The sequence below is a fragment of the Halopseudomonas pelagia genome (genome assembly GCF_009497895.1).
Lineage (GTDB): Bacteria > Pseudomonadota > Gammaproteobacteria > Pseudomonadales > Pseudomonadaceae > Halopseudomonas > Halopseudomonas pelagia_A.
The window spans coordinates 3,042,528-3,100,198 of sequence record NZ_CP033116.1 but is presented as its reverse complement, the minus strand read 5'-3'; the positions used below and the strand labels follow the sequence as shown (position 1 = coordinate 3,100,198).

Sequence of the window (57,671 nt, the reverse complement as noted above, 5' to 3'; positions counted from 1 at the left end):
TGCCTGAATCCAGTAGGCGAGGGTGTTGCCCAGATCCATCAGCGGGTCGCCGATGGTGGTCATTTCCCAATCCAGTACGCCGATGATTTCCATCGGGTTTTCGGGGTCAAGAATGACGTTGTCGAAGCGATAGTCGTTATGTACCAGGCCGGGCTTGTGATGATCGGCAGGCATTTTGTCACGCAGCCAGGCCATCACCGGTTCCCAGTCAGGAGCGTCAGGCGTGGCGGCTTTCTGATAACGATCAATCCAGCCTTCGATCTGACGCTTTACATAGCCTTCAGGCTTGCCCATATCTGCCAGGCCGCAGGCGGTGTAGTCCAGGTTGTGCAACTCTACGAACTTGTCGATAAAGCTTTTGCACAGCTCGCGGGTCTTGGCTTCGTCCAGTCCGAGCTCTTCGGGAATCTCGGAACGCAAAATGATGCCTTTGACGCGCTCCATTACGTAGAACTCGCAACCGAGCACAGACTCGTCAGTGCAGTGTGCGTAGACCTTGGGGCAATAGGGGAAGCCCTGACCCAGCTGCTTCTGAATGCGGTATTCACGACCCATGTCGTGGGCCGATTTGGCTTTTTTGCCAAAGGGCGGCCGCCGCAGTACGAATTCCTGGTTGGAATACGCAACTAGATAGGTGAGGTTGGATGCGCCACCGGGGAACTGGGTGATGGTGGGCTGGCCTTCGAGCCCGGGAATCTGGCTCTTGAGGTACTGGTCAACGGCTTGTACATCCAGTTCTTCGCCTTCGCGGATCTGGGTAGCCTGGTCTGTAGCGCTCATGGCTTTCCTTATAATGGGGGGCGTGGACAATCAGCTAATCTAATCCAGTGAGGCGGTGCGAACAAGCTCAAACGCTTGTTTGAAAGGGCTTATCAGGGTTCGTGTTGGTGTGGGATTGGCTCGGGCTATTTTGGAGTAAGAGTAATGTCGAGCGGAAAGCGAATCCGCTTTTGATCTTCTCTAGTTCACGCAAATGACCGTGATCATCGCAGGGCGGTGGAGCTAAGCCGACCGTCGATGGCATGGATGCCATCGCCGAGCTAGAGGGGTGAGGCAAGCGTTGGCGAAGCATGCTTCGCGCGCAGCTGAACGCCAAGTGATCTATGATCGCTGGCTGGGCCCGCTTGCGGGGACTTGCGCGTGTCGGCGTGAACCATCGGCCTGTGATGATCAAAAGCGGATACAAAACAATCGGTTTTATGATCGGGGCGTAAACCGCATCCCAGCTTGACAGGATTCCGAAAGACGCCGTGAATACGTCCCTGTAGGCTTGGATAAAACATCCCTGTTTTATACACTTTCTCCACCCTGCCAAGCTGGAATGCTCCTCAAGCTTTTTGCGTGACTTGGATATTGCTGTCCCAAAACCAATAAACCAGACATAAAAAACCGGAGCACTTGGCTCCGGTTTTTTTATACAGCAATGACTCAGGCGGGAAAGAGTTCGCCGAGTTTCAGAGCCAGCATCATGTCGCCTTCGGCGCGCAGTTTGCCTGCCATGAACGCTTGCATGCCATCAGTTTCGCCGGTCATGACGCCTTCCAGAGTGGCTTTGTCCATGATCAGGGTAACGTTAGGAGTAGCAGCGTCGCCCTGAGCGATGGCGCAAGTGCCATCCTTGATGGTGACGTTGAAGTTGTTGTCGTCTTCGATGTTAAACTGGAAAACCAGATCCAGGCCGGCGGCTGCGGCTGGGTTGAACTTGGATTCCATTGTGCTGGTGATTTCTGCAACGCTGGTCATAGGTGTGTCCTTGATTTCTGGTTTTGCTGGAGCAACGTCACATGCCGTTGCCGTTTTATCTGTAAGTAATGCAATCCGGCTGTTGGTGCAGATCAAGATGAGCCTGGTTGTTGAATGACGCCAGGCTGAGCTTGTTTTTACCATACTGAAGACGGCTTACAGAGGTGTTCACGATCTGCCAGTTCAGCTCGAAAGCGCTGGTCGCAGGCATTTGCGTGATGAGTTGCAGGGCAGCGGTAATAGCGCCGCCCGAAGTAAAGATCGCGATATTCTGGCCGCGTGGGGCATCTTCCAACACACGGGCCAAACCGCCTTTCACCCGATCAACAAAGGCAGACCAGGGCTCACAGCCGCTGACTTCCTTGGTCTCGGTGATCCACAGAGTGATGACCTGGCTGAAAATCTTCTGGAATTCCTTGCGGTACTGCCCGGCGTTCTGCACGTAGTGCATTGCATCCGGTTCGGCTTCCGCTACTTTCGGCAGGTAGGTTTGCATCACGGTGTCAGCGGCGTACTCATTAAAAGCCGGCTCGCATAAAATCTGCTGGTCAGAGCCCGGCATTTGCGCCAGTGCATATTTGCCGGTATCGATCTGCCGATCCATTTCGCCCGCGTAGCTGCGGTCAAAGGTCAGACCGGTGCGATGGTAGTGTTCGCCGAGAATCTTAGACTGCTCGATACCCATCGGCGAGAGCACATCGTAGTTCTCTGCGCCTAGTGAAGCCTGGCCGTGCCGAATCAGATAGATACTGCCCACAAGGTGATCCCATTTTTTTAAAGGTAAACGTCTAAGACAAGGTGCCTGACACTGAATGCTGAGGGTATTGGCGTCTCATGCCCCTGTCAATAAAAAACCATACGCTTGTTTGAATTTGGCCGCGGGCGAGTTTGTCCCAGTCTGGGGCTGTTCCTGTATGCTTGAGGGCAATTATCAATCTCTGTTTTTTGTCTGGAGTGCGCTTGTGGAATGGCTTGCTGAGTACGCTATGTTTTTGGCCAAGGCCGCTACCTTTGTGGTGGCGCTGCTTCTGGTAGTCGCAATGGTGTCTGCGCTCAAGGAGCGCAAGGGCCGTGCGGTGGGCACGCTGAGCGTCACGCGCCTGAATGATCAACTGGATCGCATGACCGACAAGTTAAGCGAGACCATTCTCGGTAAAGCCGCGCTCAAGGTTCGGCATAAAGAGCGCAATGCGCAATTGAAAGCGCGTGGCAAGTCCACGGATACGCCCAAGCGTGTTTACGTGCTGAATTTTCATGGCGATATCAAAGCCAGCGCGCTGGAAAATTTGCGTCATGAAGTTACCGCGATTCTGGAAGTGGCCACCGCCAAGGACGAAATAGTCGTCAAGCTGGAAAGTGGCGGCGGCATGGTGCATGCCTACGGTCTGGCAGCGTCACAATTAACCCGTATCCGCGAGGCCGGCGTGCCGTTGACCATCTGTGTGGACAAGGTCGCGGCCAGTGGCGGTTACATGATGGCCTGTATTGCCGATAAGGTCCTGGCCGCGCCGTTCGCGATGCTTGGTTCCATTGGCGTAGTCGCGCAGATCCCCAACTTCAACAAAGTGTTGAAGAAGCATGACGTGGATTACGAGATGCTTACCGCCGGCGAGTACAAGCGCACGCTGACGCTGTTTGGCGAGAACACCGAGAAGGGCCGTGAGAAGTTTCAGGAGGACCTGGAAAACATTCATCGCCTGTTCAAGGCCTTTGTTGCCCAGTACCGCCCCAAGTTGGATGTGGCGGCCGTGGCTACTGGTGAGGTCTGGTTTGGCGCTGAGGCACTGGACAATGCGCTGGCTGACGAGATCAGCACCAGCGACCAGTACATTAGTCGCATGATCCACGAAGCAGACGTATTTGAAGTGCATTATGTTACCCGCAAAAAGTTGCAAGAGAAGCTCTCGGGCAGTGTCTCGACCGCGCTCGACAATCTGCTGCTGACCTGGCTTTCGCGCTTTCACAATCAGCGATTCTGGTAGGAGATCCAAATGACGGAATTCAAGGCTCTGGTCGTCAGCGAACAAGACGGCCGCTATGTCTCCAATGTTACGACCCGGCAGATCGACGACCTGCCGGAAGGTGAAGTGCTGATTCGCGTCAAGTACTCATCGCTGAACTTCAAGGACGCCTTGTCCGCCTCCGGCAACAAGGGCGTAACGCGTAACTTCCCGCATACCCCGGGCATCGATGCTGCGGGTGTGGTGGAGTCTTCCTCGGTGCCGGAATTGTCGGCAGGGGATGAGGTGATCGTCACCGGTTACGATCTGGGCATGAGTACGTCCGGCGGCTATGGCCAATACATTCGTGTACCCGCAGCCTGGGTTCTCAAGCGTCCGGAAGGTTTGGGCCTGCGTGACAGTATGGTGCTTGGCACCGCGGGCCTGACAGCCGCGCTGTGTATCGACAAGCTTGAACAAGCCGGCATGATCCCGGGGCAGGGTCCCATTCTGGTCACTGGCGCTACCGGCGGTGTTGGCAGTATTGCCGTCGCCATGCTCGCCAGCCTGGGTTACGAAGTGGCCGCGGCTACCGGCAAAGCCACCCAGGCGGACTTTCTCAAAGGTCTGGGCGCGACTCGGATCGTCGAGCGCAGTGAACTGGAAGCGGGCAAGGAAAAACCCATGCTCAAAGAGCAATGGGCCGGAGCCGTGGATACGGTCGGCGGCGATATTCTGTTCAATGTGGTCAAGTCGCTAAAGTACGGTGCCAGCGTCGTGACTTGCGGCCTGACAGCCGGTACCCAGTTTCAGGGCAGCGTTTTGCCGTTCATCTTGCGCAACGTCAACCTGCTGGGTGTCGACTCGGTCGAGCAGCCGTTGGTGGTCAAGGCCTCGATGTGGGATCGGCTGTCGCTGCAATGGAAAACCGATCTGCATAACCTGGAAAAAGAAATCGCACTCGATGATCTGCCTGCCGAAATCGAAAAGATACTGGCTGGCAAGATGGTTGGCCGGATCGTGGTCAGGCTGGATTGAGCACAGGCATCAACGATACAGCCACGAGCCTGCGTGAGCGGGTCGTGGTTGGTCGGCCTATTGAATGCTTGAGGCCAGTTCGAAGATCGGTATGTACATGAGGATGACGATTCCGCCGATGAGCAACCCGATAAAGGTCATCAGCAAAGGCTCGAATAGCTTGATGAACCAATCTATCCAGCGGTTGGTTTCGGCGTCGTAAAAATTGGCGGTTTTTTCCATCATTTCGCCTACATTCCCTGATTGCTCTCCCGCACGCAGCATACGAATCGATATAGGTGTGGATAGCTGATATTCCTCAAGAACGCGTGAAAGCGATTGCCCCTCGCGGATCCGATCGCGAGCTTGTTGTAATCGTAGTTGCGCGGTAAGACTCAGTAGTCCTTTGACCATCTCCATCGCAGTCAGCAGCGGAATGCCGCCCTGCAGAAGAATGCCCAGCGAACGATAGAACCGGGCCATTTCATAAATAAATAGCCGTTGATTGATGATCGGCAAGCTGGCCAGCAGGCGGTGGAGCATTCGTTTGCTGACCGGCTGTTTGAACCCGGCCACTATTATGCAGACGGCTATCAGCACTCCGAGCAAGAGCGCGGTGTAGTGCTCGTTCAACCATTGGCCTGATGCCAGCAACACCTGCGACAACCACGGCAGCTGACCTTCCATGCCGTCGAACACCAGGCTGAACCTGGGCACCACGTAGCCCAGCAGAAACAGCATGACCAGCCCGCCCACCGCCAGCAACAGAACCGGGTAAACCGAGGCGCTGATGATCTTCTGGCGTACCTCTTCAAGCCGGTACCGATAGCTGACGTAACGTTCCAGCGCGGCGGCGCTATCGCCGGTTTTTTCGCTGGATTGCAATAACGCCAGGTACAGCGGTGGAAAGATCCACGGAAACTGACCCAGCGCCTGGGACAGGGATTTGCCTTCGTACAGCAGCCGGATAATGCTCGACAGAACCTTGGCTGACTGCGGATCGGACTCTTTCTCCGCCAGGCTTTCCAGCGCATCGATCAGTGCCAGCCCGGCGCGCAGCAGCGTCGCCAGTTCCTGGCTGAACAACATCAAGGGGAAGCGTTCCTTGCGCCAGCTGCCAGCCATCCAGCGGGACACCGGCTGTACACCCAGCACCCGATAACCTTGTTCGCGCGCGAGATCTTCCGCTTCTTTCGCCGTAGGCGTGAAGAAGTTCAGGGTGACGATACCCTTGGGCTGCTGGATGGCCTTGATCCGGTAGTGCATTGCTGCGTCCTTGGTTTATGTAGGGGTGTTGTCAGCCGCGGCTAACGACAGGGGGGCTCAGCAGTTCACCAACTGACGATCTCCACGTTTTCACCTTCGCCCCCGGGGCGCCCATCCTTGCCCCATGAAAGCAGGTCGTATTCATCATGCTCACCGGGCGAGCGGTAAACGTATTCGCGGCCCCATGGATCCAGTGGCACACCCTTGCGCAGGTAGGGGCCGCCCCAGCTGACCGAATCGCCGGGCGGTTCTACCAGCGCCTGTAAACCTTGCTCCCCGGTCGGGTAATTGCCCATCTCCAGGCGATAGATGTCCAGGGCCTTCACCAAGGTTTCGATCTGGGCATGGGCAATCTTGGTTTCCGAACGCCCGAGTTGCTTGAAATACTTGGGCCCTACGATGCCCGCCAGCATCCCCAGTACCACCAGCACCACCAACAGCTCGAGCAAAGTGAAGCCGCGATTTTTGTTCTCGGCGTCTAGAGAGTGGGAAGTCATCACTGTTCCTCCTGAAAGTTGCGCATGAGCTGTCCATGCAAAAGTTATGCAAGTTTTGCGCGGCTGACTGCTCAGGCGAGGGCAGAGCAACACGGGCATGTGCTTTGCAGGGAAGACCCGCGTCCCGGAGAACAAATAAGGAAATAAAACATGCGTCCGATGCTGATACTGGTGCTGTCGTTAATTGTGCTCCCGGCGTACGCCCAGCAGGCGGCCGGCTTCTACACATCGGTATCAGCGACGGGCACCATTATCCTGACCAACGTGCGCTCCGGCCCGGGGTTTTCACCGGTAAAACTGACAGAACCGACGCCGGTCACCAGGCCCTCTGGATCGCCACAGCCACAGGCCTACACCGCACTGGTCAGCGAGGCGGCCAACCTGCACGACGTGCCGGAGGCCTTGCTGCATGCGGTTATCCAGGTTGAGTCCGGCTATAACGCGCTGGCCCTGTCACCCCGTGGAGCGGTTGGTTTGATGCAATTGATGCCGGCGACCGCGGTCGAGATGGGCGTCGAAGATATATGGGATCCGGCTGCCAATATCAGTGGCGGTGCCCGCTATCTGAAGAGCCTGATGACATTGTTTGAAGGCGACATTGAGCTGGCGCTGGCGGCTTACAATGCCGGTCCTGGCGCAGTACAGCAACACGGGCGGACGGTTCCACCCTTCGCAGAAACGCAGAAATATGTTCCCCGGGTGTTGCGTCACTATCGGCATCTTCAGGCGGCTCATCAAGCCAAATGAAGCAGGATTACCCCACCATTGTCGGGTAAGTTTCCCCAGGCCTGGGGGAGTGTTTGACCATTTCTCAAGCTGCAAAATCCGCTGACCAGCTCCTTACCAATAGACACACCGCCACACCTGGAATTGCTGGGTGAATGGGTGGGCAATTTCCGGGGGATTACCCAGTTTGATTTGCCCGCCTTACGCAGGTCACTGATATATATCTGGATTTTTTTTGGCATAGCAATTGCTCTCGGTTCTGGTGACGCATTTTGGGCATCCCGACTGGAGGTCGCCGCCATGAGCCAGAACCTGCACCATTTATTCAGTTCCATTCCAAGGTCGGGGCTACGCAGTCTGCTATGCGTGTCGCTTGTGGCCATGAGCCTGGCAGTGCCGGACCGCGAGGTGCAGGCGGCTATTCAATGCCAGCGCCACCTGGTCGCCAAAGTCGTCGCATTCGACCAGCCGCTGATGTTCAACCGACTTGGCGCGCAGAATATCAATGGGATGATGTTTGCCCTGCGCTCAGATGTGGTCGACGAAAACCAGGTGTTGCTGTCAGAGGGCGGCCAAGCCCTCCCGGGGCGCGTACTGCTGCGCCCGGACAAGCGTCCGCGGCCGTTGATATTGCGTGTGGCAGAAGGCGACTGCATTACCGTGCAGCTGCAGAACCTGTTGGCGGAACAGGCTAACCCGCGCAAGGGCGAAGGGCACCCAGCCCTGCAGATTGATGACCAGGTGACAGATCGTCATGTCGGGTTCAAGGTGAATGGACTGCAGGCGGTCAACTCGATTGATGACATCGCCACCAATTCGGGCGAGAACGACAATACCCTGCTGGCCCCCGGCGCCAGCCGAAACTATGTGCTCTACGCCGAGCGTGAGGGCGCGTTTCTGGCGACCAGCTATGGCGCAACCTTTGGTGGCGAAGGCACGGCTGGGAATATGACCAACGGCCTGTTCGGTCAGGTGATAGTACTGCCCAAAGGTGCCAGAAGTTATCGCAACACGGTTACCGAAGAAGAGATGCGCCTGGCCTCCACTGGTCGGACCCCGGCTGGCCAGCCGATCATTGACTATGAAGCACGTTTCCCCCAAAGCGAACCCTGGATCGCCGAAGGTAAGGCCGGCAAACCCATTCTCAATATGGTCGATGGCAGCGAGATTATCGTCAGCTCTACTGATGCCATAGTGTTGGGCCCTAATGCCGATGGCAGTTTTCCGCCTGCGACTTATCCGCTGGAAAGGATTGGCAAACGCAACCCGTCGCTGCCTAACCGGCTTGAGCCGTTCCGCGACTTTGCCTCTGCCTGGCATGATGAGACCGCCGCTGCCCAGGCCTTTCCAGGCTATTGGAACGATCCGGTGTTCGGTCACGTGCTGCAACCCACCCGCGATTCCTTCATGATCAACTACGGCTCGGCCGGTATTGGTTCTGAGATTATCGCTAACCGGCTTGGCGTAGGGCCCATGCATGATTGCTTGTCCTGCGCATATGAGGAATTCTTTCTGTCCTCGCACGTTGTAGGTGACGCCGCCATGCTGGTCGATGTGCCAGCCAACGTCGGGCTGGAGGATATCGTCCCGGGGCAAACACCCGACCCGGAAGATATTGGCGTCAAGGCGACCATGGCGCTTTTCCCCAGCGACCCCTCCAACGTCAACCACAGTTACATTGGCGATTTCGTCAAGTTCCGTAACACCCATGCGGGGCACGAACAGCACATTTTCCACCTGCACGGTCATCAGTGGTTATTCAACCCCAATGACGACAACTCCGATTACATTGACGCTCAGGGTATCGGCCCGGGCGCGGGATTCACCTATGAAATCGCTTTAGGCGGATCCGGCAATCGCAATCGGGTAGCCGGCGACGCCATCTACCACTGCCATTTCTACCCCCATTTTGCTCAGGGAATGTGGGCCCTGTGGCGGGTGCATGATGTTTTCGAGCAAGGCAGTCGTCTAGCGGTTTCGGAGGAGGGTGAAGATGGTTTCCATGAGGAACCGTTCGCCTTGCGTAGCGGCATGCCAGCAGAGGGCGCGCGCGCCTTGCCGGACGGCGAGATCGTCGCCGGCACGCCGATTCCTGCGGTGGTGCCGCTGCCCGGCAAGCCACTCCCACCCATGCCGGGCAAGGTCAGTGTGGTGCCCCGGTTTGCCCAGGGTGAGTTGCTGGCGGAAGGGGATCACGAGGAGGGTGAATCCACTGAAACCGGCGAACCGCTTGGCTCTTTGGCTCTGGTGGACCGCAGCGAAGCCAACTACAACCCGGACGGCACCCTGATAAACCCCGGCTATCCCTTCTGGATCGGCGGGATTGAACACACTGTAGGGCAACGCCCGCCAACCCCGCCGCTGGATATGCTTGATCCGTTGGCAGCTCAGGCACTGAAGGACAGCGGCAATGCATTGTGGCAAGCGCTTGAGCCCACCCAGGTGGACGGATGGGACGGTGGCCTGCCGCGGCATGCACTGGACGGCTGGTCTGCGGGTGGCGAGGCGGATGTAACCACCAGTGCGGTGGACTTTTCCAAGCGTATCAGTCGCGCCCGGCCAATCTGGTTTCCGGAACAGGGTAATGACGTAGAACAAGCCGCGATGAGTTATCACGCGCGCAAGGAACACCCCAGCTTCAAGGTAATGCCCAATGGCACGGTGCAGTCGGCCAGTTTCCGCACCAACGGTGCGTTGCCGATGGCCGGGGCACCCTTTTTCGAGCCCTGCATGGATGACCAGCAAAAACTTTTGACCAGCGCGGCGGGTGTAGGGCGTTTCTTCAGTGGTGAAAAAACCAACGGTATGTCTTTCACCGGCTCGTCCCCCTATACCGCTGACCGTCCGCGCATTTACAAGGGTGCCAACATCCAGTTTGACGCGGTCTTTAACAAGGTTGGTTACCACTATCCTCAGGCACGCATCCTCACGCTCTGGGAAGATGCCTGGCCGGTGATCAACAAGCAGCAGCCACCCGAGCCGCTGGTGATGCGCCTGAATAGTTTTGACTGTGCCATGTACCACCAGACCAATCTCATACCGGCTTACTATGAGCTTGACGACTATCAGGTGCGCACTCCCAGCGACGTAGTTGGCCAGCACATCCACTTGCCGAAATGGGATCTGACTGCGGCCGACGGCGCCTCGAATGGCTGGAACTATGAGGATGGCATACTTGCCCCCGTTGCAGTGACCGAGCGTATCGAAGCTATTCGGGAATACAACGAGTGCGCCGTAGGCGATGCGCGCGACGGCACCCAGGATTGTCCGCTAGCCAAGGTCCATCCATATTTTGGCCAGTTCAGCCGGCCGGATTGGCTCGGAGCGCGCACTGGCATGCAACGCTGGTTCGTTGATCCGGTGGTCAATTCCCATGGCATCGATCGCGGCCTGGGCAATATTTTCACCCACGATCATTTGGCCCCGTCCACCCACCAGCAGCTTGGCCTGTACGCTACTGTGCTGGTTGAACCGGCAGGCTCGACCTGGTACCACGCGGAAACCGGCGAACCGATGTATACCCGTGAGGATGGTGGGCCGACCTCCTGGCAAGCCGTGATTGCCGCTGGCGATGAAAATGCCGATGGTAAAAACGACAGCTTCAGGGAGTTCTTCCTGGCCTATAGCGATTTCCAGCATGCCTATGAAGCCGGGGTTTATGTGGGCGCAGGGCCTGACGGCAGGCCCGATCCGGGTGCGTTTCCGGCTACCACCGACAGTTTCCGCTATGCTATCAACCCGCCCGAACGCAAGAGCGCCAACGCGTTGCTGGAGTCGGTCATTGAAGTGGCTGGAGGTGAAAAGCTCGGCTGCCCGATACGCCCATGCCCTCAGGCCATTTCCGCCGATGACCCGGGTATGTTTGTGGTGAACTACCGCAACGAACCGGTGGGGTTGCGCATCTTTGACCCGCAACGGATTGCTCCGGATGGCAAACCAGGCATGCAGGCAGAGGGTTTGGCGGGGGATCTGGCGTTCGCTTTGCAGACCCGCACAGACCGGGCAATTGCGGCACTGAATCTGACTCCCGATGCGCTGCTCAGTGCCGTCGGGCCCACCGGCGCTACCACCAGTTTCCCGCCGCATATCAATGCTGGCGGTGGTGAGCCTGGAGACGCGTTCACGCCCATGCTGCGTACCTACACAGGTGACAACGTCAGGCTGCGGATCATTGCTGGCGGGCATGAAGAGGAGCACAACGTCACGCTGCACGGGGTCAAATGGCTTCAGGGTGGCAGCGGCATAGTCACCAGCGCCAACTCGGGCTGGCGCGGATCGCAGATGATCGGTATTTCCGAGCAGCTCGGCTTTACCGCGCCGGTGCACATGTTCTCCGGCAGGGCGTCTGAGACAGCGGACTACTTGTACGCTATGGACGCGTCCATGGAAGGGTACTGGAGCGGCATCTGGGGCGTGATGCGCAATTATTCAGCCAGCCGCGATGACCTGATGCCGGTGCCAAACAACAGCATCCCGGTGGCCCCGCGCAATACTGTCTCCTACGGTGGCGTGTGCCCAAGATTCAGCCCCAACCCTAATGGAATTGGCTCGCGCAGCACCGTCCAGCGTCGTTTCGAGGTAGTCGCGGTGCTGGCCAACGATGTGTTGGGTAACAGTCTCGGGCTGAGCATTGACGACCCGGACGGCGCCGGCTCGCATGTCGGCGGCGCGCTCAACCCCGATGGCGGAACGCTGGTGATGAACCCGCGGGCCACTGCCATTCCACAGGTCACCATAGTGGACCCGGAAGATGGCGAAACCGTCACCCTCGGCGGTGAGTCCGGGCCGCTGCATGACCCTACCGCGATTCTCTACGTGCGCAAAAGCGACCTGGATCCGGTCACCGGCAAGCTGAAGCCCGGCGTGCCAGTGGAACCGCTGATGCTGCGCGCCGCGGCGGGCGACTGCGTTACCGTCGCACTGGAGAACCGTCTGCCACTGGTCATGCCCGACCTGCCGAACTTCGCCATCATGCAGGGTGTAGCCAAGCGCGACCGGCAGGGCAATCAGGGTTCGACCACCTTCAACAACAACCTGATGCGCCCCTCCAGCCACGTCGGCATGCATGCGCAACTGATGGCATACGACGTGACTCAATCCGACGGCATGAATGTCGGCATGAATCCGGTGCAAACCGTGGCACCCAGTACTGTGCCTGGCGAGTACCCGACGCGCGAGTATCAATACTACGCCGGGCATCTGCAGCGCGAAGGCAGGCCGCTGGTACGGCTCGGCCGTAGCGTTGACAACATCATTGCCACACCAATCGAGTTTGGCGGGCTGAATCTGATGCCGGCCGACATGATCAAGCAGCCACAGAAGGGCCTGGTAGGGGCGATGACTATTGTGCCCATGGGCGCCACCTGGGAGGAGAACCCGACCATGCGCGCCACCGCCACGGTCACTGCGCCGAACAAGCCAGCCTACAAGGACTTCTCGCTGATCTGGCAGAAGGGCTTGAACATGCGCTGGGCCAGTGGCCGGCCGGTGGAAAACGTCGCAATAGAAGGCATTGGTGTACCGAATGATCCCAAGGACAATTCCGGCATGGCGGTGAATTATCGCACCGAGCCGCTGTGGTATCGCTTCGCCAAGGCGCCGGATGCGCCGTTCGGCCGCGCTGATGGCCAGGGCTGGGGTGACGTACCCAATGCGCACATGGCGTACAGCAATGCGTTGGTTGGCTCCGATCCGGTCACCCCGATTCTGCGGGTCAAACCCAATGAAGCCTTCCGGATCAATCTGACCATGCCGTCCGGCGGTAGTCGTGGTTCGACCTTCCAGTTGGCTGGACATCTGTGGCCGGTAGATCCGTTCATCTCGGAAAAAACTGACTCCCAGGGCTACCCGCTGAAGGATCCGGGTGTAGGGGCAGTACGCTTTGGCTACAACCCGCTGAGCCGCTACGCCGCCGCGCAGGAAAGCGTACTGCCGGCAGCACATTTCAGCTTCATGTTACCCAGCGCTGGCGGTGGCAATGGCATCAAGGGCGACTATCTATACCGCGATTATGCCGCCTTCGGTAACGCCTCAGGCTTATGGGGATTGCTGCGGGTAACGGATGATGAAGATGAGTAATCGCACAGCCCTCAGCCGGATGCTGTCACTGGGGCTGGCGGCGCTGCTGTCGATGACCTGCCAGGCATCTCAGGCGGCGGCTAGTGCGGCGGATAAGCCGCCGCACCAGAGCCTGGAGCGGGATGGGGTGATCATCGATTTTGAAGTGCGGCCTGGCGGTGGCGCAACCGATCAGCTGCCGATTGCCGGCCAGTATGCGGATATTCGCTTCCGGGTCACCGACAGCGCCGCAGGCCAACCGCTGAGCGGATTGAACCCGGGTGCCTGGCTGGATCAGTTGCATACGGAGTCCGGGCTGGATAGTCAGCAACTGGACTGCAAAAAGCGCATCGGGCTGTATCTGAAGGGATCTATTGGCATCAGGCCTCTGGTGGATCTCAATAGCTATTACCTGATGATTCTGAACAAGGATCCGAGCATCACCGTCATCGATCCTTCGATTTCCGTCGGGGGCGTGACCAGCACGCTGACGCGCATTTTACTCAAGAGCGCGCCGATGGACTGGGTACTGAGCGCAGACGAAAAACGTCTGTTCGTCTCCTTGCCTGATGCCGACGAGGTGGCGGTGATCGATACCGACAGTTTCACCCTGGCCAGCAATATCCCCGCGGGTGCCGATCCGATGCGCATGGCCATGCAGCCTGATGGTCGCTATCTGTGGGTCGGCAATGATGCTGCCGACCCGGCCAAGGGGGGCGTAACCGTTATCGATAGCGAGAGTTTGCAAGTTGTCGCCAGCATCGCCACCGGTAGCGGCCACCACGAAATGGCCTTCAGCCCTGACTCGCGCTATGCCTTTATCAGCAATCGCACGAGCGGCAGCTTGAGCATCATTGATGTAGCTGACTTGCGCAAGATCAAGGATATGCCGGTCGGCGCGCATCCGCTGGACGTCGCCTATTCGGAGCTGTCTGGCGCTGTGTATGTGGTCGATGGTCAAGCGGGCGAGGTGACGGTAATTGATGGGCAGAGCCACAACGTCCGCAGCGTGATCAAGGGCAGGCCGGGCTTGGGGCCGATGGGTTTCAGTGGGGACGGGCGCTGGGGCATGGTGCTGAATACCCTGAACAGCCAGGTGCTGGTAATCGATGCGGCGGATGCCAAGGTGCTGCATCGCATTGATGTGACGGCTCAGCCTTATCAGCTGGAATTTACGCCGGCCTACGCCTACATACGCGGCCTGGGCAGCAGCAAAGTCACCATGATCAACCTCTCATCGATCGCCGCGGAGTCCAAGCCCATCGTGCAGGGATTTGATGCGGGCAGGGCGGCACCGGGCCTGGCGGGAGAGCTGCCGATGGCTCAGAGTTTGGCGACCTCGGTTGATCAGGGCTCGGTGTTCGTCGTCAACCCGGCCGACAATACCACCTATTTCTACAACGAAGGCATGAACGCACCGATGTCCGGTTACCCCAACCGCGGTCATACCGCCCGTGCGGTTTCGGTGCTCAACCGCACGCTGCGCGAGGTTGAGCCAGGTATTTACCAGAGCCGCGTGCGGTTGCCGGCCTCCGGTCACTTTGATGTGGCCTTTATGCTCAATCAGCCGGAACTCACGCATTGCTTCGCCATGCAAGTACAGAGCAATCCGGAACTGGATCGGCTGAACGCCAAGCCCAAGGTGACCTTACTCGCGGATCAGGCTCGGGTTAGCCCGGATAGATACCGGCCGGTGCGCTTTCAGGTGTCGCGCGGGCCCGATAATGCGCCGCACCCGGGGATAGAAGATCTGCGCGTACGCTATTTTATGGCGCCCTCATCCAGGCCCCACGAAGTCGCGGCAACGGAGATCAGCGCCGGGCTCTATGAGGCGATGCTGGAGCTGCCGGATCCGGGTGCGTATTACCTGCACGTTGGTTCCAGCTCACTGGGAATGGCATTCGGCGACCAGCCATACACCAGCGTGCGGCGCACGGCCGCGACGCTGAAACAAGCTCAATGATGAGACGTTTGTCAGGAGGTAGTAATGCAATCAATACAGGGACGATCAAACACCGCTGTCATGCTGATGGGCTTGTTGCTCACGTTCGGTACCGGCACAGCCTCGGCGCACGCTGAGCACGAGCATGCTCAGAACGCCCATGCAAGCGGTGCCCATGCCGGCCATGCCCCGGCCAAAGGGCATGTCGAGGCAGAGCCGCGTATCACCTTTGCCGACCAGCCGCTGACCGATCAACATGGCCGTAGCGTCAATCTGCAAAAGGACCTGGTTTCCGGGCGCATTGTGGTCATCAGTTTCATGTATACCCAGTGCACAACGGTTTGCCCGGTGGTCTCGTCGATCATGGCCAAGGTCCAGGACCAACTGGGTGAGCGCGCTGGTGACGGGGTGAGTCTGGTATCCATCACCATCGATCCGCTACGCGACACACCAGAGCGTCTGCGTGAATATGCCGAGTTGCACAAAGCCGGGCCTGGTTGGTCATGGTTGACCGGATCGGTACCCGCCATCACTGCGACCCTGAAAAGCCTGCGTAGCTGGTCACCGGATCTGGAGTCGCACCAGCCGGTCTTTCTGGTGGGCAATGACGCCACCGGCGAATGGTCGCGCTTCTACGGGTTTACCGATCCAGCGGCCATCGTTGCCCGAGTCGACAGCTTGCAACCGGGGCATGCCGGGACGCACCCGGCTGAACTGCGCGCAATCGATTCCCAGAAGGTGGCGCTATGAAACGTCAACGGGCGCTGCTGTGGAGTCTGGCGCTGCTGCTGTGCTTGCCGGCGCTGGCGCATGACGGGGTGGAACATGCCGCGGAATCGGCACCATCCACGCAACCGGTGGCCGCTGATCTGAACCGTGACGCCCAAGCGTATTTCACCGATACGCTATTGCTCAATCAGCATGGTCAGGAGGTGCGTTTTTATTCCGATGTGCTGGCCGGCAAGGTGGTGTTGCTGAATGTGGTGTTCACCCAATGCAAGGATGCCTGCCCGTTGATCAGCCGCAAGCTGCAGGAGGTACGCGAGCAATTGGGCGAGCAGTCAGAGCGGATCCACTTCGTGTCGTTGAGCAGTGATCCGGTCAACGACTCCCCGCAGGCACTCAGCGCTTTCATGAAAAAACAACGCCTGGATGAGCGCCAATGGACCTTTCTGACCGGCGACCCGGCAGCGATGGAGGCAGTGTTGAAGCGGCTGGGCCAGTTCTCCGACTCGCCGGAGGGCCACTCAACCTTGCTGATCGCGGGCGACGTAGCCAACAAGCGCTGGAGCAAGATAAGGCCCGATGCGCCTGTGCAGGCCGTGGCCCAGCGCCTGCAACTGCTGGCCATGCCGATCGAGACGGAGTAAACCTTGTTCCGCGCTGCAGTGGTGATCGCATGCCTGCTTCTCTGCAGTTCCTTCGCCTGCGCGCTGCCACTGAGCCCGGAGGAGCGGGCAGGCAAACAGATCTATCTGACCGGTGTCGGCCAGGGCCCAATTCAGGCCCGGATTGGCATTGGCGATATGCTTTTGCCAGGAACGTCGCTGCCCTGCGTCAATTGTCATGGCCGCGATGGGCGTGGGCGGCCCGAAGGTGCGGTGGTGCCACCGGACATCACCTGGCAGCGGCTGACCAAACCCTACAGGCAGCGGCTCGAGAACGGCCGTGACTATCCGCCTTATACCGAAACCAGCCTGTTGCACGCGTTCACCCGCGGGCTGGATCCCGGCGACAATCAACTGGCCGCGGCGATGCCGCGCTACAGTCTTTCCAGAACTGATGCGAACAACCTGATTGCCTATATTCGCCGGCTGGAAGATGACCACGACCCGGGGCTGGAAGATAACCTGCTGCGCATTGGCACCTTGCTACCCGCTGACGGCCCGCTGGCGGGGCCGGGGCGAATGGTCAGCGGACTGCTGCAGCAACTGGTAGAGCAGTTGAATAACCGCGGCGGAATCCATGGCAGGCAGCTGGAGCTGGTGGTCCGAGATCCCGGCCCGGATCGCTCTACATCCATACAGGCGTTGCAGCGGTTGGTTCAAGAGGATCAAGTGTTTCTGATACTCGCGCCAATGGCCCCGGCGTTAACTGATGGCCTGGAGGAGTTTGCCGCGTCGCTGGCGGTGCCCGTCATAGGCTCGCTGATTTCGCCGGCCGATCATGCGCATCCAAAGTGGGTGTTCCAGGCCTTGCCGGGATTGCGTGAACAGATGTTGGCACTCGCCAGCTACGCCAACAGCATCCCCGATCAATCGGCTCAGCGGGCGCTGGTGGTGCATGCCGTCGATCCGGGTCAGCAACGCCTTGCCGATCTGCTGGCCGGACGGCTGCGTGACCTGGGTTGGCAAGATGTGCAAACCCGGAGCCCGCCGGAGGCCGAGCAGACGGCTGCTGCTGGGCAGATCGGTACGGTCTTTTTTATCGGCAGCGGCAGCGAGCTGGTGGATTTTGCCGAGACAAGTCTGCAGGCAGATCCGCCACCATTGCTGCTGGCATCGTCTGACCAGGTTGGCGCAGACGTATTACGACTGCCGCAGCGGCTCAGTGATCGGGTGGTGCTGGCCTACGCCTTTTTACCCAGCGACTGGACGGCGCCGGCGTTGTCCCTGCTGCAATCGGCTGTGCCCGAATCAATGGGCGGGGAGCGGTATCTGGCGCTGCAGGTCAACAGCTATGTGTCGACCATGCTGCTGTTCGAGGGGCTTAAACGCATCGGCCGCGACGCCAGCCGTGAAGCCCTGGTTGTCAGCCTGGAGAACCTGCATAACTTTCAGACCGGGCTGGCCCCTGCCATGAGTTTCGGCCCCGGTCGCAGAACCGGCGCGCTCGGCGCTCACATGGTCAGGGTAGATCTACGTCAGCAACGTTTTCAGCCACTCGGCCGCTACGTTAATCCCTGACTCGCGACACCAGCCAGGCCCTACCCACCCAATAGTGGGGAAATCCACCTGTTCCCCAATCGTATTTCCCCAATCCTGCTTTTTTTGTCCCGGTTTAATCTTTAATTATCAATATAAATCATATCCTTATAAAAGATTCCGGATTTCTTGCGGCTGGCATGAAGCATGCCTAGGTTTAATCAGGAGCAGGCTCCTTGGCGGCTAAAACGGTCATTTTGTTAAGGAGATTTCAGTTGCTCAAAAAGGTTCTGTTAGTCGAGGACGAAATGCTGCTGGCGGAAAACCTCAAGCTGTATTTGGAGAAACTGCCGTGCGAAGTCCATCTGGCAGCGGACGGAATTTCCGGAATACAGCTGGCCCGCACGCTATTGCCTGAAGTCATCGTACTCGACTACAGACTGCCGGACATGGAAGGGTTTCAGGTTCTCGATACGCTGGAAATGCATTGGCAGGGAGGTTGCATTTTGATCACAGGTCACCCCTCAAGCCAGGTACTGGAAAGCGCGAAGCGCCGCAGAATCTCGCACATCATGTTCAAACCCTTTCCGCTTGAGGAGCTGCGACGGCTGGTCAGTGGTTTGCTGGAAACGCCTGCCGTGCAGAAGAACAAGCCCATGGCAATCATTGAGGAAAGACGCAGGGAACGTATCAATGTCTTTCCGTTGAGAATGTATGACGGTAGCTGGGTGATGGCCAACCGCCGCCAGCCATTATTAAGCCTTGCCCTCAAAGATGGGTTGGTGAACGAAAAGTCAGCCGACGATGGCGCTGGAGAGGCGCAATAAACCCACTACCGAACAGCAACAAGGAGCGCGTGATGGATAGTCAGGTCAATGCGGTTCTGGTGACTGCCACGGCTTTACCTGCCCAGCGACTCGATGCGCAACTGCTGAGGTCTGCCCATGCCTGTTCGCTGGTCAATGCCAGCAGGGTGCTTGAAGAGGCTGAGGAACTGTCTGGACTCAGTTCTGCCGAATTCGTCCAGCGGCTCGGCGCCACCTTTTGCTATCCGGTGCTGGATCGCAGCAGCCTGCTCGACGCTGTTCCCGACTTCAGTCAGTTGTCGCTGGCGCAGTCGTTGAAGCGTGAATTCATCATGGTCCAGCACGGCGAGATCAGCATCGGGGTGTTCGCCGATCCGTTCGATGCTGCGCGCCTGGCCTGGATCGATCAATGTCTGGCCGGCGCGCCGTTATATCTGGTGCATGCCCTCGACCTGGCGGACTATCTGGCGCGACTCGAAGATGGATTCCAGGCTGTTCAAGGATTGGGCGAAGGCGTTGCGATAGTGGCGGACGAGTCTCTGGAGATTCTCTCGCTGACGCGCATCAGCGAGGACTCCAGCGTGGTGGTCAAGCTGGTTAACTCGACGCTTTACGATGCGCTGAAGTTGCACGCCAGTGATATTCATCTGGGCATGACTGCCAACGGCCTGGGCATCAAATACCGTATCGACGGGGTGCTCAACAGCGTGACCTGTGCTCAGGGGATGCAGATTGCCGAGCAGGTTATCTCGCGGATCAAGATCATGGCCGAGCTGGATATTGGTGAGCGCCGCGTGCCCCAGGACGGTCGCTTCAAGGTCGGTATCAGCGGTCGTCAGATTGACTTCAGGGTCTCGGTGATGCCGAGCATTTTTGGCGAAGATGCGGTCCTGCGGATTCTCGACAAACAGGATCTCGCCGACCAGAGCAACGGCGTCTGCCTGGAGTCGCTGGGGTTTGCCGACGAGAGTCTCGTGCAGTTGCGACGCCTGGCGGCTGACCCCTACGGGATGGTGCTGGTAACCGGCCCGACAGGCAGCGGCAAGACCACCACCCTGTACGCGATGATCAGCGAAATCAACAACGGCCGCGACAAGATCATCACCATTGAGGATCCGGTCGAATACCAGCTTCCCGGCGTGCTGCAGATTCCCGTGAACGAAAAAAAGGGGCTGACCTTCGCCCGAGGGCTGCGTTCGATTCTGCGGCATGATCCGGACAAGATCATGGTTGGGGAAATCCGTGACCCCGAGACCGCACAGATTGCCGTGCAGTCGGCACTGACCGGCCATCTGGTATTCACCACCATCCACGCCAACAACGTGTTCGATGTGATTGGCCGCTTCATTCAGATGGAGGTCGACCCCTACAGTTTCGTTTCTGCCCTCAACGCGGTACTGGCACAGCGGCTACTGCGCCTAGTTTGCCCTGACTGCGCGGTGGCGGTTGAGTACTCCGAATCCGAGCTCCTGCTCTCCGGTATCGCGCCCGAGCAGCGCGGCACCTTCAGCCTGATGCAAGGGCAGGGCTGCAGTCGCTGCCGGGGTACCGGTTACCGCGGCCGTACCGCCATCGCTGAGCTGCTGCGGCTCGACGATGACTTGCGCCAGATGATTGTGGAAAGGCAGCCGCTCAAGCGGATCAAGGAACTGGCGTGCCAGCGCGGACTGCGCCTGCTGCGCAGTTCGGCACTGGAGCTGGTTCGCACTGGACAGACTTCGCTGGAGGAGATCAATCGTGTCACTTTCGTCGCTTGAACAACGCGTGATAATCCTCGGCAGAACCCAGGTCGGCCTATTTCGCCTGGGTGCGAATGGGCCGCAGGAGATCCAACGCGTGGTGACCCCTGCGGACGCCACGCCGACGAGCGTGTTGATCGCTCTGGCCGAGCTGTTGCGGCAGAACGCAGCGGCCCGCTGTCGGCTGCAGGTATTGATCTCCAGCCATCTGGTGCGCTTTATGCTGGTGCCCTGGCGTGAGGAAATCGCCTCGCCGCGCGAGTTGCTGTCCTTTGCGCAGTTCTGCTTTGAACAGGTCTATGTTGAAGAGCCGCACAACTGGTCGTTCAGTGTGTCGCCAGAGGCAAAAGGCCGATCTCGTATTGCCGCAGCCACGTCCGCAGAGCTCATTAGCGGGCTGCAGGAGCTAAGCAAGGAAACCGGGTGCCGGCTGCTTGGCGTGCAGCCGTATCTGGCCACAGTGTTCAATCGCTTTTGCCGCAATCTGGCGGACCAGTCTTTTCTGTTCATTGCAGTGGAGCAGGGCCGCGTGGGCGTGCTGCGCGCGCGTGATGGGCAATGGCAGAGCGTGCATACCCTGGCCTGCGCCGATACCGACAACGCACTAGCCGAACTCATAGCGCGTGAGCAGCAACTGCTTGAACTGCGGGACGAGGCGGTTCAGGCGGTGTACGTGCACGGTAGTGCAGCCAGCCTCCCGAAGCAAACCTCGGCAGGTAACGGCTGTACGCTGCACAGGCTGGGTCAGGAGGGTCAGCAGGTGGACCAGCAGGCCGAGCCTGTCGATCCAATGTTGCTGATGGCCCGGGCGGTGCATTGACATGCGCATCCTGGAACTTGATTTCGCACCCCCGCGCACAGCGAGCGCCAGAGGTTGGGTACTGCTCAGCCTGGGGCTGGTATCGGTCCTCGCCTGCGGGCTGGCGCAGCAAGTGATCAGCAGTCAACAAGCCGAGCGGGCGGGGGCCGTAGTGCAAGTGGGTGCAGCGGGTCTCGCCGCAGAGCAACAGGCGCCAGCGCCTTCTCGGACGCCTGAAGAGTTGCGAAGCAGCCGCGCTATTCTCGCTGAGATTCGCTCCGTGTCGGATCAGGTAAACCGTCCCTGGGAGCTTCTGTTCGTTAACCTGGAAACCTTGCCGCTTGAAAATGTCGCGCTGCTGTCGCTGATTACGGACGGGCGCAACCGGCAACTGCGCATCCAGGCCGAAGCACGCGATCTGGGGTCCATGCTGGCTTTTCATCAGGAGCTTGAGCGCAGCCAGGAATTGAGTGACGTTTACCTGATCAATCATGAGGTCATGGCGCAAACGGACGGTGAGCCGGTGCGCTTCAATCTGTTGGTCACCTGGAGCGGCAGCCATGCACCTCTCTAGATTGATCCTGCTTGAACAGGCCCAGCGGCTCGGCTGGCCAGGGCTTCTGGGTGCCAGCTTGATGTTGATGGCGGCATTCTACGCCGGGCTGATCCTGGCGCCCGCCAGCGCTGAGCTGCTCCGGCCGGTTGATCTGTCCGCCAATACTGGCGTACTGGACCCAACCCAGCCGGCTTCTGCTTACTCGGAATCAGATGGCGGCAAGAACGAGGTCGACGCCTTCCGCCAGGGGCTCCCCGGGCAAATGGACGCTACCACTACCATCAATCGCATCTACGCCCTGGCGAGCTCGGAAGGCATCACCCTGGCACGGGGCGAATATTCAATGGGGATCGATGCCAGAACCCGTCTGGCGCGATATCAGATGACGCTGCCGGTAGGCGGCAGTTATCCCCAGCTACGTCGTTTCATTCATTCGGTCATGGAAGAAATACCGGCCCTGGCGCTTGAGGATATTGATCTTCGGCGTCTGGACATCGGCACAACACACCTTGAAGGGCGAATCCGCCTGACTCTGTATCTATCGAGGTAGCCATGGAAAAGAAGCGGTCTCTCATATGGTTGGGATTTTTGGCTGGAGCGACCACGTTGGCACTCATTCCAGAGCTGTTCTGGGACGACGAGCAACTGGTGCAGCCCGCGGCCGACTATGCCCCTGAACTGCCCGATGTTGCAGCGGTTCAGGCGATCCTGCAGGAAGAGCAGGGGACGCCACCTGCCGCTCGCCTGCCCGCAGAGCAGCAGGTCATACCGCGCGCTGATCTGTTTCCGGCACACAGCTGGTATGTAGCACCGCCAGTGCCGGACATTCCGCCGCCGGCTGCTCCACGGGTGATGGCACCGGTATTGCCCGCCGCGCCACCGGTGCCTTTCCAGTTCGTCGGTACGCTGAGAGACAACGAGCAACTGCATATAGTGCTTCAACGCAACCAGACCATTCATGTGGTCAGCGTTGGCGATGTGATTGATGAAACCTACCGCGTCGAGGGCCTCCGCGGGCGCGAAGTAATACTGGTTTACCTGCCCCTGGACCTGAACCAGTCGGTGCTGGTCGGTAGCACCGCGGGAAGCGCGTTATGAAGCCCGCAGATTATCGTCCCGCGCTGCATGTGCAGGCGTTGTTGCTGGCGTTGGCGTTGGCAGCCCTGGGCGGTTGCGCGAACGACCTGAGCCAGGGAATCTCGCTGATCGACGAAGGTTCCTATGAAGCGGGCCTGGCGCAGCTGGAGGCAGCCGCTGCCAAGGACCCACGTGACCCGTCGGTACAAATTGCGCTGGCCACCCAGAAGGCACGGGTTATCACCATGTTGCTGACTCAGGCTGACAATGCCCTGACCCTGGGTGATCAGGTGGCCGCGTATGCGATCTTTCAACGCGTGCTACGCCTGGAATCGACTAACACCCGGGCCCAGCAGGGCATGCGCAAGATCGAGCAGATGCAGTACATCGCCGATTTTCTGCGCCAGGGCCAGGCGGCTCTGCGCCGTGGGGACCTGGTCGGCGCGGAAACGCAGGTCAGGGCGATTCTCGAACTGGACCCATTGCATCCAGGGGCGCGCAAATTGCGCGATGACGTGGGCCAGATACGCGCCCGCACGGACACCATGGACCCGCAGCTACGCGGCCGGCTGCAGCGCCTGGTGACCCTGGAGTTTCGCGACGCGAACCTGGGTATCATTTTTGAAGTGCTGTCGCAGACCGCCGGCCTGAATTTCATCCTCGACAAGGATATTCGTCCGGATCTGAAAGCCACCATCTTCGTACGCGATGTCAGCATTGCTGACGCGGTGGAATTGATCACCCAGCAAAACCAGCTGCATCAGCGCATCATCAACGACAACACCATCATCATTTATCCGGACTCGCCGCAGAAGCTCAAGGAGTATCAGGAGCTGGTCATGCGCAGTTTTTATCTGACCAATATTGGCGCCGATGCGGCGCTGAACATGATCAAGACCCTGCTGAAAACCCGTGACATCTTTGTCGACGAGCGTCTCAATACCCTCACCATGCGCGATACCCCGGACGTGGTGCGCATGGTTGAAAAGCTGCTGTTTTCACAGGATCAGCCGGATCCAGAAGTGGTTCTGGAAATCGAGATCATGGAAGTCTCACAGCAGCGGATACTCGATCTTGGCCTGCAGTGGCCGAACACCTTCGGCGTGGTCAATGCCGAAGGCGGCGCGATAACCGTGCTCGATCAACTGCGCGGGATCGATTCAGGGCGCATCACCCTCAGCCCTTCGCCGCAACTGCGCATCAACGAGCAGGACAACGACATCAACACCCTGGCCAGCCCGGTCATCCGGGTGCGCAACAAGGAGCAGGCGAGAATTCATATCGGCCAGCGCGTGCCGATCATCAGCGCAACCTCGGTACCTTCGACGCAGGGGCCGGTGATTACCGAAAGCATTACCTATCTGGATGTGGGTCTGAAACTCGAGGTGCAGCCGACCATTTATCTCAACGATGTGGTGGGTATTCAGATCGCCCTGGAAGTCAGCAATGCCACGCCCCTGGAGGCTACCCGCCAGGGGACCATTCCGGTGCAGGTCGATACCCGCAATGCGGTCACCACCTTGAGCCTGAAAAACGGCGAGACGCAGTTGCTCGCAGGTCTGGTGCGTAACGATCACGGCGTCACCGGTAACCAGATTCCGGGGATCGGTGACGTGCCTGGGCTGGGCCGCTTGTTCGGCAGCAGGAAAGACACCATCGGCAAATCCGAGCTGGTGCTATCCATCACTCCGCGCATAGTGCGCAACCTGCCGTACCAGAGCCCTGGCGATATGGAGTTTGCCACCGGCACTGAGAGCCACATGCGTTCACGGCCTGTGACCTTGAACGAGGAACAGCCACGCGCGCCTGTTGAACCCCTTGAGTTGCCTGATCCGGTGGATCTGGCGCCAGCGGTGAGCGAGGCCCGGCCATTATGAACACGGCAGCGCGTCGCTCGGGTTTCACCCTGATAGAGCTGGTTATCAGCATGGCGATATTGGCGTTGTTGGCCAGCATGGCATTGCCGCTGACCGAGACGCTGGTCCGGCGCAGCAAGGAGCAGGAACTGAAAACCTCGTTGTATCAGATACGCGATGCGATTGATCGGTACAAGATGCTGGCCGACGCCGGCTTCCTGGAAAACAGCGCCGGTACCTCGGGTTATCCGCCGTCATTGGAATTGCTCGTTGATGGCGTGCGGGACCTGCGTAGCATCAAGGGCGAAAAGGTGTATTTCCTCAGGCGCATCCCCCGTGACCCCTTCGCCGATGCAAAAATTCCCGCAGTCGATACCTGGGGCAAGCGCAGTTACGCGAGTTCGGCGGAAGATCCGCGCGAGGGCGAAGACGTTTTTGATGTGTATTCATTGATGCGTGGCGATGGCCTGAACGGCATCGCTTACCGGGATTGGTGAAACATGAAACGACACAGCGGCTTCACATTGATCGAACTCATGGTGGTCATGGCCATTGTGGCCATGCTGATGACTATTGCCTTGCCGCGGTATTTTTCCAGCCTTGAGGCATCCAAGGAAACGACGCTTAAACAGAGCCTGGCAGTGATGCGTGACACGCTTGATCAATATTACGGCGATACCGGTGCCTATCCGGATTCGATCGAGGAGCTGGTTGAACGTCGCTATCTGCGCCAGTTGCCGGTCGACCCGATTCTTGAGCGCTCGGACCTGTGGGTCATCATTGAGCCACCGGAAGGTGTGGCCGGCCGGGTGAGTGACGTAAAAAGCGCGGCGACCGGGCATGCCCGGGACGGGAGTGCATATGCGCACTGGTAATCATCTGGCACGGCCGCAACAGGGCTTCACGTTTCTCGGCGTGCTGTTTCTGGTCACCGTGATGGGCGCTTCGCTTGCCGGTGTGGGCCAGCTCTGGTCAGTCAGCAGCCAACGCGCCAAGGAGCGAGAGCTGCTCTGGGTCGGCACGCAATACGCTCGGGCGCTGCGCAGTTATTACCGCAACTCACCCGGCACTGCGGCTTATCCCCGGCACCTGGAAGAGCTGCTGGAGGATCGCCGCTCGGTGGTGCCCAAGCGGCATCTGCGCCGCCTCTATCCAGACCCCATGACCGGTTCCCCGGACTGGGGGTTGGTGATGTCCTACGGCGAGGGCATCGCCGGTGTGTATAGCCGCTCGGAACGCAGCAGCATGAAACGCTCCAACTTCCCGCCGCAATGGCAGACGTTCGAAGGGCTGGAGCGGGTGTCGGACTGGCAGTTTGTGGCGGAAGACGCATTCGCAGACAGCCAATCGACCGCGCAGCCAATCGCAGCACCGGGAGGCAGCCCATGAGCCCGGTAAGCAGTGCACCGCGCAGCGCCTGGCGATGGCCCGCCTGGACCCTGGTGTGGTTCCTGGCGTGGTGGATGCTTTCGGCACACGCTGACGTCAATACCGATATCGACGCCGGCGCGGAAGCGGAGGCTGGCGGAGACGCGGCTGTCGATGATGCTGCAGCAGCGGATGACGCCATCCTCGCCGGCTTTGTGGTCAACGACACGATTTCCAATATCGGCCACGAGTTTTATCGCTACTTCAGCGAGCGCCTGCGTGATGGCGACGAGCTGGACGTCAACCTGGTGGTGCATGAACGGCCCTCCGCACGCTGGGGCAGTTTGATCTGGGTCGAACTGGACGGCGTGATTCTTTACCAGCGATTTCTCCCACCCAATACCTCGCTATTGCAACCCGTCGCCTACAGCGCGGCGGACTGGATACGCGAGGCCATAGCCCAGCAGAGCCTTGAAAGGATGTTTCAGGATAACTTCGATATAGAAGGGGACGAATTATGAAATGCACCGCAGCAACACATGTATTGCTGGCCTGTGCCGGCCTCGCCCTGAGTGCTGGAGCAAGCGCCACGGAGCTGGTTTACACCCCGGTCAATCCGTCTTTTGGCGGCAACCCGTTGAACGGAAGCTGGCTGCTGAGCAATGCCCAATCGCAAAACAGCCATCGAGCGGATTCAAGCTCCCGATCTTCAACGTCAGGTATCTCCGCCTTACAACGGTTTACCAGCCAGCTGGAGTCCCGGCTGCTGTCGCAACTGTTGACCGATATCCAGAATGGCGACAGCGGCAGCCTGACCACCGACGCGTTCATCATCAACATCATTGACGACTCCGGCATGCTCAGCATTGTCATCACTGACCGGCAGACCGGCGAAGTATCGGAAGTCGTAGTAAACGGCCTGACTAATCCGTAGCCGCTAAAAACAGGGATGGACCCATGAACAAAATCGTTGCGACATTGATACTGGCAGCTACGCTGCACGGATGCGCAAGCCGCGAACCTATGCCAGCCCAGGACACTGAGGCCCCTGTGCTCACGCCCAGGGCGTCGACCTATTATGACTTGCTGGCGCTGCCCCGGCCGAAGGGGCGGGTGGTTGTCGCGGTCTATGGTTTTCGCGACCAGACCGGGCAATACAAGCCCAACCCCGCCAGCTCATTTTCTACCAGCGTCACGCAGGGCGCTGCCAGCATGTTGGTGGATGCGTTGCAGGCCAGTGGCTGGTTCATGGTGCTGGAGCGCGAGGGGCTGCAGAACATTCTGACTGAACGCAAAATTATCCGTGCCTCGCAGAACAAGCCCAACATTCCGGCCAACATTCAGGAGGATCTGCCGTCGCTGCATGCTGCCAACCTGCTGCTTGAGGGCGGGATCACGGCGTTTGATTCCAATGTGCGCACCGGCGGAGTAGGGGCACGCTATCTGGGTCTCAGCCTGGCTCAGGAATACCGGGTGGATCAGGTGTCGGTCAGCCTGCGCGCTGTCGACGTGCGCACCGGACAGGTGCTGGGCAATGTCATGACGTCCAAAACCATCTATTCGGTTGGGCGCAATGCGGGTGTGTTCAAGTTCATCGAGTTCGAGAAGCTGTTGGAGGCAGAGGCCGGATACACATTGAACGAGCCGGCTCAGCTGTGCGTGCTGTCGGCCATCGAATCGGCGGTTGCGCACTTGGTTGCCCAGGGTCTGGAGCGGCGCTTGTGGCAGTTGGCTGATGACGAGCCGGGTTTTTCTTCGCTTTCCAAATACTCCAGTAGTCTACGTAATCAGGCCCCTTGACCGATTTGCCAAATAAAGCTGCTGATAAAAAAACCGCCCTGAAATGGGCGGTTTTGTTTTGCGTGGAGCGATTTACTGTTGTGTTGCTGTGGCCAGGTTGCCGTTACCCTGCTGGGTAATATAGGCGGCATGACTGGCACCCGCCTGCACCGCGAACGCCTGGTTGCCAATCCCTCCCTGAACAATGGCCGCATAATTGAGGCTGTCAGTCTGGGTGATGCTGGCGAGGTTATCCGAACCGTACTGCTGGGCAACCTCTGCGACGTTAAAGGTGCCGGTCTGATCCAGTACCACTTCGTTGTCGACGCCGATGCTGGAGCCGCTGGCAGTATTGTCGCTGCCACCTTGTTCGGCCGTGAGCAAGTTACCGGCGCCGTCCTGGCTGAAGGTGAGCAGATTTCGCTCCCCGGTTTGGCTTACGTCCAGTTCGTTCTCCTGACCGGTTGAGGAGACGATCTGCAGGTGATCCTGGCCCTCCTGATAGATCAGCCCCACGTTGTCGCTGCCGTCTTGATAGACATAAGCCTGGTTGTTGAACGAGTCGATTTGCTGAAGGTCCAGACTGTTCACGTCGCCGGACTGCACGGCGTAGGCTATGTTGAGTTCGCCGCCGGTCTGGTCCACCAACATCTCGTTCAGACTGCCGCTCTGGTCGACGATAACCTGGCTCTGGTTCTGGAGTTCCTGATAGGTCGCCAGGTAGCTTGAGTCACCGTTCTGGGTGATGGTTGTGGTGCTTTGCTGGCTTTCCCATTGATCAGCGTAGGCTTCGTTGCCCACCCCATACTGTTGCAGATAGATCTGATTGTCGTCGGAGAACTGCTGCCAGGTAGCAGCGGTGTTCATGTCACCTTCCTGGTAGACCGCAGCGGTATTTCCACTACCAACAATCTGGTCAACCGATACGAAATTTTCGTCGCCGGCCTGGATCATCAGCGCGGTGCTTTGTACTTGTTCCTCCTGCCAGGTCAAAGCGCTGTTGCCGTCGCCGATCTGCAGCTGTGTGGTGGTGCTGTCGGTGCCGAATTGCTGCAGGCTGGCCCCGTCATTGAACATGCCTTGCTGGTCCTGAAGCGAGGAGCTCCCAGTATTCAGGCTCTGTTCGGACGCGGCGGCGTTGAGATCCCCGGTATGGATCTGGGTTGCCGTGCTCTGGGTTTCTGCCTGGAAGATGAAGGCGTTGTTGTCACCGCCTACCTGATCCTGGTCGGCAAAACTGCCGGTGGCACTGCTCTGGTTCACGTCGGCTATGTTGAAGTCCCCGGTCTGATCCTGGGTCGACAGGCTGTCGTCGGCAAAAGCGTTGAGGCTGATGACAGTAATTATCGCAGCCGTGAGGGGTTTGATGTTGAACATGGTGTTACCTCCACAAATAGAATGTGATGCGTTGCGTTTTTAATTGAGACCAGAGCTACTGGTACTGCGTAACCTCTATGTTCTGGCCACTGCCATGCTGGGTGATGCTGCCGTGCAGCCCCTCCCCGGATTGCTCGATGTGGGCACTGTTGTCTGCGCCATGTTGAGTTATGTATGCCTGGTTGTAGGCGCCGTGTTGGGTGATGCTGGCCAGGTTGGAAAAGCCGTCCTGGCTGATATAAGCGATCATTTCAATTCCCTCCTGGGTGATGAATGCCTCATTACTATTGCCTAGCTGCGCAATAATCCCGACCAGGCCCTCACCGCTTTGGCTGATGCTGGCCTGATGTTCGTCACCTTGCTGGTCAATCACTGCTCGTGTTGCACTGTTGCCGAGGCCGGCCAGTTCAGGCGCAACCGCCAGATCCTGGTTGTCCATAAGGTCCGCCGCTGCGACCTGGCCCGTCAGCATCAGGCTTATGGCCAAACCTTGAACCAGGCCCCGGGTCAGACTGCGGTTTACCTGGCAATTCAACTGACGAGCTATGTATCGAGTCAGCATGGCCTTTACTTCCGTTTACCACCGCCCGCCCAGACCTCGCGTCTGTGCGGGCGGCGGATTTGGCTCAACGTACAGTTAACGGCACGGTCAACACAGTCCCGAAAGCGGACCTGATAGTCGCAGTCGGGTTGGCCGGTAATGACAGCCCTTCAGTGTTTGCCGACAGCCGCCATTGGCCGGTCAGGCTAAGCGTTGCGGTACCCAGTGACAGAGGGCCGTTATTGGTGCTGACCTCAATGGTGATGGTATTGCCGGTCGCCAACGAGGTATTGCCACGCAGATCCCAGGTCTGCCGATCATTGCTGCGCAGGCGTAGCAGCGAAGTCGCGACATTAATGGTTTCAGCTGTGGCGGGTGGTGGAGACACACTGACGGTTACCGTGGCGGGCGCTGATACCGCATTCAACGCATCCTGTACCTGATAGGTGAAGGTTGCATTGAAGGCGCTGCTGACGGTAGCCGGTGGGGTATATCTGACCAGCGAGCCATTGACGCTCACAGTGCCCTGGCCATTGGCCGGCTGGGTCAGACCGACGATGCTGAACGGCTGGTTATTCTCCGGATCGGTATCATTGGCGAGCACATCAATATCGATCGGAATGGCCAGCGTAGCGGCGTTGTCGTTGACTGCCACCGGTGCCTGGTTGGCGCTGATGCTGACCGTTACCTGAGCCACATTGGACTGCTCGCCGCGGATATCCTGGGCGCGATAGCTGAAGGTAGCCTGTATTGGCACGTTGGTGATCGGTGGGGTATACAGCACGCTGGTGCTACCGTTGAGCGCGACGCTGCCTTGCCCGATTGGGGGTTGAGTCAGCGCGACGATGCTTAACGGAATGTCGCCATCAGGGTCTGTATCATTGCTCAGCACATTGATAACGATCGGCACCCCGGAGCTGGTGCTGGCGCTGTCGTTGGCTGCCACCGGAGGCTCGTTGCCGCCAGTTGCTGGCGCGTCATCGATCACACTGACCATTTCGGTGTCAGCGCCGCCCGCAGACGACTTCACGCTGATCCTGGACGGCGGTTGCATCAGATTGGGTACGCTCAGGGTCTGGGTAGTTCCTGCCTTGGACAGTCGGCCAAAGCCTTCTGCTACCAGGTCTGGCACCTGGACTTCATCGCTGGAAACCGCTTCGATGGTCAGGCTGTTATTGACCCAGGAGTACTCGGCACTGGTGATTTTCACCACATCAGTCAAGGGTCTGGATAGCGTGGTCGGCACGGTTGCGCCGCTGGGATTGGCGGCCGTCACAACGATCACCTCAGGCAGCTCGGCCGGAGCCGGCTTGTAGCCAAAGAAATGCCCGTTGTTATCGCCGGTCATATCCACCAGACAGGGTGTACCTGGGTTCTCGCCCACCAGTTCAATCGACTCCCGGAAGCACACCTCGGCATTACCCACCGAAGTCGCGAACACATCGATGCTGCTGCTTCCGCCAGACCGGCTATAAGTAGCCCGCTCGATCTCGGCTGCGGTGGGCGTAAGGTTGTCAAACACCTTGCCACTCAGGCTAAAGGTATTCGTTTCAATCGTACCCGCTGGTCCTTCGATACGAACGAAGTTGGTGTCGAATGGGCTGCCTGTCATGGGTTCACGCAAGCTTGGGTCGCCTACAAAACTCTCGGTTAAACCGGTCTCCGGATTAACCTCGGTGTAGGGGCCGTTGACGCTTTCCAGGAAGGGACCAACATCGCCCTCCAGAGCACCATCAAAATCCCCTGGCAAGCCAATACCAATATCGCGCGTCATGTTGATCGCCCGACGGCCTGTACCAGTCACCTGGATGGTTTCCACGCCATAAGGGTGGGTGATCACATAGGTGCCAGGTATCGGAATGGTCGCGCGGATGCGGATACGGGCAAAACTGACTTGATCGCCGTCCACTGGCGAGTCGCCGGAGAAGGCGGCTTCGAGGGCTGCTACATAGACTTCAAGCTCGTAGTTGCTGTTGCCTGCCGCGGGAATGTCCGTCTCGGCCAGCATCCAGAACAGCTCGCCTGGCCAGTTGCCCGGGAAGATCATCGGTAGTGTATCGTCGAACACGCCGGGATCGGCCGCCAGGGCGCACATGGATGCGTTGGCGTTGCGAGAGCTCACCGCTTTGGATCGGCAGAGTTCAAGCGAGAGCTGATTTTCGTCCTGATACCAGATGGGGAACCCCCCCGATGCGGCGGTATAAGGCCCAAAGTCGAGGCTGCTAAGCGCTCCGAAAGCTTGGCCGGCCGTTAGTGCGGCAAGCGCAAGGCTGGTTGTTAGGGTTTTGTGCCAAATATTCATGGTGCCTCCTGACCTTAGAGCCGGCTAGCTTTCCTAGGGGAGAATGATGACTTCTTCAACATCGACGCCGCCATTGGACGAGGTCACGTTGATACTGGCGGGCGGGATAGGTGTGACGCCGGTCACCAACTGCTTGATGGCGCCGGTCCCGCTCAAATCCCCAATGGGTCCGCTGTTGCCGGTCACGCTCAGCACCGGTGGGCTGGTTTTATCGCTGGATTCGGCTTCGACAGTCAGCTGCGCAGTCGACAAGCTGTATTCAGCGCGATGGATGATCACTTGATCGACAATCTGCGCCTGCGCGGTGGTAGCGGAACTGCTGGGTATCGCCAGGCTGTTATCCGCGGTAACGCTGATACTGCCGAGCACCGTTGGGATCTCACTGGACTGCCCGTACCAGTTTCCGGTGGTGTTCTCCTCGCTCATGACATGGGAGGTACCGCCGGTATCACTGAATTGGGCTGTGCCGGGAGGCGGGGGAGCCAGAGCGAATACATCCTGCCGCGCGACAACGCCGTCTTCACCGGGCTGGCGTGAATAGGTGGCGCGGTCGATTTTTAGCGGCGTCGGCAAAGCAACATCCGAAAGCATGCCGGTAACGGCAAACAGGTTGGTGCGCAGGTCAATGCCGTTAGGTCCCTCGATACGGACGTAGTTGGTGGCGAACGGACTGCCGGTGACTTCTTCCTCAATGTTCGGGTCGCCAACATAGGTATCCACCTCACCGGTATCCGGATTGGTTTCGGTATAAGGACCATTGATGCCGCGCAGGAACGGGCCTACGTCGCCAGTCAATGCACCATTGAACAGCCCATCGCTGGCGATGCCGATATCGCGGGTCATGTTGATCACCCGGTCACCGCCAGCGTCGGCGATGTCTGCGGCGGAGATGTCAAAAACGTCCACGCCGTAGGGGTGGGTCACCGTATAAACCCCTGGGACAGTCAGGTCGACGCGAATGCGCACGCGTGAAAAGGCCACCTGATCGCCGTCAATGGGTCCATCCCCGCTGAAGGCGGCTTCCAGAGCCGTGCCAAAATCAAGCGCAATGCCGGTCGCGGCGTCTTCAATGGAGGCATCGGCGGTAAACCAGAATGCTTCGCTGGGGAAATTGCCGGGGAAGGCAAAGGGCAAAGTATCGTCGAACACGCCAGGTTCTGCCCCCAGCCCGCACATGTAGGTGCCTGCGGCCCCGCCAGCGCGTGAGCTTAGCGCTCGGGAAAGACACAGATCCAGCGCGCGGCCATGGGTGTCCTGGTACCAGGCGGGGAAATTGGCATTCGCCGGTACATAAGGTCCGGGGTCCACGGTATACAACGCTGCTTGAGCGATGCCTGCGCACAGCCCTCCGATGATTATCAGCGCTGATGTTTTCGAAACAGAGCTGCGCATGAGAAATTCCTCCTGCAAGTGGGGTGAGCCTGACTTGCTTTTTTGAGCCAGGCCATGATCCCTAAGCAGCTTCTGTACCAGATCGTTTTATCGGGCTGTAACCAGCGTAATAGACAAGCTGTGAATAAATGAGGGGGGGACGGGGGAGACATGGAATGGGGGTATTCCCCCGTTAATGGGCCCGATTAGGGGGAGCCGCGGGTCGAGAGCGCGGCCGGCATCTGACGAAGGGTGCTTGCTCTGTGCTAGCCGTGCGCTATACCTATATTGTCGGCAAGGATGGAGTGGCTATGATAAACGTCACATCGTACTGGACGGAATCCAAGATCGAGCCCGACTCAGCTACAAAACCGGGTACCCGGCCATTTAATCTATTGCGCTGGTATTCCTGGCTGAGCCTGATCCTGATCACTGCGGTCGCTCTTGTATTGGGCGCCGTGTCTGCACATTTCGTCGTAAACGAAAGTATTGAACGTGACCTGATGCTCAGCGCGCAGTTTGTAAGGGCAGTGGCTGAAGCAGAAATCAGGCATTCGGTCCTGCCTGAAACTCTGACAATGGGCGATCTAGTCGACCTGCGGCGGCTGACAGACCAAGATTTGCCTCTTGAAGTGGTTCATGACGTGCGCGGCGAATTTCTCGACCATATCACCCATCTTCCCGACGCTTTACTGGCGAATATCTACGCCACCGACCGCCGTGTTATCTGGTCTACCAACCCCGACCTGATAGGTCATCAAAGCGCAGCCAACGGTAACCTGGATGAAGCCTTCAGCTCAAAAGGACGGGTAGGCTCCACTTATTTTCATGTCTCTGCGGAAAATCACCATGAGGAGCAGCAGTTCATCCGGCATCCGCGCACCTTCTTTATTGAGAACTATATTCCACTGCTGGATCTGAACGGAGATGTCGCAATAGTCGTCGAAATCTACAAGGAGCCCAATGATCTGGTCGCGCGGATCAAGCGAGGCATGTGGCTGATTGCATCGACGACCATCATTGGCGCGGCGACTCTTTATCTCGGGCTGTTCTGGATTGTGCGCAGAGCATCCCTGGTGCTGGCCTATCAGCAGCAGAAACTGGTTGAGAACGAAACCTACGTGGCGATGGGCGAAATGTCCTCCGCCATAGCACACAGTTTGCGTAACCCGCTGGCCACCATTCGCTCCAGCGCCGAGCTGGCGCTTGAGCTTGATCAGGAGCCAGCGAAGAAAAACATCAACGACATTATCAACCAGGTCGACCGCATGTCTGCCTGGGTGCGTGAGCTTCTGCAGACCTCGCGCCCAATGTCCAGCCGGGTCAGGCCCGTCGAGCTGGTACCTATCATTGAAGATGCCCTGAGCGCGTGCCAATTGCAGCTACAAACCTTTCGCATCGACGTCGATTTCGCGCCGCAGGAACAACCTCTGGTGCTGGCCCATCGTGTACTGCTGTCGCAGGTGCTGAACAGCGTGCTGTCCAATGCCATCGAAGCCATGCCCCACGGCGGGGTGCTGCGGCTGCGGATGGACATCGACACTGCCACCGGAAAGCTGGTGCTGTCTATCAGCGACACCGGCAACGGGATGTCAAATCAACAACGCACGATGGCCTTCAAACCCTTTTTTACCACCAAGCAGGGGGGCCTGGGAGTGGGCCTGGTTACGGTCAAGCGGATCATGGAGCGATTCGGCGGTGAAGTCACACTCAGCAGCTATGAGCAACGCGGTACTACAATTGATTTGGGGTTCAGCCTGGCCCAAGGATCATGATGATGGATAAGACAATTCTGGTAGTAGAGGATGACAGCCTGTTGGCGGAAAACATCCAAAATTATCTTCAACGCAGGGGTTATGAGGCGGTTATCTGCGATTCTGCCGAAAGTGCACTGGAATTGCTGTACACCATGCGTCCTGACGTTGTGTTGACCGACAACTCCTTGCCGGGCATGAGCGGCATTGAGCTGATCAGAAAACTGCAGGCCAGCGCGCCCAACCTGAAAACCATCATGATGACGGGTTACGGCAACATCGAAAATGCCGTGGAGGCGATGCAAGCTGGCGCGTTTCATTACCTGACCAAACCCATCGCGCTATCCGAGCTGAAAGTGCTGATGGAAAAGGCCTTTGGCACGCTGAAGCTGGAGCAGAAACTGTCGTTCTACCAGAAACGCGAAGCCGAGAATGCCGGATTTGAAACACTGATAGGCGGATCGCCGGCCATGCTGGCGCTCAAGGATCGCATCTCCCGGATACTGGCCGCTGAAGGTCTGATGAAAAACACCAATCTGCCGGTGGTGATGATCGAAGGCGAGACGGGCACTGGCAAGGAACTGGTCGCCCGCGCTCTGCACTTCGAAGGCGCAAGGCGTGACAACCCATTCGTTGAAATCAATTGCGCAGCCATCCCGCCGCAGCTGCTCGAAGCCGAACTTTTCGGTCATGAGAAAGGTGCTTTTACCGATGCAAAGGAGCGCCGGGTCGGGCTAGTAGAAACGGCCGATGGCGGCACCCTGTTTCTGGATGAAGTCGGCGAGCTGGATCTGGCCATGCAGGCCAAGTTGCTCAAACTGCTGGAAGACCGATCCTTGCGGCGCGTTGGCTCCGCCAAGGAACGCAAGGTGGATGTGCGTATCATCAGCGCGACGAACTGTGATCTTGAGCAAATGGTTCGTCAGGGCCGTTTCCGCAAGGACTTGTTCTTCCGCCTGCGTATCATTTCGCTCAAGGTCCCGAGCCTGAGGGACCGCGGAGCAGACGTGCTGCTGTTGGCGCGGTACTTTCTGGATCTGCATGGCAAACGCTACGGCAAACCCGATCTGCAATTCTCCCCCGATGCGGAAGATCTCATCGCCAGCTACAGCTGGCCAGGCAACGTCAGAGAGCTGAAAAACATGTTGGAACAGGCAGCCTTGCTGGCGCCGGATCAGGTGGTGAGCGTCGCTCAGCTGAGCCTCTGCCCCAGCCTGGCTACCACTTATGCGCGGCGAATTGGCGATCTGGACAACGCTCGATTCGCCCGGCAAGTGGACAGTAGTGAAGAGGTAGCCAATGCGGGTTGTGGGAAGGATAAGGTCTTGGGTGCTCTGGAGCGAACCGACTGGAACGTGACCAAGTCAGCGCGGATGCTGGGCATAACGCGGGACATGTTGCGCTACAAGATCGAGAAGATGGGCCTGGTGCGGCCTGAGCGGCATTCGTGAAGCGAGGGCGCTAGCTTTATCCAGAGCCTGCTGGGAACATGAGGGGCCGGGTTGTGGTCAATCTGGCTTGAATTGAACTTTCCGCCCCTCGTCATGGAGCCGTTGCATGGCCGCCCCCCAGAATGCGATCTCTTCCGCGGATACGCAGCAGGCGTTATCGCCACAGACCGTATTTACCCTGGCTGCCGGTGCCGGCCTGAGTGTCGCCTCCATCTACTACAGTCATCCGATGCTACCCAGCATGGGCGCGGAGCTGCGGGTCAGCGTTGCTGCGATTGGACTGGTAGCGACCCTGACGCAAGTCGGCTATGCCCTCGGCCTGTTGCTGCTGATTCCGCTGGGCGATCGCTTTGACCGGCGCAACGTGATTCTTGCCAAGGGTTTGTTGCTGGCATTGGCGCTGGTGCTTTGCAGTATTTCCGGTGGTGTTAACACTCTTCTGTTGACCAGCTTGCTGATCGGCGCCGCCGCCACACTTGCCCAGGATATCGTCCCGGCATCGGCGGCCTTGGCCCCGGAAGCCACGCGTGGGAAGACGGTTGGTAGCGTGATGACCGGTCTGCTGGTCGGTATTCTGCTGTCCAGGGTGATCAGTGGTTTTGTTGGTGAATACCTGGGTTGGCGCGTGATGTATGGGCTGGCGGCGGTCAGCATAGTGCTGATCACGGTATGCCTGTGGCGCGTCCTGCCGCGCTTTACGCCCAATACCGGTGTCAGCTATGCAAAGTTGTTGCTGTCGATGGGGCTGCTCTGGCGTCATTATCCGGCGCTACGCTATGCCGCCTTCGCTCAGTGCCTGTTGGCCGTGGCGTTCAGCGCCTTCTGGACCACGCTGGCCATCATGCTGCACGACGACTTCGGCCTCGGCAGCGCCACCGCCGGGCTGTTCGGCCTGGCCGGTGTTGCTGGCGCCTTGATCGCGCCGCTGGCGGGCAAACAGGCCGACCGCTTCGGCCCACACCGGGTTACCTTGGTCGGCGCGATTATCGTGATCGTCTCCTTCGCTTCGATGTTCCTGCTGCCGTTACTGGATACCCAGAGCCGGCTGATTCTGATTGCATTAAGCGCGCTCGGGTTTGATTTGGGCGTACAGGCCACCCTGATCGCGCATCAGACGCTGATCTACGGTCTGGATCCGGAAGCCCGTGGGCGTCTGAACGCGGTGTTTTTTACCACGATGTTCGTCGGCATGGCCGCCGGCTCGGCAATGGGCGCATTCCTGCTTGCCAATGTGGGCTGGCTGGGTGTGGTCGCGCTGGCGACCTTGGCAGGTGTGGGCTGTTTGCTGATTCGGTTGGGGGCAGGGCGGAGAACTGTTTGAATCAGACCTGCCGCCAAATTTAGCGCATAGGGCAAGCCATCAATCTGCTGGCCCGGGGCGTTCCTCCGCATCGCGCTTGAGGCCGGGCAGGCCCTCGGCCGAGACGATATGCAGATCCCGCTGTGGGAACGGAAACTCGATATCGTGTTGGTGGAACAGGTCCCAAATGGCCAGGCGTATCTTGCTGGCCACGTTTACCAAACCTTGCTGAGGGTCGCTGATCCAGACGCGCAGTTCAAAATCCACTGAAGAGTCGCCGAAATCGACCAGGTGGGCTTGGGGCGTATGTATCTCGTCGCTGAGTACCCGGGGCTGGGTCAGTGCGGCTTCGGTCATCAGCTCGATGGCCTTGTGCACATCCGAGCGGTAGGAGATGCCAACCTTGATTTTCACCCGTACTGCGGTGTCGGAATAACTCCAGTTGATCACCTGCTCGGTAATCAGTGTTTCATTGGGAATCAGGTATTCCTTGCCGTCGCGCGTCGCCACCGTCGTATAACGGGCGCCCATGTGCTTGATCCAGCCGTAGGCGTCACTCGTTTCGATCACGTCACCCGGTTTCAGGGAGCGATCCAGCAGCAGAATAATGCCACTGAACAGGTTGGACACCACCTTCTGCAAACCGAAGCCAAGACCGATGCCCAGGGCGCCGGAAAAAACTGCCAGGGCGGTCAGATTCACACCAACAAAGGTCAGCGCGACCACCACAGCGACCAGATAAAGAACGATGCGCAATACCTTGCCGATCAGCACCCTGGCTGCTGGCGTCACGCCCTCCAGATACACCAGACGGCTGTCGACCAGCCGGGCCAGCAGGCTGGAGAGCCAGATAAAGATCGTCAACACCAGAATGCCGTTGACGAAACCCATCAGCGACAGGCGCACATCGCCGACGTTGAAAGCAATTGCATTGAGCAGATCACGGAAGCCCTGCAGCCAACCGAGAATGGCCAGCGCAGCGACAAACCAGACGATGGCAGCGAGCAACTTCGCCCAACCAGGTTGGCGCAGCAAACTGGTAAGCAGGCGTATGACCACCCAGGCAGTCAGCAGATTGGCTCCAATGCGTAGCAGTTCGCCTTCAAGGCCCATCCTCGTCGCTGCGCCATGGGCAATCCAGGTCAGCAACGCGGCCGCGCCGGTGGTGCCGATCAACAGCAAGCGGCGCAAGGTGTAACGCATGCCAGGCAACAGGGCTTCGCGCGCCAACATGGCGTCCACGCGCGGCATTGTCAGCCGGCGCAGCATCACTGCAAAGAGCAAAATGCCTGTCAGCAGCACGGCTTCAATCAGGGTGCCGCTGGTGAAAAGATGGGCTTGTGCCCAGCTACCAACGGCCTCGGCACCTTCTTCGAGGGAAAGGGCTGGAAGGTCTAAAGGTACCTGCGGATCGTCTTTTGCCATGCGGCGATTGCAGCACCTTTAACCGGGCTTGTCGAGATAACGCGGCGCCTATTTACCACCAAGGCGTCTGGCTGGGAGATCGACAACGAGAAAGCGACTCTGAAGCTGGGAAAGGGCGCTAAGCTGAATTTTCTCAGCATTCCGTAATGCTGACCGCGAGCCCGCCCAGGGATGTTTCCTTGTATTTGTAGGACATTTCCAGCCCGGTTTTTCGCATTGCCTCGATGCAATTATCCAGCGGCATAAAGTGCTTGCCGTCACCGCGCAGCGCCAGCGAGGCGGCCGCATAGGCCTTGATGGCGCCAAAGCCGTTGCGTTCGATACAGGGCACCTGCACCAGCCCCTTTACCGGATCGCAGGTCATGCCTAGATGGTGCTCCAGCGCAATCTCCGCGGCATTCTCTACCTGCCGGGCATTGCCGCCACGCACTTCACATAAGCCAGCGGCGGCCATGGCAGCGGCGGAACCGACCTCACCCTGGCAGCCAACCTCGGCGCCTGAGATCGAGCTGCGCTGCTTGATCAGGCCACCAATCGCACTGGCCGTCAGCAGAAAGTCCCTCACCTGTTGCTGCGTCCCCTGTTCGTGGGTCACAAAGTAATACAGCACCGCCGGTATCACGCCGGCCGCCCCATTGGTGGGCGCTGTCACCACCATATTGCCGGCAGCGTTTTCCTCGTTGACAGCCATGGCATACGCACACAGCCAGTCATTGATGTTCGCCGTTTCCGGTTTGCTCTTTATGCCCTCGTAAAGCGACTTCGCTCGCCGAGGAATATCCAGCCCACCCGGCAGCACGCCATCTGTAGCCAAGCCACCCGCGATACAGGTCCGCATGGCGCGCCAGATGTCATCCAGCCCTGCAATGAGGTCGCTTTCATCAAGATGCTCAAGCTCGTTAATGTACTTCATGCGAGCGACGGAAAGCTGATGCTTGTCAGCCAGCGCAAGCAAGGATCTGGCTGAATCAAAGGGATAAGTTGAAGAATCGACTGCTGCGAATTTCAGCGGAGCCTGCAGCTGGTCAATTTCAGCCAGAGTGTTGATGAAGCCGCCACCGATAGAGAAATAGGTTTCCGCAAGCAGCGGCTTGCCATCACGGTCTATCACCTCGAATACCATACCGTTGCTGTGCTGTGGCAACGGTTTGCCTGTGTCAAAGATTACATCCCGAGCGGGACTGAACAAGAGTGCTCGATTCGGGTCCAGCTCGATCTGTTGGCTTCGCCAGAGTTGAGTCACCAGCGCCTGTACATCAGTTTCGACAAGATCGGCCGGAAGGTAACCGTGCAAGCCCAGGGCAACAGCCCGGTCAGTCGAATGGCCTTTACCGGTGTAGGCCAATGACCCTTTGAGCGTGCAGCGGAGGGTGGCACCTTGCAGGCTCTCTTCATCAAACGCATGCTCTTTTATACGACCGATAAACTCATGGGCGGCAACCATAGGCCCGACCGTATGGGAACTCGATGGCCCGATACCTATTTTGAACAGATCCAGCACGCTGATAAACATGGTCGCTTGCACTCGCGGAGGGTTAGGGAAAGCGTAGCACGGCCCTCAGAGTGCTCTCCTTTTTGGCCGGAATCCATTGCCCAATTTGAGCAGCCTACACCCCAGGATAGACCCGAAAAGGAAAGCATAGCCGTCATTGCAGCGAACGGTGGTGTTTGTCGAACGGTATAACCGTCGCGGTCGGGGGCTGATCTGGAGGGGTGGAAGCTCTGCGCAGATCCAGACTCGCATTCAGCTCGACCAGCGAATCAAGCATCATTCGAGAGATTTTGATGCAGGCTTGCATTGGGTTGCGCGCCTTGCGCCGCTCTGCCTCGATCACGAATGCCAGACCCTCCAGCCGTCGGCGTCGGCATTCCGGAGCGCTTGCGATCAACTCGGCGATCAGTAGCTTGCGCAGATTCTCAAGCGCCTGCGGTTGTTCCAGCGCCATGATTTTCAGTTCGTCAAAGCTGGGTAATCTGGTTGGTTGCTCGGTCATCGTGCGAACCCTGCAATAAGGCTCGCCTGTATCGGCGTAACGTCCTAATGAAGCGTTAGCCGCGGCCGAGCGGTTTTACTGCGCTGGTATTTCTGATGACCACGTAACTGGGCAGTAATTCCACAGACCCGAAAAAAGAGCTCGTTATAAAGTCCTGTCTTGGCAAACGTGGGTACGCATGTGGCCCAGATTGTCGACGGCTTCCTATTCCGGAAACCGCTCAAACTCCGGCAGCTCATTCATATGCTGCATCCAGTTCATTCGCTCAGCCGTCTGTATTGTTATCTCGGGAGGCAAAGCTTCTGGATCGTCCAGTGTCGCCGTCTGCACATCCACAATCCCAGGCAGGAACTCTTCATTGCGATAGAACAGTCCGCTCCCGCAGTTGGCGCAGAAGCTGCGCATGGCGGTGCCGGATGAGTTGATGGTTTTCGGCTCCCCTTGTGTCACGGTAAGGGAGGCCTCGGGGTACATGGCCCAGGTCACCATGGGTGCGCCGGCGCTGCGTTGGCAGTCACGGCAGTGACATAGCGCTACGGTTTGTGGCGTGCCGGTCAGTTGGTAGCGAATGGCGCCGCATTGGCATTGTCCAGAAAGGGTCACGGCTGGGCCTCCTCAGTCTTTTTGGTATTTCCAAGCATAGTCTGGATGCGTTGAATTTCACTAGAAACGCTCAGAAAAATACAGGCGAAGTTGGGCGAGGACGGGTGCAGTACGTGCGTGTTGGTCAGAAAGGAGATCGTATTGCAGATTAGCCTGCGTGGGCCTTGCGTTTGACCTCCTGGGTTTCCTGGGCAGGGGGCAGGCCAAACATTCTGCGGTACTCGCGGGTAAATTGGGACACGCTTTCATAGCCCACGGTAAAGGCGGCATGGCTTGCAGTAGAGCCTTCGCAGAGCATCAGGCGACGCGCTTCGATCAGGCGCAGCTTCTTCTGAAACTGCAGCGGCGAGAGGGTGGTGACCTTGCGGAAATGATTGAAGAAGGAGGAGGGGCTCATTCCCGCAGAGGAGGCGAGCTGCTCGACCGTAATCGATTTCGCATAATCGGTACGCAGAACCGAGACCGCGCGTGCCACACGACGAACATGCGCGTCCGGCCAGCCCAGGCGTCTGATCGCGGGCCCGTGTTCTCCTACCAGTAGCCAGTAGTGCATTTCGCGCACCAGCTGCGCCTGCAAAATGGGTATGGATTCGGGTTTTTCCAGCAACTCCATCATGCGCAGCGCAGTGGTGATCAACTCCTTCTGCGTTGGTTTGGTCTGTACCACAGGTACGTTTGGGGTGGGAGCGGCTTCCATGGTAGTGGTCAGATCAGTTAATACGGACAGGTCCAGCTCCAGTGCAATGGCCAGATATGGCTTCTGCTCGCTTGCCGTTACTATCTGGCTGACGGCTGGGAGATCCGCAGAGATCAGCATCGAATTGCCGGGCCTCAGCTCCAGGGGCTCCTTGCCGATGGTGACCTGCTTGGCACCCTGCAATACCAGACACACCAGCGGCTTTTGAATCGAATGCTGCAGCTCATTCGGCGCAGTCAGTCGCATGGTGCTCAGGCCGTCGAACGGAGTGAACGCCATGCCGTTTGCCTCGGCGTGTGCCGCACCGTAGCGATCGACTGCATTGAGTAAGAGAGTATTCATGGCTTGATTCTGCGCGTGGGCGGCTCGTCCGGCAATATGAACCTGGGTATTTTTGTAGGAATAGGCAAAGCGTGCATAAGATCTGGCAACGCAGCAGTTTCGCGTAAGGCGCAGCATTTCAGTGTGCCCATCGACTACAGGAGCTGCACATGTCTAAAGTTACACTCGTTACCGGTTCAAGCCGCGGGCTTGGCCGCAATACTGCACTGAACATTGCCCGCCAGGGCGGCGATGTGATCGTTACCTATCACAGCCGTAGCGAAGAGGCGAACGCGGTGGTGGCGGAAATTGAAGCGCTGGGCCGCAAGGCCGTTGCCTTGCAGCTGGATACCGGCGCGGTCAGCTCGTTTCCCGCTTTTGTTGAGCGGTTGCAAGGCGTGTTGCGGGAGGTGTGGCAGCGCGACCGGCTGGATGCCCTGGTCAATAACGCCGGGCAGGGTGAGTTCGCACTGATAGCAGACACCACTGAAGCTCAGTTTGATGCCCTGATGAACGTGCATGTAAAAGGGGTTTTTTTCCTTACCCAGAAGTTGCTTCCGTTGATTGAAGATGGCGGTCGCATCATCAACCTGTCATCGGGATTGACGCGCGTCACCCTGCCTGGCTTCGGCGCCTATTCCGCGATGAAGGGCGCGGTCGAGGTGCTCAGCAGGTATCTGGCAAAAGAGTTGGGTAGCCGCGGCATCACCGTTAATACCGTCGCGCCGGGCGCCATCGAGACTGACTTTATGGGCGGTGCCGTACGCGATAATCAGGACATGAACCGGACCTGTGCCGATATGACCGCGCTGGGTCGTGTAGGGGTGCCGGATGATATCGGCCCGATGATCGCCAGCCTGTTATCCGAGAATAATCGTTGGATTAACGCTCAGCGAATCGAGGTTTCCGGCGGGCAGGGTATCTAACCAGGACAAGGTCGCCCCTGGGTTAGACCACCAGGGGCGCCTTGGCAATTTTATGCTTGTTGATCAAAGAGGGTAAACTACCGGGAATATGGCCCACAGTTCCCATTCCTCCAATCCGGTAATTTAAATGCTGATATACCTTCTGGTCGCCTGTGACCGCCTTGAAGAAAAGCGAGAGAAAAAACTGCGGCAGAACCTGCCGGAGCTGCAAGCAGCGTTGCAGGCTTATGTTGATGCCAACGCCGCCAACAATGTCACGCTGATCAATGAGTGTGAGAGCGAGTCTTGTGAAGACTGGCAGTTGGGTATCACCCAACCGGTGACCAAGAACATTCATCTTAACTTTCCGGTGGACCTGTTCAATGGCCTGGCTGAGCAATACGGTATTGATTGCGAGGTGGGGTATATCGAGGACGATGCCCGCGAGCCGGTCAGTTATTTCGGCAAGCATGAAGGCAAGGGTGAAGCCTTCCTGATAGCGGAATATCTGGGGTTATAGCCGCGCACCCAGCGTCGTGACGATGACAAAGATGGTTTGTCATCGGGGAGCGGGCCGCTGCAGATCAACTAAGCTCAGTCAAACAGGTCACTCCCCCCACAGGGCTGGAAATGCGCAAACGCTTTAGAAACCTTCTTCGTATCCTTCTTAGCTCCTACGTCACCACCGGCATTTCCGCCGGCCTTGGGCTGCTGATAATAGCGGCGTCGGTGTTTTTCCTTTTTGGGCCATTGGCTGCATCGGTCGCCACGGTGGGGGCAATCGTCTGTATTCCGCCGGACCGCGCCTCACCCCGTCGCAACAAGTTCTTCCATCTGCTGCCCGCGGCGGTGATCGGTTTACCGCTGTTTGCTTGCGTGCAGATATTGCACGACCAGCCGCTGTATCTCGGCTTGCTGCTGGTTCCCGCGACGTTCATGGCCTTTCTGGCTGGCGCATGGGGCAAGCAGGGTGTGCCGATTGTCATCTCGATCATGTTCGCGATGATCTTTTCCATGGCGGTGCCAAGCCAGAGTCATGGAGTGTCCCTGCTGGTCACCTGTGGGTATTTTGCGCTGGGTGCGACGGCCTATCTGCTGTATGCCACCGCGTCCAATACACTGCTGAACGACCGCTATCGCGCACAGGTATTGGGTGAGATCTTTCTGTCGATGGGTGCGCTGATGCGCATACAGGGTAGCCGGTTCGGCGCCGCACTGGGTCAGTATCCCGCTCCCCAGCCGGGCGAGTTGATGCACAAGCAGGCGGAACTGGCAGACGAGCTGCAGGCCGCGCGCAATATCCTGCTCGAGTCGCCGCGTCAGCCGCGCCGGCAACAACTGGCGGCGATGCTGATCAACCTGCTGGAGCTGCGCGATCATCTGCTGGCCAGCGAGCTGGATCTGGATGCCGCTGCAGCCAACCCGGATTGTGCGGTCACGCTCGATCAACTGGGCCAGATAATCGGTCAGTTGGCAAAAGCGGTGGAGAACATGGGCGACGCTCTGCTGCGAGGTGGCACACCGCCCAGCTTTACCGACCGGCGTTCGGAACTGGCGGACCTGAACTGGAACGTTGCGGGCAACGCACAGCCTGGTACCGATTTTCCGCCCGTGTGGATGCTGCTGCGCGGGTTGATCAACCGCGTCGGCAACATCAATGACGAGATAGTCAAGTTGAACCGCCTGGCTCGGGGTGAAGCAGAGCCGGATCTGGCTCTGGTCCGCACGGCCTGGAAGCTGTTTGTCAGCCCCACCGCGTGGTCGTGGCGGCCGTTTCTGTTGCTGTGGCGCTGGGATGCGCCGCCGTTGCGCCATGCCTTGCGTGCCGCCCTGGCCGTCGGGACCGGCTATTGCTTTTCCCTAGCCTTGCCGTGGGCAACCCATGGCTACTGGATTCTGCTGACTATCGTCGTGGTGTTGCGCGGCAGCCTGTCGCAAACGCTGGAGCGCCGCGACGCCCGGGTGGCCGGCACCGTGCTCGGCTGTATTCTGGCCGCCGGCCTGTTGGTCATGAATCCGCCGCTGCTGTTGCTGATGATCATTGTTCCCGTGGCCCAGGCAATATCGCATTCCTTCGCCATCAAGCGCTATCTGATCACCTCGGTGTCCGCCACAGTGCTGAGCCTGACCCTCGCGCATTTGCTCAGCTCTGGCTCCAACCTGGAGTTTCATGTGCTCGAGCGGTTGGGCGATACCCTGATAGGCGCGGGTATAGCATGGGCGTTCAGCTATGTGCTGCCCTCCTGGGAGCGCGGGCAGATTGTGGCACTGGTCAATCGGGCTGTGCTGGCGCAGGCGCAACACGCCAAGATCGCCCTGAGCCGGAGCCAGTTGCAGGCGATCGATGATGAATTTGAGCTGGAATGGCGGCTCGCGCGCAAGGAAGCCTTCGACAGTCTGTCGGCACTGGTACAGGCGACACGTCGATCACTGTCAGAGCCGAGGGCCGTGCGCCCGGCGCTGGAATCACTCGAACAGCTGCTTGCCAGGGGCCATCAGCTGCTTGCGCAACTGACTGCGGTAAAAAGCCTGCTTATTCGTCGCGGGCATCTGGAGCATGACGATATAAGCGAGCCGATGCACATCGCAGCACAGAAAATCGACGCAGCCCTGACCGCACCCCATTCAGATGCGCTGCCGGATGCACCGGTTTATAAAGCCTGGCCTATTGAAAACTCAGCTGCCGATTCACTTGATTACGATCTGAAACCCTTGATTCTGCGGCGCTTGAATCTGTCTGTGGATATTGCCATCAAGCTGCGCGAGGATGCGGATAGAGCGTTGGCGATCAGGAGTGCTGAAAATCGCCAGGCTATCGAGGATAAAGCGTAACAATTAGCTAACAGACGGAACAGTCACTTACGGCTGAAAGTATGATGAGCTGGTTGATGGCCTGGCTAATGGTCAGGCACGGTAAGGGCAGAAGGCAAAGCCTGACTTGAACTTTGCTCAGAGACCAACGATCAATGACTCTGACCCCATTGATTCGACCCATTGATTCCCCAATCCTCAGGAGTACTCATGGTCCCTTTCAGACATTCCCTGATCTTTCTAGCAACCCTCGGGCTATTGACCGCCTGCGACAATCAATCGAACCCAGGTAACCCTGATCAGCCTCCCGCGCCGACCACTGAAGCCCAAGCGGCCCCGGCAGAGTCGTCCTCTACTGCTGCCGATACGGACTCAGCTGAAGCGATGGCGGCATCTGATCCGAGCGAGGTGGAATCAACCGACTCCGGTACTCCTTTTACGGTGGCCGAGATCACCCGGTTCGAGTCACCCTGGGCCATGACATTCCTGCCAGATGGTCGGCTCCTGGTAACAGAGATGGCGGGTAACCTGCGTCTGCATGACCTGGAGACAGGTGAAACCGGGAACATCGGCGGCGTACCCGAGGTCGTTCATGCCGGGCAGGGTGGACTGGGTGATGTGCTATTGCACCCGCAATTTGAAGATAACCAGCAGGTCTATCTCAGCTATGCCGAGGCTGGAGACGGTGGTTCTGGCGCAGCGGTAGCCCTGGCCCGGCTGGTATTGGACGAGAATGGCGGCGGCGAGCTTGAAGATCTCAAGGTGATCTGGCGGCAAACGCCGAAGATGTCTGGCGATGGCCATTTCGGCCACCGCCTTGCGTTTGATGATGAAGGAATGCTGTGGATCAGCTCCAGCGAGCGGCAGGAGTTCGACCCGGCGCAGGACATGACTGGCAACTTGGGCAAGATGGTCAGGTTGAACGACGATGGCAGCGTACCTGATGATAACCCCTTCACCGATCAGGGCGAGGTGGCGGCGCAGGTCTGGTCTTTGGGCCACCGTAATATTCTTGGAATGGCTTTCGATGCAGACGGCCAGTTGTGGGCCCATGAAATGGGTCCGCAAGGTGGCGATGAGCTGAACCTGATCGAAAAGGGTGCCAATTACGGCTACCCAATCGTATCCAACGGCGAGCACTACGACGGCAGGCCCATCCCCGATCACGACACTCGTCCAGAGTTTGAAGCGCCCGCTATCAGCTGGACGCCGGTGATCTCGCCGGCAGGCTTCATCATCTATGACGGGGATCTTTTCCCGGAGTGGAAGGGTAGCGGCTTTATCGGTGGCCTCTCGTCTCTCGGCCTGGTACGTGTTGAATTCGACGGGGAAAGCGCCCAGGAGGCAGAACGTTTTGACCTGCAGCGACGCGTGCGCGAGGTTGAGCAAGGTCCGGAGGGTGCGATCTGGCTGTTGGAAGATGGCAAGCGTGGAGGTAACGGTACGCTGCTGAAGTTGACGCCGCAGGAGTAGGTCTGCAGCCGAGCCAGCCTATTGCTGGCTCGGCTACTTCTGGGCCGGAGTATACTTGACCCTTTTGAAACTGCGGGCGCTGGTCAGGCCTCTACCCAGGTTCCAACGAACAGGAGATTCACCTCGTGGCTTCCAGTCTGCTTGCGCTAATCGACGATATTGCCACCATTCTCGACGACGTCTCGATCATGACCAAAATCGCCGCCAAGAAAACCGCTGGCGTGCTGGGTGATGACCTTGCGCTTAACGCGCAGCAGGTGACCGGTGTTAAACCAGTCCGAGAATTGCCGGTGGTGATGGCCGTGTTCAAAGGCTCCTTGCGCAACAAGTTGATCCTTGTGCCGGCTGCGCTATTGATCAGTGCATTCATTCCCTGGGCGGTAACGCCATTATTGATGCTGGGCGGCGCGTTCCTTTGCTACGAAGGCTTCGAGAAACTGGCACACCGGTTTCTGCATGATGATGCGCAGAAGCATGCCGAAACGGTCCGAGCGCTGGCTGATCCGCACGTGGATATGGTGGCTTTCGAGAAGAACAAAATCAGCGGGGCGGTAAGAACCGACTTCATCCTGTCTGCAGAAATTATCGCGATCACGCTAGGCACAGTGGCCGACGCGCCATTCCTGCAGCAGGTCCTGGTACTGTCAGGCATTGCATTGATCATGACCATTGGCGTGTACGGACTGGTTGCCAGCATTGTAAAGCTGGACGATCTCGGTCTGCTGTTGAGCCAGAAGACCAGTGCCCTGGTAAAGAGTATTGGCAACGCCATACTCTTTATCGCGCCCTGGTTGATGAAAACCCTGTCAGTTGTCGGCACGGCAGCTATGTTCATGGTCGGTGGCGGCATTCTTACCCACGGCTTCGGTGCTGTGCATCATGCAATTCTAACCAGTGCCGAGTTTACCCTGGCGCTGCCTTATATTGGCTCGGTGTTGGGCGGGTTGGTGCCAACGCTCCTCGATGCGCTGTTCGGCATACTGGCGGGCGCGGTGATCCTCGGCGCCGTGACATTGGCTGGCCGTGTTTTCGGAAAAGAAGGGCATGAGAAGGCGGAATAAAAAATCTGAAGCCTTCTTGCTTGTGTCAGGTTACGTAGTAACAGCCGCAGTAGCGCTTGCATCAACCAGCTTGCCACCAGCCAATCGCACTGTATTTCGTCCTGTCGCTTTGCATTCATACAGCGCGGCATCTGCCTGAGCGATCAGGCTGTTGCCATCATCTGTGGCGCTTGGCACACCGACCCAGACGCCAGCGCTGAAGCTCTGGGGGATGCATTGCTGGCCAAACAGCGTGGGGTTGTCTGAAATGGCCTGGCGCAGATCTTCTACCGCTGTCATGGCACCCTCCACGGTGGCGCCGGGCATCAGCAGCAGGAACTCTTCTCCGCCGTAGCGGCCCAGACTGTCGGTCTGCCGCAGTCTTTTTTTCATTTGCTCAACGCAATGCCGCAACACCTCGTCGCCAGCCAGGTGTCCGTGCTGGTCGTTGATGCTCTTGAAGTGATCCAGGTCAATGATGACGATGGCCAGTCTGGTGTCAGTCCGCCGCGCACGCTCCACTTCACGCTCAAGCTCTTCCAGAATGGCGCGCCGGTTGGGTATGCCGGTGAGGGCATCGCGCAGGGCAAGATACTTGAGAGCCGCTTCACTGCGCTCCTTGGACATCAGCACCAACCCCAGCGACAGCATCATCACTGTCACCGTGCCGAGGCTGATAGATATCGATTGCCTGAGGTTACTGACGTCATAGCGCATTTCCACTGCGCTGCCCCCGACAATGGACACCACCCGGATGAGGACGCCTATCAGACTGATCCCCGCGCCGACGATCAGCAGAATATGAGCGCGCCCGCCCGGCTGGGCGAAGTGTGCTGCCCAGCGGATGATGAACGCGCACTGGATCATGAGTATTCCAGAGGCCACCAGAGTGCGCGGCTCCAGCGTATTGAGCAGCAGAGTAAGCAGGACTATCTGGCAGAGCGGCAGGCTGAACAGCCAGAGCCAGGGAACGCGGTGCTCGGCAATACGGAAAATACTCGCTGTGTAGAAGGCCACTGCGACCGAAAGCAGCGAATTGGGCACGGCATAGGTTACCCACAGGGAGGCATGACCGAATAGGGTAAAACAGACGTAGGCCAGTGCGTGTGCCAGCAACCCGGCCCCCACTGTCAGCAGGCCATCGCGCTGGTTGAAGCGGCCGACAACCAGCAGACAAAAGGCCATGATCATAGCCACCCAGGCCACCGAGGCGAAGATGGTTGGCGTGTGAGCAATCATGGGTAAAGCACCGTGCAGGCCGAGCGGCACGGATAGTCTGTCACTGGAAGAGAGGAGGGAGACTGCACTTTTATTTTTTTGCCTATACCAAGTGCATCTGTCATCGAGCTTGCATGTTGCCCAAGGCCGTTGCCGTCAGCGTGTCTCGTCGGGATGTTGGTGTCCTTCGCTACAAAATATAGCACTAGCGGCAGAAGGTGGCACTGTAGCCATAGCAAAACCTGCTATTGAGTTGAGGCGGAGCTATCTGATCCTGAGCCCATTCATCACGATTCAGGATCAATCCCAAAACTGTACCCATGCTGCTCAAACCCCAATGACAGATAAAACGCATGTGCATCGTGGCGCTTGAGGTTGGAAGAGAGCGTCAGTTTATAGCAGCCATGTTTCTGACATTCCCGCTTGGCAAATTCCATCATGGCCTTGCCGATACCTTGCCCCTGCATTGATGCATGCACGGCCACATCTTCGACCACAGCCGACGGAGCGCCAAGGTGCCCCAGGTTATCCATGATCAGCAGGGCAAAGGTTCCCACAATCCCACTTTCTGCTCTTGCCACATATATCTTGTAATTCGGATAGGCGCGCATGCGAGCAAAAGTGATCCGGGCTTCTTCCAGTGGCAAATGTGTATCGCCATCAAGACCTGATTGAACGTAAATATCCAGAACAGCCGGAAGGTCCGCTTCCGTAGCAGGTTCAATGCTCAACATGATGACGGCCCCTAACGATTGGATGTCGTCACCACGATGCCTTTATCGGTTGGGGCGGTCAATAACGGCTCTTTACTGAGGTATTGCCGCCGGATCCATCCAGAAGGGCTCCCACACGTGGCCGTCGGGATCAGCGATGGTACGGCTATACATGAAACCGTGATCCTGTACGGAGTTGATATCCGCTGTACCCCCGTTGGCGGCTGCCGTTTCCGTTATGCCATCAACCGCCTCGCGGCTGTCAAAGGTCAGAGCGATCATCACTTCGCCAGACGTGGAAGGCGGGATGGGGCGGCTGGTAAAGGTGCGCCACTTGTCATGGGTCAGCAGCATGACGTGAATCGCCTCACTCCAGACCATGCAGGCGGCGGTCTCGTCGGTAAATTGCGGGTTGTTTTCAAATCCGATGGCGGTGTAGAACGCCATTGATGCGGCCAGATCGTTGACGGGGAAATTGATAAAAATCATGCGGGGCATGGCTGCACTCCTAACCTTTGTTGGATGATGTTTTTGTATGTCATCAGTTAGTCGAGCAGTGAGCCCCGATTTCGACAGGGTGCTGGAAAATAATATCGTCTTTAGCCGCAGTGGACTTTCGGCCAAGCGCTAGAACCTTGAGTCGTTCTCGCAAGGTATGCCGTCGTTATCGCCATCCATTTTGGTGTTGGGGCAGTGCCTTGTAAAATACTCAGCTTCCGCTTTTGAGCCCATCTGGCTGCAATGCTGGCGGCCATCGCATGTGAAGCTCTGTGCTGGCTGGTTTCTGGCACTCGGGGCAGCTACAACTGCAGGGATCGGCGTCGCCATGTTCTTCTGGTAATAATTCCAGCCAGCGAAGGCCAATAGCGCGAAGATGATCAGTTTTTTCATGCTCGACAATCCTTGTGAGTATTTCTCATGCACCAATTCGAAAAGCTAAACCGGGCCGGGTAATCGGGGGGATCAATGTGACCTGATTTCTTCCCAGAGACCAATGATCAATGACACTGACGCCATTGGTCTCTCCAATTATGATTCTTGAATTAATCAGGGGCCCTGCGTCCACGCTTACGGCCTCGCTTTTCATCTGCTTCAGTATTGAGATAAAGCGTGCTTCGTAATGGGCTTAAGGTACGTCGATCATCCTCGTCACTGCGGCGGTCATCTTGATGGTCATATTTACAGTGACAGTTCGACCCTTGGGTACATTCTGTCAGGGGTAAAGTGGGTGTATTGCCTTCGTTTTTAAGAAAAAACGTGCCTTGTAAGTCCTGCGCCGCCAAGCAGGCGTTATTTCCCGGAACAACCTTGGTGGCTTGGAATCTGTTCTGATTTTTACTGACTACAGCTTGATTGACGCGTGCGGTCGGGTATTTTTTACCCTTTTTAGGTTGCCTCTTTAATATGACCAACACAAAAAATATAACAGCAATAGCACCTAGTATTAGCAAAACCTTCATAGAGCTCGCCTTTCGATTTAATTTGAAGTAGCAGTAATTACGATGCCGGGTAATCGGGGTGGATCAATCTGATCCAAGTTTCTTTCCAGAGACCGAAGATCAAGGACTCTGAATCCATTAATTCCTGAGGCCTTATAACTCCTCGCCGGGGCTTAAAATATGCGGGCTAGCCAGCGGCTTACCCTTGGTGCTGAACAATGGGTTTGGTCGCCCTTGACCGCTGAGTTTCCAGACGAGGATTTTCAGCATGAGCTTACCGACATAGCCGCGTGCGGGCGCTGCATCGAGCTGGCTCTTGGGGATCTGGCCGGTCGCCCCACGCAGATTGACGCAAGCGCGCACCGGACCAAGCTTGGCTTCGCGTTCAGGATCGACGATAAAGCTGTGGATTAACCCAATCATCGGCACCCGCGGCGCCAGGCTATTGCCGACGGGTGTGTTACAGCAGCCGGCATACCAACGATAAAGACCCTTCTCGCTCAACCGCAGACAGCGAATCTGTTCCAGCCCCTGTTGAATTTGCAGGCGCGCGGGCGGCAATTGGTAGATATCGGTACCGCCTTGCTCATCGAGTACCTCAGCACCCGCCTTGAGGGCGTGGGCAAATGTTAATGGCCAATTAATCTGACCCACCTCTGGCCAACAATTTTGACCCACCCATGGTGGCATTGGCCACCGTTCCATGTAGCGTCACCCGCCTTATGCACAGGCCGGGGACAGATCATTGAAGGAGTGGGTTGTGATTCACAAGATCAAGGGGTTGTATGACCAGAGCCGAGGCCTGTCGGTCCGTGCCATCAGTCGTGAGCTGGGGATTTCCCGGAACACAGTACGCAAGTATCTGCAGCTAGATGAGGTGCAGATTAGCGCCGCTATTGCTGACCCTTCGCGCACCAAGTTGCTCGACCAGCACCGTGATTACCTGATCAATCAGCTGGGTCAGTTTCCAGCCCTCAGCGCGGTCAAGCTGGCCCGGCGCCTGAGGGAACGCACCACTGACCTGGCGGTGTCAGACCGGAGCATCCGCCGCTATGTGCAAGCGCTCAAGCAGCAGGTTGCCAGCGGTCAGCTGCGCTATTACGAGCCGGTCGTTGAGTCGGTACCAGGCGTCCAGTGTCAGGTCGATCCCGGTGAGCTGCGGGGCGTCATGATCGGCGGTCTGGAGCGCGTCGTTCACTTTGTGGTGTTTGTGCTGTCCTGTTCCCGGCTGATGTACGTCGGCCTCGACTTCAGGCCACTGGATACCGAACGATTCATCCAGATGCACGACGAGGCCTTCCGCTACTTTGGCGGCGTCACCGAGGAGTGCATCTACGATCAGACCAAGATGGTGGTGATCAACGAGCAATACCGTGAGCTGACGCTGAACCAGCGCTTCCACCAGTATGCGACTACCGTCGGGTACCGCATCCACGCGTGCGAGGGTTATGATCCGGAGAGCAAGGGCAAGGTGGAGTCCGGGGTCAAGTACGTAAAGCGCGACTGCTTTTACGGCGAGCAGTTCCAGGACGAGAACGCCGTTCGCGAGCACTTGCATGACTGGCTTGAGACCGTGGCTAACGCACGTTTGCACGGCACGACGGGGCATCATCCACGAGCGCATTTCGAGACGTTGGAACGTGCCCAGCTCAAGCCTTATCTCGTTCCGCAGAGCCTGCTGCACGTGGCGCAAGCAATCGAGACCCGTAAGGTCGACAAGACTGGCTTGATCTCCTGGCAGGCCAACAAGTACTCGGTGCCCATGGCGTGGCAGCAAGCCCGTGTCGGTGTCAGCGCCCAGGACGACCAGTTGCTGATCCATGATCTGGAGAGCGGTGAGCTCATCGCCACCCATGACCTGTGCAAGGCCAAGGGCCGGATGGTCAAGAACAACAACCATTATCGAGACCATGCCCAGCGCATTGCCAACCTGGAGCACGGCATCGACTCGATCTTGCCCGATGGCCTGGGGGCAACCCTGTGCCAACTGCTCAAGCGTACTTCCCCGCGCATCTACAAGGACCAGCTGGTCGCCGCACGCGACCTACTTATGGCCCATGCGCCAGTTGATACCACGCTACTTGGTGAGCTGTGTGAGCGCAGCGAGCTGACTGCCACTGGACTCAAGCGCTACCTCGAAGCCTGGCAGCAAGCCAAGGCGCGTGGTCGGGTCATCAGCGATCAGGACTATGCGCCCGTAGCTGGCAGCCAGGTCAGTCACGCTGACCTGAACGCTTACGCCCGGGTTGGCCAGTCGACTGGCCACGGGGTGACCCCATGAGCCTGCTCGATAGCACCATTGCGCAGTACCGAAGCCTGCGCCTCAGCGCGACCGCCGGTGAGCTGGCCACTCTGCTGGCCAGGGCTGAAGCCAATGAACTGTCCTACCTGAACTTCGCCCAATCACTGGTCGAGCATGAGCTGAACGCCCGCTCCAGCAGCCGCGTGAGCCGCAACCTCAAGCAGGCGCAGCTCCCCTCGGAGAAACATCTGGAGGCCTTCGATTACCGGCACCAGACCACCATTACCAAGCGGCAGGTCAGTGCCTTGCTGGACTTCAGCTTTATCGACAACCGGGACAACCTGGTGTTCATCGGACCACCGGGCGTGGGCAAGACCCATCTGGCCATTGGGATTGGCCACAAGGCTGTCCAGGCTGGCTACAAAGTGCTGTTCCGAACCGCTCTGGCACTGGTCGAAGACCTGGAGCTGGCGGAGATGAAGGGCGAGCTGAAGAAGCGTTTGAATCAACTGAGCAAGTACGACGTGCTGATCATCGACGAACTGGGCTACCTGCCAATGACACGGCAGGCCCGCTACAACCTGTTCCAGTTGATCAACAACCTGTACGAGTACCGCTCGGTCATCCTGACCACCAACAAGGACTTCACCAGCTGGGGCGAGTTCTTCCATGACGACAACGTGGCCGTGCCCATCATCGACCGCGTGATCCACCATTCACACATCTTTATGCTGGGAGGTGAGAGCTATCGACTGAAGCAGAAAACCGGCGGTTAGCGGTACGCAAGTGGGTCAATTTTATTGGCCAAAAGTGGGTCAAAATTAATGGCCATTGACAGCAAAGGCCTGACAGTCCTTGCAGTAACAGATAACGCGGGTGCCGTCCGCTGGATTCACTTTGATAGCGCGGCCTTTGATCTGACCACAACGACACTGAAGTGCCAGGTTATCCATCAGGTTGCTCCTTGCAATTTTATCTGACCCTGACTGCTGCAGTCTTAGCCAGCGTAGTGATCTATACTTATATGCTGAATCGCAAGATACTGATACGGCAGTTATAGAAACAGTAGTCCAAATGAGTTGTGCAGCGTTAGTACAGGGAGCAGATAATGAATAAAACCAAGCTTTTTGGCGCAATTTTGTTGACGTTGGGTATGACAGCCGATGCCCTTGCAGATAATGACTTCTATGCTGGAGCGAGCGTCGGGCAGGCAACCATCGATGCCTGCGACGGTGTCGCCAATTGCGACGATGAAGACACCAGCTGGAAGGTCTTTGGTGGCTGGGAGCTCAATCCTAATCTCGCCTTTGAGGCAGGTTTTGTAGATTTCGGTGAGATCAGCGGATCGATAGGTGGCTCTTCAGTCAGCGCCGAAGTGGACGGCTGGACACTCGCGGCAAAAGGCACCTGGCCTGTGAACGAGCAGTTCGGCGTGTTCGGCAAGTTCGGCGCGATTATGTGGGATGTTGAAGGTGGCGGTGCTGCTTCCGGTGTTAGCGACGATGGCACCGACCTACTGTACGGGATCGGCGCTCAATATATGTTCACTAACCAGTTCGGTATTGTCGGTGAGTGGGAGTGGTACGATATTGACAGTGATGTTGACCTTTATTCCGTCGGGGTACTGTTCAAGTTCTAAGATGTTCGATCAAGCCCAATAAAGAAGGCCCGGCAGGGTCTTCTTTTTGGTTAATCGCGTATTAGGAAAACCAGGGCCAAAGAAAGCTAGCGTCAGATGAGCATTTTCACCGAATTTAGAAAAATCAAACCAATGTCTAAACACAATCAACATTTAATGTTCATCTGCCCCAATCAACTCCCAGTTGTTTGACATCCGCGGCTCATCTTGGTACTGCTCGATATGGTCATTGTGGCCAGGAACCAGTTAACCCCAATAAGGAATAAAACCATGGCCGTAAAACATTCTCCACCAAATGGAGAAAGCATCGTGCACAAAGGACAAAAGGGCGGAGTAACCGGTTGCGGCGTTAACACCAAAGACAATTCCTCTCACTGGACTGACACCCACAGCGCCATTACGTGCAACAAAAATGGCTGTAAAACTAGCTGAAATTCTCGAGCTACCTTTGACATTTTTTCAGGAAGAAGTAACCGGGGCTAGTTCAATCTGACCCCAGTTACTCACTTTATTTCGCTATTCTTCTAGGGCCTCAATGACACGCTTTAGCCTTGCATGCTGAGGGTCATCAAATGTTTTGAGCTCTCCCAGGCTCGCCTCAAATAGCGTCTTCTTGGCGCGTCTTAATCTCTCAAGTAAAGGGATGCTTTGCCCGTTTACTAGTTCAACGAAATCCATATAGTCGCTGTGTGTTTGGGGTATTTTGTACCCTTTGTTTGAACTTGAGATGAGAACACCTCTATCGCGTAACTGGGAGATGACCGACGACATAAATTGGTGTTCAGAAAGTTGTTCGCAGCCCCGCGCAGAAAGGTGATCACGAAGCTCGCCTGAGCTGATGTAATCAGTGTGTACGAACTGAGCTTGAAATAGTAAATATTTCAGGACAATTAGTTGCTCGCGTAGTCCGTGGTCGGCGAAGTCATCGTTTTCGGAGATGAAATTCGCTGCGCTGTTCATTGCGACGTTGAAGACAACTTCATCAAATTCTTTGCGCTCGGTTCGCTGATCGATACGTCTAAA

The 57,671-nt window shown here is 57.9% G+C and carries 53 protein-coding genes (2 of these 53 cut by a window edge); 32 read left to right on the top strand and 21 right to left on the bottom strand.

Features of this window, described 5'->3' with window-relative positions; translation table 11 throughout:
- The 3 genes from EAO82_RS14450 to EAO82_RS14440 all read right to left on the bottom strand — a co-directional run.
- Positions 1–780: the 5' portion of a phosphotransferase family protein gene (locus tag EAO82_RS14450; RefSeq protein ID WP_096347393.1), read on the bottom strand. It extends 288 nt beyond the left edge of the window; only the first 780 of its 1,068 coding nucleotides appear in the window; its start codon is at positions 778–780; its stop codon lies beyond the left edge, outside the window.
- A gap of 648 nt (positions 781–1,428) precedes the next feature.
- On the bottom strand, positions 1,429–1,743 hold the full coding sequence (locus EAO82_RS14445) for an SCP2 sterol-binding domain-containing protein (RefSeq protein ID WP_096347394.1): 315 nt from the start codon (positions 1,741–1,743) through the stop codon (positions 1,429–1,431).
- 55 nt (positions 1,744–1,798) lie between these two features.
- Positions 1,799–2,500 (bottom strand): histidine phosphatase family protein, encoded by a 702-nt coding sequence (locus EAO82_RS14440; RefSeq protein WP_096347395.1) that lies wholly within the window; start codon positions 2,498–2,500, stop codon positions 1,799–1,801.
- A gap of 205 nt (positions 2,501–2,705) precedes the next feature.
- Here EAO82_RS14440 and sohB point away from each other — a divergent pair, with 205 nt between their 5' ends.
- Positions 2,706–3,725 (top strand): protease SohB, encoded by a 1,020-nt coding sequence (sohB, locus tag EAO82_RS14435; RefSeq protein WP_096347439.1) that lies wholly within the window; start codon positions 2,706–2,708, stop codon positions 3,723–3,725.
- A gap of 9 nt (positions 3,726–3,734) precedes the next feature.
- Entirely contained in the window at positions 3,735–4,721 is a 987-nt protein-coding gene (locus EAO82_RS14430; protein ID WP_096347396.1) for a YhdH/YhfP family quinone oxidoreductase, read from the top strand.
- 57 nt (positions 4,722–4,778) lie between these two features.
- Here the strand turns inward: EAO82_RS14430 and EAO82_RS14425 are convergent, their stop codons facing one another.
- The gene (locus EAO82_RS14425) at positions 4,779–5,966 is read right to left on the bottom strand and encodes a type II secretion system F family protein (protein WP_096347397.1); all 1,188 of its coding nucleotides are present in this window, start codon (positions 5,964–5,966) and stop codon (positions 4,779–4,781) included.
- A gap of 65 nt (positions 5,967–6,031) precedes the next feature.
- Positions 6,032–6,463: a type II secretion system major pseudopilin GspG gene (gspG, locus tag EAO82_RS14420; RefSeq protein ID WP_096347398.1), complete on the bottom strand. Its 432-nt coding sequence runs from the start codon at positions 6,461–6,463 to the stop codon at positions 6,032–6,034.
- A 150-nt stretch (positions 6,464–6,613) separates the two neighbouring features.
- Here gspG and EAO82_RS14415 point away from each other — a divergent pair, with 150 nt between their 5' ends.
- The 19 genes from EAO82_RS14415 to EAO82_RS14325 all read left to right on the top strand — a co-directional run bounded on the left by EAO82_RS14415 (position 6,614) and on the right by EAO82_RS14325 (position 28,053).
- On the top strand, positions 6,614–7,210 hold the full coding sequence (locus EAO82_RS14415) for a lytic transglycosylase domain-containing protein (RefSeq protein WP_096347399.1): 597 nt from the start codon (positions 6,614–6,616) through the stop codon (positions 7,208–7,210).
- A gap of 360 nt (positions 7,211–7,570) precedes the next feature.
- On the top strand, positions 7,571–13,267 hold the full coding sequence (mnxG, locus tag EAO82_RS14410; RefSeq protein WP_096347440.1) for a manganese-oxidizing multicopper oxidase MnxG: 5,697 nt from the start codon (positions 7,571–7,573) through the stop codon (positions 13,265–13,267).
- Positions 13,251–15,209: a YncE family protein gene (locus EAO82_RS14405; RefSeq protein WP_410402946.1), complete on the top strand. Its 1,959-nt coding sequence runs from the start codon at positions 13,251–13,253 to the stop codon at positions 15,207–15,209. The genes mnxG and EAO82_RS14405 overlap by 17 nt, the downstream gene beginning before the upstream one ends.
- A gap of 24 nt (positions 15,210–15,233) precedes the next feature.
- Positions 15,234–15,938, top strand: coding sequence for an SCO family protein (locus tag EAO82_RS14400; RefSeq protein ID WP_231703212.1), 705 nt, complete (start codon positions 15,234–15,236; stop codon positions 15,936–15,938).
- On the top strand, positions 15,935–16,558 hold the full coding sequence (locus EAO82_RS14395) for an SCO family protein (RefSeq protein ID WP_096347400.1): 624 nt from the start codon (positions 15,935–15,937) through the stop codon (positions 16,556–16,558). The genes EAO82_RS14400 and EAO82_RS14395 overlap by 4 nt, the downstream gene beginning before the upstream one ends.
- A gap of 3 nt (positions 16,559–16,561) precedes the next feature.
- Entirely contained in the window at positions 16,562–18,094 is a 1,533-nt protein-coding gene (locus tag EAO82_RS14390) for an ABC transporter substrate-binding protein (protein ID WP_096347401.1), read from the top strand.
- Between the two features lie 194 nt (positions 18,095–18,288).
- The gene (locus tag EAO82_RS14385; RefSeq protein WP_410402947.1) at positions 18,289–18,879 is read left to right on the top strand and encodes a response regulator; all 591 of its coding nucleotides are present in this window, start codon (positions 18,289–18,291) and stop codon (positions 18,877–18,879) included.
- A gap of 32 nt (positions 18,880–18,911) precedes the next feature.
- Complete coding sequence (locus EAO82_RS14380) at positions 18,912–20,615, top strand: GspE/PulE family protein (protein ID WP_096347403.1); 1,704 nt, start codon at positions 18,912–18,914, stop codon at positions 20,613–20,615.
- The gene (locus tag EAO82_RS14375; RefSeq protein ID WP_096347404.1) at positions 20,596–21,417 is read left to right on the top strand and encodes a hypothetical protein; all 822 of its coding nucleotides are present in this window, start codon (positions 20,596–20,598) and stop codon (positions 21,415–21,417) included. The genes EAO82_RS14380 and EAO82_RS14375 overlap by 20 nt, the downstream gene beginning before the upstream one ends.
- Before the next feature lies 1 nt (position 21,418).
- Positions 21,419–21,970 carry a pilus assembly protein gene (locus tag EAO82_RS14370; RefSeq protein WP_096347405.1) on the top strand — a complete coding sequence of 184 codons (552 nt, stop codon included), beginning with the start codon at positions 21,419–21,421 and terminating at the stop codon, positions 21,968–21,970.
- Positions 21,957–22,502, top strand: coding sequence for a GspMb/PilO family protein (locus tag EAO82_RS14365; protein ID WP_096347406.1), 546 nt, complete (start codon positions 21,957–21,959; stop codon positions 22,500–22,502). Before EAO82_RS14370 ends, EAO82_RS14365 begins: the two co-directional genes overlap by 14 nt.
- Positions 22,503–22,558: 56 nt before the next feature.
- Entirely contained in the window at positions 22,559–23,050 is a 492-nt protein-coding gene (locus tag EAO82_RS14360; RefSeq protein ID WP_096347407.1) for a hypothetical protein, read from the top strand.
- Positions 23,047–24,906 (top strand): secretin N-terminal domain-containing protein, encoded by a 1,860-nt coding sequence (locus EAO82_RS14355; protein ID WP_096347408.1) that lies wholly within the window; start codon positions 23,047–23,049, stop codon positions 24,904–24,906. The genes EAO82_RS14360 and EAO82_RS14355 overlap by 4 nt, the downstream gene beginning before the upstream one ends.
- Positions 24,903–25,382, top strand: a complete 480-nt coding sequence (locus tag EAO82_RS14350) for a type II secretion system protein (RefSeq protein ID WP_096347409.1) — start codon at positions 24,903–24,905, stop codon at positions 25,380–25,382. Before EAO82_RS14355 ends, EAO82_RS14350 begins: the two co-directional genes overlap by 4 nt.
- 3 nt (positions 25,383–25,385) lie before the next feature.
- Positions 25,386–25,760, top strand: a complete 375-nt coding sequence (locus EAO82_RS14345) for a type II secretion system protein (protein WP_096347410.1) — start codon at positions 25,386–25,388, stop codon at positions 25,758–25,760.
- The gene (locus EAO82_RS14340) at positions 25,747–26,274 is read left to right on the top strand and encodes a type II secretion system protein (protein ID WP_096347411.1); all 528 of its coding nucleotides are present in this window, start codon (positions 25,747–25,749) and stop codon (positions 26,272–26,274) included. The genes EAO82_RS14345 and EAO82_RS14340 overlap by 14 nt, the downstream gene beginning before the upstream one ends.
- A gap of 107 nt (positions 26,275–26,381) precedes the next feature.
- The gene (locus EAO82_RS14335; protein WP_231703363.1) at positions 26,382–26,774 is read left to right on the top strand and encodes a CsgE family curli-type amyloid fiber assembly protein; all 393 of its coding nucleotides are present in this window, start codon (positions 26,382–26,384) and stop codon (positions 26,772–26,774) included.
- Positions 26,771–27,187 (top strand): curli assembly protein CsgF, encoded by a 417-nt coding sequence (locus tag EAO82_RS14330; RefSeq protein ID WP_096347412.1) that lies wholly within the window; start codon positions 26,771–26,773, stop codon positions 27,185–27,187. Before EAO82_RS14335 ends, EAO82_RS14330 begins: the two co-directional genes overlap by 4 nt.
- A gap of 23 nt (positions 27,188–27,210) precedes the next feature.
- Positions 27,211–28,053: a CsgG/HfaB family protein gene (locus EAO82_RS14325; RefSeq protein ID WP_096347413.1), complete on the top strand. Its 843-nt coding sequence runs from the start codon at positions 27,211–27,213 to the stop codon at positions 28,051–28,053.
- A 72-nt stretch (positions 28,054–28,125) separates the two neighbouring features.
- Here EAO82_RS14325 and EAO82_RS14320 read toward each other — a convergent pair whose 3' ends face one another.
- The 4 genes from EAO82_RS14320 to EAO82_RS14305 form a co-directional block, all read right to left on the bottom strand.
- Complete coding sequence (locus EAO82_RS14320) at positions 28,126–29,409, bottom strand: hypothetical protein (protein WP_096347414.1); 1,284 nt, start codon at positions 29,407–29,409, stop codon at positions 28,126–28,128.
- Between the two features lie 55 nt (positions 29,410–29,464).
- On the bottom strand, positions 29,465–29,971 hold the full coding sequence (locus EAO82_RS14315) for a curlin (protein ID WP_096347415.1): 507 nt from the start codon (positions 29,969–29,971) through the stop codon (positions 29,465–29,467).
- 64 nt (positions 29,972–30,035) lie between these two features.
- Positions 30,036–32,252 (bottom strand): Ig-like domain-containing protein, encoded by a 2,217-nt coding sequence (locus tag EAO82_RS14310; protein ID WP_096347416.1) that lies wholly within the window; start codon positions 32,250–32,252, stop codon positions 30,036–30,038.
- 33 nt (positions 32,253–32,285) lie between these two features.
- Positions 32,286–33,644, bottom strand: coding sequence for a hypothetical protein (locus EAO82_RS14305; RefSeq protein WP_096347417.1), 1,359 nt, complete (start codon positions 33,642–33,644; stop codon positions 32,286–32,288).
- A 290-nt stretch (positions 33,645–33,934) separates the two neighbouring features.
- Between EAO82_RS14305 and EAO82_RS14300 the strand changes: the two genes are divergently transcribed.
- The 3 genes from EAO82_RS14300 to EAO82_RS14290 all read left to right on the top strand — a co-directional run bounded on the left by EAO82_RS14300 (position 33,935) and on the right by EAO82_RS14290 (position 38,149).
- Positions 33,935–35,398: a sensor histidine kinase gene (locus EAO82_RS14300; RefSeq protein ID WP_096347418.1), complete on the top strand. Its 1,464-nt coding sequence runs from the start codon at positions 33,935–33,937 to the stop codon at positions 35,396–35,398.
- Between the two features lie 2 nt (positions 35,399–35,400).
- A complete protein-coding gene (locus EAO82_RS14295; protein WP_096347419.1) occupies positions 35,401–36,828 on the top strand; it encodes a sigma-54-dependent transcriptional regulator in 1,428 nt (475 codons plus the stop codon).
- A gap of 106 nt (positions 36,829–36,934) precedes the next feature.
- Positions 36,935–38,149 (top strand): MFS transporter, encoded by a 1,215-nt coding sequence (locus EAO82_RS14290; RefSeq protein WP_096347420.1) that lies wholly within the window; start codon positions 36,935–36,937, stop codon positions 38,147–38,149.
- A gap of 39 nt (positions 38,150–38,188) precedes the next feature.
- Here the strand turns inward: EAO82_RS14290 and EAO82_RS14285 are convergent, their stop codons facing one another.
- The 5 genes from EAO82_RS14285 to EAO82_RS14265 all read right to left on the bottom strand — a co-directional run bounded on the left by EAO82_RS14285 (position 38,189) and on the right by EAO82_RS14265 (position 43,189).
- Positions 38,189–39,553 carry a mechanosensitive ion channel family protein gene (locus EAO82_RS14285; RefSeq protein ID WP_096347421.1) on the bottom strand — a complete coding sequence of 455 codons (1,365 nt, stop codon included), beginning with the start codon at positions 39,551–39,553 and terminating at the stop codon, positions 38,189–38,191.
- Between the two features lie 133 nt (positions 39,554–39,686).
- Positions 39,687–41,066 (bottom strand): L-serine ammonia-lyase, encoded by a 1,380-nt coding sequence (locus tag EAO82_RS14280; RefSeq protein ID WP_096347422.1) that lies wholly within the window; start codon positions 41,064–41,066, stop codon positions 39,687–39,689.
- 133 nt (positions 41,067–41,199) lie between these two features.
- Positions 41,200–41,547, bottom strand: a complete 348-nt coding sequence (locus EAO82_RS14275; RefSeq protein WP_096347423.1) for a DUF3135 domain-containing protein — start codon at positions 41,545–41,547, stop codon at positions 41,200–41,202.
- A gap of 204 nt (positions 41,548–41,751) precedes the next feature.
- Positions 41,752–42,150 carry a GFA family protein gene (locus tag EAO82_RS14270; RefSeq protein WP_096347424.1) on the bottom strand — a complete coding sequence of 133 codons (399 nt, stop codon included), beginning with the start codon at positions 42,148–42,150 and terminating at the stop codon, positions 41,752–41,754.
- A gap of 148 nt (positions 42,151–42,298) precedes the next feature.
- On the bottom strand, positions 42,299–43,189 hold the full coding sequence (locus EAO82_RS14265) for an AraC family transcriptional regulator (RefSeq protein WP_096347444.1): 891 nt from the start codon (positions 43,187–43,189) through the stop codon (positions 42,299–42,301).
- Between the two features lie 149 nt (positions 43,190–43,338).
- On the opposite strand from EAO82_RS14265, the gene EAO82_RS14260 reads away from it, so the two are divergent.
- From EAO82_RS14260 to EAO82_RS14240, 5 genes are all read left to right on the top strand, one after another.
- Positions 43,339–44,094, top strand: a complete 756-nt coding sequence (locus tag EAO82_RS14260) for an SDR family oxidoreductase (protein WP_096347425.1) — start codon at positions 43,339–43,341, stop codon at positions 44,092–44,094.
- Between the two features lie 127 nt (positions 44,095–44,221).
- The gene (locus EAO82_RS14255; protein ID WP_096347426.1) at positions 44,222–44,593 is read left to right on the top strand and encodes a hypothetical protein; all 372 of its coding nucleotides are present in this window, start codon (positions 44,222–44,224) and stop codon (positions 44,591–44,593) included.
- A gap of 110 nt (positions 44,594–44,703) precedes the next feature.
- Positions 44,704–46,905: an FUSC family protein gene (locus EAO82_RS14250; RefSeq protein ID WP_096347427.1), complete on the top strand. Its 2,202-nt coding sequence runs from the start codon at positions 44,704–44,706 to the stop codon at positions 46,903–46,905.
- 189 nt (positions 46,906–47,094) lie between these two features.
- Positions 47,095–48,357 carry a PQQ-dependent sugar dehydrogenase gene (locus EAO82_RS14245; protein ID WP_174958888.1) on the top strand — a complete coding sequence of 421 codons (1,263 nt, stop codon included), beginning with the start codon at positions 47,095–47,097 and terminating at the stop codon, positions 48,355–48,357.
- A 125-nt stretch (positions 48,358–48,482) separates the two neighbouring features.
- On the top strand, positions 48,483–49,418 hold the full coding sequence (locus EAO82_RS14240; RefSeq protein WP_096347428.1) for a DUF808 domain-containing protein: 936 nt from the start codon (positions 48,483–48,485) through the stop codon (positions 49,416–49,418).
- 30 nt (positions 49,419–49,448) lie between these two features.
- On the opposite strand, the gene EAO82_RS14235 is transcribed toward EAO82_RS14240, so the two are convergent.
- The 6 genes from EAO82_RS14235 to EAO82_RS14210 all read right to left on the bottom strand — a co-directional run bounded on the left by EAO82_RS14235 (position 49,449) and on the right by EAO82_RS14210 (position 53,457).
- A complete protein-coding gene (locus tag EAO82_RS14235) occupies positions 49,449–50,636 on the bottom strand; it encodes a GGDEF domain-containing protein (RefSeq protein WP_096347429.1) in 1,188 nt (395 codons plus the stop codon).
- 266 nt (positions 50,637–50,902) lie between these two features.
- Complete coding sequence (locus tag EAO82_RS14230; protein WP_096347430.1) at positions 50,903–51,349, bottom strand: GNAT family N-acetyltransferase; 447 nt, start codon at positions 51,347–51,349, stop codon at positions 50,903–50,905.
- 72 nt (positions 51,350–51,421) lie between these two features.
- Positions 51,422–51,826, bottom strand: a complete 405-nt coding sequence (locus tag EAO82_RS14225) for a VOC family protein (RefSeq protein WP_096347431.1) — start codon at positions 51,824–51,826, stop codon at positions 51,422–51,424.
- Between the two features lie 129 nt (positions 51,827–51,955).
- Positions 51,956–52,219 (bottom strand): excalibur calcium-binding domain-containing protein, encoded by a 264-nt coding sequence (locus EAO82_RS14220; RefSeq protein WP_096347432.1) that lies wholly within the window; start codon positions 52,217–52,219, stop codon positions 51,956–51,958.
- A 152-nt stretch (positions 52,220–52,371) separates the two neighbouring features.
- The gene (locus EAO82_RS14215) at positions 52,372–52,788 is read right to left on the bottom strand and encodes a hypothetical protein (RefSeq protein WP_143520346.1); all 417 of its coding nucleotides are present in this window, start codon (positions 52,786–52,788) and stop codon (positions 52,372–52,374) included.
- A gap of 132 nt (positions 52,789–52,920) precedes the next feature.
- Entirely contained in the window at positions 52,921–53,457 is a 537-nt protein-coding gene (locus EAO82_RS14210) for a DUF6151 family protein (RefSeq protein WP_096347433.1), read from the bottom strand.
- Positions 53,458–53,527: 70 nt separating this feature from the next.
- On the opposite strand from EAO82_RS14210, the gene istA reads away from it, so the two are divergent.
- The 3 genes from istA (at position 53,528) to EAO82_RS14195 (ending at position 56,648) form a co-directional block, all read left to right on the top strand.
- The gene (gene istA / locus EAO82_RS14205) at positions 53,528–55,048 is read left to right on the top strand and encodes an IS21 family transposase (protein WP_022964808.1); all 1,521 of its coding nucleotides are present in this window, start codon (positions 53,528–53,530) and stop codon (positions 55,046–55,048) included.
- Complete coding sequence (istB, locus tag EAO82_RS14200) at positions 55,045–55,785, top strand: IS21-like element helper ATPase IstB (protein ID WP_022964809.1); 741 nt, start codon at positions 55,045–55,047, stop codon at positions 55,783–55,785. Before istA ends, istB begins: the two co-directional genes overlap by 4 nt.
- A 332-nt stretch (positions 55,786–56,117) precedes the next feature.
- Positions 56,118–56,648, top strand: coding sequence for an outer membrane beta-barrel protein (locus EAO82_RS14195; protein WP_096347434.1), 531 nt, complete (start codon positions 56,118–56,120; stop codon positions 56,646–56,648).
- A 516-nt stretch (positions 56,649–57,164) separates the two neighbouring features.
- On the opposite strand, the gene EAO82_RS14190 is transcribed toward EAO82_RS14195, so the two are convergent.
- Positions 57,165–57,671: the final stretch of a DUF3800 domain-containing protein gene (locus EAO82_RS14190; RefSeq protein WP_096347436.1), read on the bottom strand. It continues 639 nt past the right edge of the window; only the last 507 of its 1,146 coding nucleotides appear in the window; its start codon lies off the right edge, out of view; it ends in the stop codon at positions 57,165–57,167.

Excerpts from the sequence above, each read along its gene's own strand:
- EAO82_RS14220 (WP_096347432.1), bottom strand. The coding sequence starts at position 52,219 with ATGAAAAAACTGATCATCTTCGCGCTATTGGCCTTCGCTGGCTGGAAT.
- EAO82_RS14225 (WP_096347431.1), bottom strand. The coding sequence starts at position 51,826 with ATGCCCCGCATGATTTTTATCAATTTCCCCGTCAACGATCTGGCCGCA.
- EAO82_RS14400 (WP_231703212.1), top strand. The coding sequence starts at position 15,234 with ATGCAATCAATACAGGGACGATCAAACACCGCTGTCATGCTGATGGGC.
- EAO82_RS14195 (WP_096347434.1), top strand. The coding sequence starts at position 56,118 with ATGAATAAAACCAAGCTTTTTGGCGCAATTTTGTTGACGTTGGGTATG.
- EAO82_RS14380 (WP_096347403.1), top strand. The coding sequence starts at position 18,912 with ATGGATAGTCAGGTCAATGCGGTTCTGGTGACTGCCACGGCTTTACCT.
- EAO82_RS14245 (WP_174958888.1), top strand. The coding sequence starts at position 47,095 with ATGGTCCCTTTCAGACATTCCCTGATCTTTCTAGCAACCCTCGGGCTA.
- EAO82_RS14250 (WP_096347427.1), top strand. The coding sequence starts at position 44,704 with ATGCGCAAACGCTTTAGAAACCTTCTTCGTATCCTTCTTAGCTCCTAC.
- EAO82_RS14230 (WP_096347430.1), bottom strand. The coding sequence starts at position 51,349 with ATGTTGAGCATTGAACCTGCTACGGAAGCGGACCTTCCGGCTGTTCTG.
- mnxG (WP_096347440.1), top strand. The coding sequence starts at position 7,571 with ATGAGCCTGGCAGTGCCGGACCGCGAGGTGCAGGCGGCTATTCAATGC.
- istB (WP_022964809.1), top strand. The coding sequence starts at position 55,045 with ATGAGCCTGCTCGATAGCACCATTGCGCAGTACCGAAGCCTGCGCCTC.
- EAO82_RS14355 (WP_096347408.1), top strand. The coding sequence starts at position 23,047 with ATGAAGCCCGCAGATTATCGTCCCGCGCTGCATGTGCAGGCGTTGTTG.
- EAO82_RS14260 (WP_096347425.1), top strand. The coding sequence starts at position 43,339 with ATGTCTAAAGTTACACTCGTTACCGGTTCAAGCCGCGGGCTTGGCCGC.
- EAO82_RS14340 (WP_096347411.1), top strand. The coding sequence starts at position 25,747 with ATGCGCACTGGTAATCATCTGGCACGGCCGCAACAGGGCTTCACGTTT.
- EAO82_RS14325 (WP_096347413.1), top strand. The coding sequence starts at position 27,211 with ATGAACAAAATCGTTGCGACATTGATACTGGCAGCTACGCTGCACGGA.
- EAO82_RS14445 (WP_096347394.1), bottom strand. The coding sequence starts at position 1,743 with ATGACCAGCGTTGCAGAAATCACCAGCACAATGGAATCCAAGTTCAAC.
- EAO82_RS14430 (WP_096347396.1), top strand. The coding sequence starts at position 3,735 with ATGACGGAATTCAAGGCTCTGGTCGTCAGCGAACAAGACGGCCGCTAT.
- EAO82_RS14290 (WP_096347420.1), top strand. The coding sequence starts at position 36,935 with ATGGCCGCCCCCCAGAATGCGATCTCTTCCGCGGATACGCAGCAGGCG.
- EAO82_RS14320 (WP_096347414.1), bottom strand. The coding sequence starts at position 29,409 with ATGTTCAACATCAAACCCCTCACGGCTGCGATAATTACTGTCATCAGC.
- EAO82_RS14330 (WP_096347412.1), top strand. The coding sequence starts at position 26,771 with ATGAAATGCACCGCAGCAACACATGTATTGCTGGCCTGTGCCGGCCTC.
- EAO82_RS14395 (WP_096347400.1), top strand. The coding sequence starts at position 15,935 with ATGAAACGTCAACGGGCGCTGCTGTGGAGTCTGGCGCTGCTGCTGTGC.
- EAO82_RS14370 (WP_096347405.1), top strand. The coding sequence starts at position 21,419 with ATGCGCATCCTGGAACTTGATTTCGCACCCCCGCGCACAGCGAGCGCC.
- EAO82_RS14305 (WP_096347417.1), bottom strand. The coding sequence starts at position 33,644 with ATGCGCAGCTCTGTTTCGAAAACATCAGCGCTGATAATCATCGGAGGG.
- EAO82_RS14300 (WP_096347418.1), top strand. The coding sequence starts at position 33,935 with ATGATAAACGTCACATCGTACTGGACGGAATCCAAGATCGAGCCCGAC.
- EAO82_RS14215 (WP_143520346.1), bottom strand. The coding sequence starts at position 52,788 with ATGAAGGTTTTGCTAATACTAGGTGCTATTGCTGTTATATTTTTTGTG.
- EAO82_RS14345 (WP_096347410.1), top strand. The coding sequence starts at position 25,386 with ATGAAACGACACAGCGGCTTCACATTGATCGAACTCATGGTGGTCATG.
- EAO82_RS14210 (WP_096347433.1), bottom strand. The coding sequence starts at position 53,457 with ATGCCACCATGGGTGGGTCAAAATTGTTGGCCAGAGGTGGGTCAGATT.
- EAO82_RS14280 (WP_096347422.1), bottom strand. The coding sequence starts at position 41,066 with ATGTTTATCAGCGTGCTGGATCTGTTCAAAATAGGTATCGGGCCATCG.
- EAO82_RS14265 (WP_096347444.1), bottom strand. The coding sequence starts at position 43,189 with ATGAATACTCTCTTACTCAATGCAGTCGATCGCTACGGTGCGGCACAC.
- EAO82_RS14255 (WP_096347426.1), top strand. The coding sequence starts at position 44,222 with ATGCTGATATACCTTCTGGTCGCCTGTGACCGCCTTGAAGAAAAGCGA.
- EAO82_RS14365 (WP_096347406.1), top strand. The coding sequence starts at position 21,957 with ATGCACCTCTCTAGATTGATCCTGCTTGAACAGGCCCAGCGGCTCGGC.
- gspG (WP_096347398.1), bottom strand. The coding sequence starts at position 6,463 with ATGACTTCCCACTCTCTAGACGCCGAGAACAAAAATCGCGGCTTCACT.
- EAO82_RS14235 (WP_096347429.1), bottom strand. The coding sequence starts at position 50,636 with ATGATTGCTCACACGCCAACCATCTTCGCCTCGGTGGCCTGGGTGGCT.
- EAO82_RS14285 (WP_096347421.1), bottom strand. The coding sequence starts at position 39,553 with ATGGCAAAAGACGATCCGCAGGTACCTTTAGACCTTCCAGCCCTTTCC.
- EAO82_RS14310 (WP_096347416.1), bottom strand. The coding sequence starts at position 32,252 with ATGAATATTTGGCACAAAACCCTAACAACCAGCCTTGCGCTTGCCGCA.
- EAO82_RS14275 (WP_096347423.1), bottom strand. The coding sequence starts at position 41,547 with ATGACCGAGCAACCAACCAGATTACCCAGCTTTGACGAACTGAAAATC.
- EAO82_RS14350 (WP_096347409.1), top strand. The coding sequence starts at position 24,903 with ATGAACACGGCAGCGCGTCGCTCGGGTTTCACCCTGATAGAGCTGGTT.
- EAO82_RS14295 (WP_096347419.1), top strand. The coding sequence starts at position 35,401 with ATGGATAAGACAATTCTGGTAGTAGAGGATGACAGCCTGTTGGCGGAA.
- EAO82_RS14405 (WP_410402946.1), top strand. The coding sequence starts at position 13,251 with ATGATGAAGATGAGTAATCGCACAGCCCTCAGCCGGATGCTGTCACTG.
- EAO82_RS14415 (WP_096347399.1), top strand. The coding sequence starts at position 6,614 with ATGCGTCCGATGCTGATACTGGTGCTGTCGTTAATTGTGCTCCCGGCG.
- EAO82_RS14425 (WP_096347397.1), bottom strand. The coding sequence starts at position 5,966 with ATGCACTACCGGATCAAGGCCATCCAGCAGCCCAAGGGTATCGTCACC.
- EAO82_RS14315 (WP_096347415.1), bottom strand. The coding sequence starts at position 29,971 with ATGCTGACTCGATACATAGCTCGTCAGTTGAATTGCCAGGTAAACCGC.